Genomic DNA, 57,671 nt, shown 5'->3' on the forward strand with positions numbered 1-57,671 from the left:
CATGATTCTGACAGGGAGAGTCCCAAACTCGGAAAAGCTGTCAGAAAGAGAGTGTGATTCTGACAGGGGGAGTCCCAAAAATCACAAAGCTGTCAGAAATATTGTATTAAAGTCTGTGTAGAGATATCTGTACGTAAATGACTGTCCAAGGCAAAAGAGTTCTTGAGAGCTATTCTCGAATCTCACAAAACAAAAAGGAACAACAAGCAAGCTACAGCCTGCCTATTGTTCCTTTTTTCGCCTACATAATCATTTGCCCTTCACAGTCCATTGATCAGTATAGGTTCTTTTTACCAAGAAGGAGTAATAGGTGTTTGAATCGTATTGTGCATTTCCAAAATTTCAGCTGCCTCAAACAGGGTATCTTCACGGAACCTTCTTCCTAGCAATTGGACACCTGCTGGAAGTCCGTTCTCGACGGATGTTGGGACAGACATGGCTGGGAATCCAAGCATTGGAATGGCCATCATCGACCACTGGGCAGCCATCACGGATCTCATTCTTTCAACGCTTGCAATATCCGCATCCTGTTCAAATGCCTGCTCTGCCGATACTGGCATTAATAGAAGTGGATACTTCTCTAAAAACTTCTGTAATTCAGCAATCAGTGTGCCTCTGCGTGCGTAACCGTTCATATATTCAGTTAAACCAGGCTCGGGTCCCCACCAATCTTTTGCTACCGCATAATAATGTTCCGCTGCTTTTTTCATTCCATAGTCGCCAACTTCTTCAACGAGCGGCATGATTTGACGGAACTCCTCCATACATAATAAGTACCAGAGTTTATAGGCTTCCTCAAAGATTGGCACATCGACTTCTTCCACAATATAACCGGCATCACTTAATCTAGCAGCCGCTTCATTCAGTGCTTTATCGACCGCCTCAACCGGTTTCGCAATATTGGAGCCTTTTAGAAGGCCAACCCGAATTGGTTTTTGCAGCGGCTCACCAAGTAACGGAACAGAAGCATGGATTGGGTCACGAGGGTCAAATGGTGCCATCGCTTGAAGCCCTAAACGCAAATCCGCTACAGTTCTTGCTAAAGGACCCTGGGCAAGCATAGTCTGTACGGATAATGGCTGATCCTGGTCTGCTGCCCCGTACCAGCTTGGGACTCGACCCATCGTTGGACGAAGGCCGAAAATTCCTGTAGCATAAGCGGGATGACGGATGGAACCGCCAATATCGTTTCCATGCGCGATTGGCATCATCCCTGAGGCAACAGCAGATGCAGCACCACCGCTTGAGCCTCCAGGTGTTCTTGTTGGATCCCAAGGATTTAATGTAAGCCCATGCACATCGTTATTCGTAAACCAGCGATACGAGAAAGCAGGTGAATTATTTCTGCCGACAAAAATGGCTCCTGCCTTACGTAGGTTCGCGACATGCGGTGCATCTTCAGCAGCTATATTTTCTTTGAAAGCAACAACTCCGTTTGTCGTCGCTTTGCCTTTTTGATCACTATTTATTTTAATGGACATGGGTACTCCGTGGAGAGGTCCCAATTCTTCCCCGGCTGCAACCGCTTGGTCAGCCCGATCAGCTGCTAGTAGAGCTTCTTCGGCGAATACTTCACCAAGAGCGTTTAGTTTAGGATTCATTTCTTCGATTCGGTCTAATGAACTTTGAACGATTTCCCTTGATGAAACTTTTCTTGATTTGATAGCGCTTACCATTTCTGCCGCAGTCCATTGCCAAAGCTCACGCTGCTGTTCCTTTTCTTTTTCCATCATAGGGAATACAGGTCTTTCACTCATTTTTATTCCTCCTCTTAATGAATAGAATATAAAAAATTATCAAAATATTTAAAAATTGATGAATTAATGTTATTTTATAAAAAAGAGGATGGTTAGTATAGGACTAGAATGAGTGATTTTTCGGTGAAAAAGGTACTAGAATGAGTACCTCATAGTGCCAAAATAGAAAAGAACAATAGATAGCACCAGTGGAAGGTGGTCAAATTGGCCGGGTTAGCGTCTTCAATACTTTAAACAAAGTCTTTTAATTATTTTCATTCCTATGATAAAAAATTTCTATCAATCTATTTAGAATTTTAATAGACTAATGTTATTATCTAAAAAGTAAGTATATGACTAGATAAGCAGTTCTTTAGGTAATAAGTACCCTCGCAGACCTACTAATGTAAGAAAAGGTGGAGAAACATGACAGCTTTACAAATGAATCTATCTTCAGCTGATTATGAAAAAATTACAAGATTAATCCATACATTATCGATGAGCTTTAAGAAGGGAACAACTGAATTACAACATTTATTATCGGAGTACTTTGGATATCATTCATCAATATTTTGGAGAATAGATCAGAATGGAAACCTTTCACACCCAATTAACCACCATATTAGTGATAAATTTTTAGAAAATTATGTAGGTCATTTTCAAAATCAAGATTATTTACACCCTAGACAGCATTTACATCGATTCCCGAACGAGATTGTCTTACGGTTGGAGGATGTAACCGAGCTGAAGGAATATGAAGCTTCCGATTATTATAAGGAGTTTATGAAGCAACACAAGTACTATCATGAAATGGTGGTTACCTTTCACTCTCGCAACCAATTTAACGGGGTTCTTGGGATAGCTAAGACAAAGTCACAAGGAGCTTTCACTGAGAAGGACCGGACGATTTTTCGAACATTGGCCCCGATTATTTCTAACTTGTTGCATTTGGAATCAGCATACGAAGAACAGCGCAAAGAGAAAGAAATGCTTGAGGCCTTTGCGGATAAAAATCATACTGGGCTTATTTTGCTTGATCAACAGTACCAAGTCATCTATATGAACCAGTCAGCCTTTAGAATGTCGAAGGAAGCTTCGACTGCTAAAAATCTTGATCGTTTTATTGAAAGCCTTTTCTTTAGAGCAGGAAATAACTTGGCTGGTTCTTCGGTACTGCATTTACAGGGCTATACAATCAAGGTCATTGCTCATCACGAACCATTTTTATCAAAAGAAAGCCGTTTTGCAGTGATTATTGAAAAGGAAGAGAATCAACCGAATGTGATGACAGTGGATCATCAGTTAACAAAGCGGGAGCATGAAATATGCTGCTATTTAAAAAAGGGCTGGACGTATAAACAGATTTCCGAAACATTATTTATCAGTGTTCACACGGTCAATAAACATATTAAAAATATCTATCGAAAAATGGATGTCAACAGCCGAGCGGCTTTGCAGGCAAAGCTGCTGAACGGGCTGGGAGAATCGGTTTGAGGCTAGGCACGATTAGGTAAATAGGGAAGTAAAAGACAATTGGTAAATGTATGTTAATCAAGCGCCAAGCTGTCTTATGAGTAACATGGTCACGGGTCGCAGAACTCAAACTCGTGACCATTAACTGTACGAATCGGTCGGAAATGTAATAATTTTCAGCACGAAAACGGAATTGATTATCTATTCTTATTCATCTAGTATAAAATTTATAGTTTGAATTTTTGGAAAAAGAGGAGTTCAAGCTTACCAAGAATATGGTGGGGATGAAAATGACTACAAAATTATATAATGAATATCAATCATTTCAATACTTAACACCAGGAAAACACTATAGGGCTTTTGAACTTCCAGGTTCAGAGCGTTATCAAAGCACAATGAATATTGAATTAACACAATCACAAGAACGATTTTATGAAACCATTTTAAAATATTATCCTATTGTTTCATTACGCGACCATGGGTTTGTTGTACCAAAGAATCCTGAAGACATCATTCCATATTGCCGCCAGCTTCATACGGAATTTGATTATCAAGGCCTGAGTCAATCCGGCGCTGATGTTATCTTCGAGAATTTTATGGATGGAATTTCAATTGTTACTTCTCAAAATGGACTGAAATGGAATGATGTCATTTTAACATTAGGCATTCGTTTCAGTGACATTGCTAAGCAAGATACAGTCTATATAGCCAAAACCTATGAAGACTTATTTGAAGCCAAAAGAACAAACCGAATCGCTATTTTGCCTTCATTAGAAGCAGCCAGTATTTTAGAAAATGAAGTGGACCGAGTTGACGTTCTTTACGGACTTGGCGTTCGTTGCATGGGTATTACATACAATGAAGCCAACACCTTAGGTTCAGGATTAACAGAAAAAAGAGATGCTGGCTTAACGAAATTCGGCAGAAAAGTGGTAGAACGAATGAACAGTCTTGGCATGGTCATAGATATTTCTCATTGTGGAGATCAAACGAGTTTAGATGTTATTGAAGCAAGTGCGCAGCCGGTTATGATTACACATGCAGGAGCAAGGAAGATATGGGATTCTCCAAGAATGAAATCGGATGAAGTCCTGCAAGCCTGTGCGGAAAAAGGGGGAATCATTGGTGTTTGCGCCGCCCCAAATACCACTCTATCGATGAGAAATCCGAATGAACATTCCATCGATTCGGTGATGGAGCATCTGGAGTATATGATTGATTTAGTAGGAATCGATCATGTCGGATTAGGCCCGGATACCTTTTTCGGTGACCATGTGGCTTTACAAAATGCGTTCGACCAGATGTTATCGCTGCATGAATCTCATGGAAATGATGAGTATGAAAGCTCTCCTTTTGTAAAAGGATTAGAAAATCCATCAGAAGCGACGAAAAATATGATTAGATGGCTGATTCAGAAGGATTATAAAATACAAGATTTGGAGAAAATCTCAGGGGGCAATGCGCTAAGAGTCTTGAAGCAGATATTAAACTAGGATATTTCTTCCTAATATGAAACAAGCATTCATTAGGCACAATCATCAATCAAAAACGATTCTATTGTTTTTAGGTAAAAGCAATAGAATCGTTTTTGGTTGGCAATAAAGTACATTAACAGAAAAAACAAAGGTTAATAAAAGTCCTTTTCCAATGCATTCATAATTAATTGACGTGTACCGTCAAAATGATGGATTAATAATTGAATGAGTTCTTCTACCTTTTTTTCTTCTATTAAATCCAGCATTTTATAATGTTGAATCTGACTTGTTTTGGAAAATCCCTCCTCATTCGTATAAATATGCAGGTATGGATTAACTGAGTCCCAAACATTTTCAATGGTGCTATAGAGCTTTGGAGAATTCGCATACTGATAGATTTGCAGATGAAAGGTTCTGTTTAATTGCTGCCATTGACTGTTCGAGATAGAATGGTGATCCATGTGTTTAAGGATTAAACGTAAACTTTGCACATCTACCGGTCTGATATGGGGTACAGCCCATTCTAAAGCAAGTGATTCTAGCTTTTCGCGAATGGTAAATAGCTGCATCACTTCGAGCTTCGATAATTTAGGAATCGAAATGTATCGCTGTTCTACCTTAAGGAAGTTTTCTGCTTGCAACCTTCGTATGGCCTCTCTGACAGGCGTTGTACTGACTCCAAACTTATCAGCCATTTCTCTTAACGTTATTTTTGCACCTGGAGCAATCTCCCCCAAACTAATTTCATCCCGAAGCAGTTGATAGATTTGATTGTTAATCGATGGTACTTTCTTTATCATTTTTTTCATTGTGCCCACCTACTGTTGTGTTTTGTGATCACAAATGTCATTTCGTTCCTATTATGACATTGTAATGGGGAAAAGATATGTCTATAAATTTAGAATATTATAAATTAATAGTTCAATTATAACAGAAACTACTATATAATTATAAAAAAGATTGATAATATACAAAGAAAATTCTATACAAGAAAAATATAGTTTAGTTTCTGCTCTAGTTGTTATTTTTACTAAAGCTTTTAAATCGCATATTTGTGATCACGTATCACTATTGAGGCATAAAGGATCATATAGGGAAGGGGAAATCATATGATAACAGAATTCATTCAAACAAATTCTCTAAAATGGGATCGATTTCTATCACATGGGAAACGTATCTTCTTGAAAAAGGACTCAACCATCTATAATCAAGGAGATATGTTGGATGGGGTCTATTGGGTTGAAAAGGGGCTTGTTCAAATTAAATCCAGTTCAAATCAGGGGAATGTGAAGAATATTAATATGATTGGTTCAGGAAACTTTTTCGGTGAATTTGCTTTAATTAACGCCCCAGCTATTACCACCGCGATAACATTAGAAGATTCGGTCGTTTACTATTTCACTGTTCAGGACATTAAATCATTATTTAGAGATTTTGATGAGTCCATCATGATTATTTTGAATTCCCTCTTACACAAAATGGCCAAAATGACAGAAACAAGTTTTTTGGAAACAGCTGAGCAGCAAATCGCCTATACTCTGTTGGAACTTAGCGAGCATTATCATGATCATCGAATCGCTATTAAACAAAAGGAATTATCAGAACATACGGGGCTTACAAGAATGACCTTGAATAAGGTTCTAAAAAAATGGAACCATTCTGGAATTATTGAGACGGAAAATAAAGTTATTACCATTAAAAATAAACGAGCTCTCGATGGATATAGTAGGATGAATGCCATCTAGATATGTCCTTTTTAATATTTCGACATATACTAGTGGATATTTGACTCATTTAAGCGATATGGTCATGAAACGGGAGGAGAAACCGAGTTTTCTCCTCCCATTTCATGACCATATCGCAACCTTTCACACGGATGAGTCAACTATCTAACGGAAGAACCATGTTTACTACCCGTACATGATAGAAAAGAAATTCCTCTGTCAATGTAATAAGTTGGAGTTATATAGCAAATGATCAAGATAAATATTCTAAATATTGAATATAATTACAAGATTCTTTAAAATAATTCAAAAATGTAAACTATTTTACATCATTACTATAGTAATAACGTTAAAATTAAGAATAAACAATGAATAACGACGATACAGGAGGCGGTAGTACACAAGAAAAGTAACACAAAAAACGGGTGAGTTATTCATTTTTAACTTCATTCAGTATTCATCCTACACTTCTATAAGTGGGGGATGAATACAAAAAGCTCTCCGATTCAGTGGGGTTCAAACTCCGGCTGAATGAAGTTAAGCCTCCGGCGGATGCCTCGGATTTTTTAAGGTAATTTATCGAGCGAGCTCGATAAAAATCCGGGCGCAAATTCGACGGGGCGAATTTGATTATTACATGAAAAGAAACAGAGGGGGTCATTAGATTATGAAAAAGTTATTTAGCAGATTGGCCGTAGTATCAGCAGTATGTATGCTTGCAGCATGTTCTTCCAATTCGTCCTCTTCGTCATCAGAGAGTTCCGGCGGTTCCGGCGATGCGATCACGATTAATGCAGTAAGCTTCTTAGCAAAGGATGATCCATTAATCGAGCCTGTCAATGAATATATTAAATTAGTGGAAGAAAAGTCAGACGGACAGATTACAATTAATTGGCGCGGCGGAGCAGATATCATTCCTGTGGGTGAACAGGCAAATGCTGTGCAAACGGGTGTTATTGACATGGTTTTTGGCCATACAGGTCAATATGAATCACAAAACCGTGCTGTACAAGCGATGCCGTTATCTAAATTACAGCCTTGGGAAGAAAGAGAAAATGGATTTTATGAGGCAATGCTAGAAGAACATAAAGAAATCGACATGATTTACATTGGCCGTTGGTTAAATACCTCGCCGCAAATTTGGTTGAATAAGCCAATTGAAAGCTTAGCGGATTTAAAGGGTACAAAAATTAGAGCAACAGGAAATTATACAAGATTCTTCGAAAGTCTAGGAATTAATGCTGTTATGATTGATCCAAGTGAAGTGTATACATCCTTACAAACTGGTGTAGTAGAAGGCTTTGTATTTGGCGGTATCAGCGGTCCGCATAAAAACGGATGGACAGATTCAACTAAGTATGTACTAGATCATCCATTCTGGAACTCTAATACTTCAATCGTAATGAACCCTGATAAATGGGATGGTCTTTCTGAGGAAAATCAGCAAGCACTTATAGCAGCAGTGGAAGAGTTTGAACGTTATATGGTAGATTTCCATACGAAAGCAGAAGAGAAAGAAAGAGAAGTATTAGCAGAGGCTGATGTAGAGTTCATTACATTACCTGAGGCAGATGCTAAGGAACTAACAGATAAAGCTTATGATGTGGAGTGGGATTATTTAAAAACAGAAATTCCTGATGAGGTGGATAACCTGCGCAAATTAAGCGAATAAAGGGTGTGTGAGCCAATGGCAAATGAGAAAAAGAATGTGTTAGATTGGTTGTTTGATATTTGTCTAGCAATCGTAAATGTGCTCATGTCACTTTTAATCGTGATTATTATTTTAGATGTTATCATGACATACTTCTTCAATGCCCCGTTAAAGTGGGCATTGGAGGTTTCTGAATATGCGTTAGCCTTTATTGCTTTCTTAGGGTCTGGATGGCTGATGAGAGAGGAAGGGCATCTGCGGTTTGAGATGGTCATTGAGAAGTTACCGCAGAAAGTGAGGTCTGTATTTGAAATCTTTGGTTCACTTGTATGTTTACTCGTCTCCTTAGTCATCGTATGGTCCGGTATAGAGGTGGTTATGAGTCTTTACGAAAAGGGAGCCTTGTTTGAATCCGTCCTTCAATGGCCGAGATGGCCATTAATCGCTGCCATTCCTGTCGGATTTTCCTTACTTGCCATACAGCTTCTTCGTCGCTCTATCCAACATATAAAGAATTTTAAGGCTTTGAAAAGCTAGAACTAACAAAGTCAATCAAGATTGGAGGTTAGAGCACTGTGGAATGGTATATCGTTTTACCTATCATCTTTTTAGCATTAATCGTCTTATTTGCACTGGGAATTCCCATTATATTTTCCTTTTTAATCATTGATATTATCGGTGTTTACCTCCTATGGGGCGGAGTATCCGGGCTGCAGCAATTGCCATTAAACATGTTTAAATCGGTCTCCTTATTTTCACTGTTAGCGATTCCGATGTTCCTCTTTATGGGTGAAATCATGTTTAGAACCGGAATTGGTGCGCAAGTATTTAATGCCTTAGGAAAATGGATGGGAAGAATACCGGGAAGATTAAGTATTTTGGCGGTCGGAAGCGGGACTTTATTTGCCATTCTTTGTGGTTCAAGTGTTGCTACCACATCCCTGCTTGGTTCCCTGCTTGTTCCAGAGATGGAAAAACATCGTTATAAGTCTTCGATGTCTCTAGGCCCTATTACGGGCAGTGCGGGACTTGCTATCTTAATTCCGCCTACTGCTCTTGGAGTTTTAATGGCAACACTCGCTGGGGTGCCTGTTGGAACATTCCTAGTAGCGATTGTTATTCCAGGAATTATTCTTGCCCTTATCTTTTTAACCTACATTATCATTCGTTGTACACTTCAACCTGATTTAGCGCCTTCGTATGAAGTAGAAACTTATAGTATGAAGGAAAAGATTACGGATTTCTTTAAGTATATTTTTCCCCTTAGTTTTATTGTCTTCTTAGTACTAGGTGTGATTATTCTTGGGATTGCTACACCGACTCAATCGGCCGTGCTTGGTGCGGCAGGAACAACGGTTATGGCGATTGCTTATCGTAAGTTTACGTGGAAATTGCTGTGGGAATCTTTAACTGGTACGGCAAGAATGACGGTTATGATCTTAATGATTATGGTTGGATCGACTACATTCAGTCAAATTTTGAGTTTCACAGGGGTTACACAAGGGTTGGTTCAAACGGTTTCGACTATGGACTTAACTCCAATCATGTTAATTATTCTCATTCAACTCGTATTAATTGTTCTTGGTTGTTTCCTTGAACCAATGTCCATTATGATGATGACATTGCCAGTCGTAATGCCAATTGTAGGTGCAATGGGAATTGATCCTATTTGGTTCTGTGTAATCTTCCTAATTAACATGCAGATGGCAACGATGACACCGCCATTTGGAATGGACTTGTTTGCCATGAAGGCCGCGGCGCCTCAGTATTCGATGGGTCAAATTTATAAAGCCATTTTACCGTTTATTGCTATGAATTTACTGTTAATTACTCTTATTATTGCTTTCCCATCACTTGCTACTTGGTTAACAGGTTTAATGAAATCGTAAGAGGTTCAAAAAAATCTCCGGTTAATCCCGGAGTTTTTTTATTAGCTTTGTTAGCAAACAATGTGGTTAATCCTGATTTTTGACTCATCCGTGAGAAATGTCTATTTCTCACGCCTTTCAGCTATGCTGAAAGGTTGCTGTATGGTTAGGAAGTGAAAGGAGAAAATGCATTTTCTCCTTTCACTTCCTAACCATACAGCTTTAGATGAGTCAAAAATCAACCATGTTAATAAACAAAGCCCTTTTATTAAACCTTAAAGTTTGTTGAGAGAAGGATGCTTATGAAGGTGTTTGTCTATGCAGCCGTTCCGATTTTGTATATTTTGAATTTGTTTTTAAGTGTGTTTGTATTGGATCTATTGATTATGATCTTCTCGATTCTTTCCATTTTGCTTTCGTACAGGCAAGCCAATCGATTATATAGTACGGTTGGAACAATCTTTTTAGTTATCGGTCTAGGGTTATGGTCCTATTCATCGTTCAGTTTGGAATTATTGCTGACTGCTTTTCATCAAATGGCTGGAATCCTTGGGTTGTTTGTTGTGTTGCCCTTTATCCAAAGCATGATTCGAGTGGGCAGGTATGATAAATCGATGAATAAACTGCTTCATTATCGTGTCCAAACCGTGCACGGTGTTTATTGCCGCACATCGCTTGGAGTCTATATATTAAGTGTGTTTTTGGCGATTGCAGCGATTCCGATTGGAGCACATAGTTTTGGAAAAAGGATTCCTGTGGTGGTCAATGAAGTAAGACAGCGCTTCTTGAACAGCTCCATGATTCGTCCATTTGCCCTTGCTCTATTTTGGAGTCCGATAGAAATGGTTGTGCTCATTGGCGTAGATGCGACCAATGCGGATTATGAGGTGATTTTGCCCATCCTGCTGGGAATGAGTTTGCTCTTTTTAATCAGCGATTGGCTTTTACAAAGAAGAAAATATAATCTTTCCATTCATCAGGATCAAGTCGAGCCATTCATTGAATTTCCGAGAAAAGAAATAAAGAAATCCTTGCAGTTACTTATTGCCATTCTGCTATTGTTTGGGGCGGTCGTTCTTGTGAATCGCTTATTTGGTTATGGCATGCTGATTTCAATCATTTTTATTTTGGCACCTTTCTCGTTGGTTTGGAGTGTATGTATTCGAAAACTTCCCTTATTGCTGCGGCGTTTAAAGCGAACATGGCCTGAAGGGGTGGAAAAAATGGCAAACTTCAATTTATTATTTTTATCGGCCAGCTTTTTTCTGACCATGGTTCAAAAATCTCCTATCTCTGAATTATTAAACCGAATCTTAGTGGCGCAGTTTAATTATATGCACTTGCTTATTTTCTGCATATTCGTATCGTTAATGCTTTGGTTTTTATCTTATTTAGGTATCCATGCGGTTGTCTTGATTGTTTTATTAGCGAATATTCTCAACCCGTTCTTTGTAGGGAATGAAAATGGCCTTGCCTTCTTACTGATTGCTACCTTATTAGCCTTGTTGATGGTGAATCCGTTCAATGTCGTTTCGTCCATGATGACGAGTATTTTAGGAATCCATCCAATCAAATTAGTCCGCTGGAATCTAGGCTTTGCTGTTTGTTTGATTCTTGCAGTCGATCTGATTGCTTATGTGCTTCTTTTATAAAATGGCTTTGTTAAAGGGTATTGTTGATTTTTGACTCATTTAAGCTGTATTGTCATGAAGTGGTAGGAGAAAATGCATTTTCTCCTACCACTTCATGACAATACAGCAACCTTTCAGCATAGCTGAAAGGCGTGTGAAATGTTCATTTCACACGAATGAGTCAAAAATCTGGCTTTATCAACATAGTGCTTTAACACAGTCTATAAAATTAAGTAAAAACCCGAATGATCCTGGTTGGAGTTCTCATTCGGGTTTTCTATGTTGGGTCAAACCTGTTCGCTTGTTCCGTCGAACTTTCCGAAGGCTAAGTAGATATCCAAAGCCATTTGAACTTCGCGGCGTGTATTGTAATTCGTCATATCGATGTGAAACTTTTCTTTTAAATTGGTCAGCCGATAACGCATGCCTCCAATGGATAGGTTCATACTGCGTGCGGTTTTATGGAGATTACAGTCGTTATTTAAATATAAATAAAGCGTTTTAATGAGTTCGGTTGACTTCGTTATATCGTGTTCAAGGATATCTCCTAATATTCTATCTGCATATGCTTCCAACTCTTCTGGATTTCGAGCGTCTAATAAAATGGAAATATGGCCAATATCGGAAAATAATATCACTCTTTGTTTCTGTCCATTGATTTGGGAGATTTCTAAAGCTTTTTTCGCTTGTTTATAGTGAACGTGAATCTGCTGGATATTTGTGCAAATATTGCTAATCCCAATTAATAGGGATATGGACGGAAACTGTGATGAAAATTGTTCCAAAATCGTTTTTCCAAAAGAAATCGCACTTCCTTTGAACGCTTGTAATAGACTTTCTGGAACAAGGGCCTGAATTCGACCAAAGGAATGAGAAACCAATATTTGTTCATGTGCGGCAGTGGAATGCTTCCGCAGGTTATTGATGATAAATTCCTTTTCTTCATTTAATGATTCATCATCCTGCTGATTTTGCAACTGAAACAGGAATACATATTTTGGCTCAGCAAGATTATAGCCTAACAGAGAAAGCTTATTTGTAATATTTTCATCTATTTTGGGCTGAAGTAAAAGTTCGTCCAGCAATTCTCCTTTCATCCGTTGCTCTGTATCAATGGCTGTTTTTTCATTGAGGATATGAAGGGCACAAATATTGGCTGCTCTTTCAATAAAGGAAGCTTCAAGCTCTTCAATTTCCTTGGAATCTTTAATGATGGATATATAGCCATACACATTATTCTGAACGATAATCGGTGTAATTAACGGATAATGTGTAAATTCCAGACTTTCAAGAGAACCCAGTTGAATCGTTTTCCGATTTTCAATCAATGCGTTCACTTTATGACGATCATGGGAGGGAAGGTTGTTTCTGTTTTCGATAATCTTTTTTAATGAATAATCGTACACATCGCCGTACTCCGTGATCGTTTCGAAATATTTATTCGAGAAGACAATCCCGCATTTCAAACTTCTTCCAAGCGTTTGAGCGATTGATTCAAGACCTTTCCCTTGAAGAACAATTTCGGTTAATTGATTTCCTAAAATATTTCCTTGTTTTAATATCTCGCTTTGTTTTTCAATCCGCTTATGGGCCCGGTCAAGCTCATCGCCAATATCTGCTCGAGCATAATCCACTAGATCACTTGAAATTTCGTCTCCCCATGCATCAAGTGTTTTGCCGATGAAGTGGCAATGAGAATCCCCTTTACCGATACATTCGACTTCTTTAAAAACAATCTTTTTTCCAAAGGAAGTGCTGCAATAGCCGCTGGCATAGCCTTCTAAGAAATAGCAAACCGCTTCAGAATGGGGAGGGAAGTGTTCTAAATATTGCTTGGCTTCATAGGAGTCATGCCAAAATCCTTCTACATCGAATTCACCTTTATCTGGGTCTATATGGGTTTTGATTGGGACAGAGGAGGCTCTTCCAGAAAGATTATGCATCGTGACACCGCCCATAATCCATTCTTTCTTGTTTTCCCAATTAAACATATCTTTTAACATGATGGCTTCATGGAGACCGCATTGATAACCGTAACGCAGTAAAAAGCGTTTGGCTCGTTCAATTCCAAGGGCCAGAATTAAATCCTTTATTAAGGCGCCCCAAGCATTCGCACTGGACACAAACATTTGATGCGACTGCAAGAAATTATCTTTCTCTTGATCGACACCAAATAAATCACTAAAGGTGATCCCGGTTGCTTTGATTGACATATGAATCCCCCTTACGTTGGAAAGTTATAAATAGTAATATTTGATTTTATCCTTTGTTTAGATAATATTCTGAAGGTTATGATACTTATTCTATTATAACATCTCGGAGGTTAGATTACGGTATGATTCGGCAGTGAAATGGGGGTTTTACCTACATATAGCTAAATTGTCTAAAATGGCAGGTCTATTAAACTGAGAATGGGGGCCATTCGAATGCGAAAGGTTTCTACTTTAAATTTCGAATGGTTCCATTATCTAGCTATAGGTTATAGACGGTTCCTTTGGGAGTTATGAATGAAAGACACCCCTATATGAAGAGGTGCCTTTCATTCACTAAAGAGAGTCATATGTTTGCGAAGCTTACTTAGATAAGCCTTCTTTAATTGTCTTCATATTCCATTTCATCATATTGATATACGTATCACCATCTTCGCCGGGTTTTCCTAAAGAATCAGTAAATATCTTCCCTATAATCGGAACACCTGTCTCAGCAGATACAGCCTCCATACTGCGTGCATCGATACTAGTTTCTAAGAATAATCCCTTAATCCCTTTTTCATTAATAAGATTTACAATTCTAGTAATTTGATCGGGGGTTCCTTGATTTTCTTGGTTGATCTCCCAAATATATTCTGCTTGGAATCCATAGGCAGCGCTGAAATATTTAAAGGCGCCTTCGCTTGTGACTAGAACACGTTCTTCTTCTGGAATCTTACTAAATTCCTCTACAGCTTTGTCATGAAGTTCTTGAAGCTTAGTAATATATTCATCTGCATTTTTCTTATACACATCTGCGTTATCAGGATCGACTTTTATTAACCCGTCTCTAGCATTTTCCGCGTATTTTATTCCATTTCTAATGTCGAGCCAAGCATGAGGGTCTTCTTCGCCCTCGTTCCCTTTTGAGGTTAAATACATTGGTTCAACCCCTTTACTCATAAGGAATACAGGAGCATCCTTGTCATCCTTACCTGCTGTTTCCAATAAACGATCAAACCATGAATTTCCCGCTTCTAAATTTAAACCATTATAAAAAATAGCATCGGCGTCTGTTGCTTTTTGAATATCAACTGGCAGTGGATCATATTCATGCGGGTTTGATCCAATAGGTGCTAAACTATGAATCTCAACTAAATCACCACCAACATTTTTCACAATGTCATACACAATCGAATAGGTCGTCACTACTTGAATTTTTTGTTCCTTTCCGTTTGTGGAAGAACTGCTTCTTTCTGTTTTACCACTGCATGCTGCTAATAAGAAAATGGCCATGAATGCTGCCGACAAAACAAGTAAACTCTTTTTAATCAATTTATTTTCCTCCTCATTTTAAAAAAATAATCTTAAGTTAATGAAGCTCTTTTCTTTTTTACTTTTAGTGTTTTCCAAATGAGTCCATGTTTAGGGGAGAGTAAGAAAACGAGAATGAAAATAAACGTTGCCGCAAGTACGATGGTGGCTCCTGAAGCTAAGTTATAGGTGAAACTAAAGTATAGACCAATGATGGATGAAAGGACGCCAATTCCTGCCGCTAGAAAAATCATGACCCATAGACGTTCCGTTAACAGATATGCTGCAGCGGCAGGGGTGATTAACATGGCGACAACTAAGACAATTCCCACTGTCTGCAAGGAAGCAACGGTTACCATTGTTAATAAGGTCATAAGGAAATAGTGAATCAATCGGACGGGTAACCCATAGGCAGCTCCCATCGTTTCGTCAAAAGAAGTAACGAGCAGTTCTTTATAAAAAAGATAGACGGCTAGTAAAACGATCATTCCAATCGCTAGTGTAATCCACATATCGGAAGATCTTACTGCTAGCACATTACCAAATAAGATATGGTATAAATCTGTACTGCTTTTTAGCAAGGTAATAATAATAATTCCTGAAGCAAAAGCTGCTGTGAACATAATGCCAATCGATGTATCATGTTTAATTCGACTGTTTTGGGTAACAAATCCAATCGCTATGGCTGTTAGTACCCCACTAAACACGGCTCCAAAAAAGAAATTAATCCCTAACATGTAGGATATTGCGACCCCTGGAAGAACCGCATGTGATATCGCATCTCCCATAAGAGCCATTCCCCTCAGTATGATGAAACAACCAATGACTCCACAGATAACCCCTACCATAGTCGAAGTTAATAACGCTTTTTGTAAAAAGCCATACTCCATAACTGCTTCAATAAAGACCATTACAACGACACTCCCATCTCATTCATAAAAGCAAATTGTCCTTTATAAGCTTTTTCAATCACTTCTGGCTTAAAGACCTCAGCAACCGAACCGAAACTAATTAATTCTTTATTCAATAAGATTAGTTGATGGAAATAATCATTTGCTTTACTAAGATCATGGTGAACCACAATCACCGTTTTTCCTTGCCGGCAAAGATCTTTTAAGATATGAACAATGGTTTCTTCACTAGTCACATCGACGCCGACAAATGGCTCATCGAGAAAAAACAAATCGGCTTTTTGGGCGAGTGCTCTTGCAAGAAAGACACGTTGTTGTTGACCGCCAGAAAGTTCACCAATCTGTCTTTTACTAAACTCTTTCATTCCTACTCGTTGAAGACATTGAAGCGCCCAGTCTTTTTGCTCTTTTCTCGGCCGGCGAAACCATTTTAAATGCGGATAGGTTCCAAGTAGTACGACATCAAGTACTGTTATGGGGAAATCCCAATCAATATCATTTCGTTGGGGAACATAAGCAATCTGTTTCCTAACCTCTTTAATGGTTTTTCCTAAAACTTTTATCTCACCTTTATCAATAGGGATGAGGTTTAACATGGCTTTTAAAAAAGTTGATTTCCCCGCACCGTTAGGGCCGATAATTCCAACTAAATTCCCCGTTTCAACGGATAGGCTAACTCCTTTTACGGCATCATTTCCATAATAGGAAACATGAAGATCTTTGATATTGATTGCCGGATTCATCATTAATTTCTCTCCTTATTCCTCATTTTTATAGGGGGGATAATAGCATTTAGCCAAGATCAATAATATTACCAAAACATATTTGTTAGTGTTTAAGACTTGTTCACCTGAAATGTTTCATTGTCCTAAAAAAATTAGCTAACCCTAAAAAAGTTTCCTTAATGCAAATTATATGTAAAACATATCCACAGGTCAATGCTAAAAATAAATTTTCTAAATTCACTGTACTTTTTATCAAAACATGGTCAAAGATTAATATTTGCTGCATATATATGTTTGTTAAAGGTTTTTGAAATGTGCGGACAGTTTTGCCATTTCAATGATTCTGTTAAGCAATCACTGTGGAGTTTAATCTCTAAAGGGATTGCTTTTTTGTGCGCTTTCTCCGAGAGAAAATCAAACGATACCGTAATGCTTCTAATAAAAAGGCGGAAAGGACCATGAGGACAGGTTCCTGGTTCTAGTCAAAAAAAATAAAGGAAAGTTCTGTAGGGATGTAGAATCCCATAGAACTTTCCTTTACTGACCATATCTTTTTGTTCTTCATTATAACTAGTGTGAGGGAGCAGTCTATATTTTCCACCAGCGTTGATACGAGTGATTACCCTTCATACCCAATGATTAAACCATCGCTTCCAATAACATATCCATCTACCGTGACATTTGCAGCCATAGAAGGCGATAAATAATACCAAGCCAATCCATCATAAATCCATCCGCTGGCCATCGAAGGTGTTAAGTAATACCAAGCGGTGCCATCATGTATCCAACCGGTAGCCATAGAACCGTCTGATTTTAAGTAATACCAAGCCAATCCATCATAAATCCATCCAGTAGCCATAGATCCATCCGAATGTAAATAATACCAGGTACCATCAAAAATCCAGCCGGTTTTCATCACACCATTTCTGTTAAAGAAGTACCATGTGTTAGTTAAATTTTTCCAACCTTTAACGACTGACCCATTGCTATAGTAATACCAATTTCCGTTTAGATTTTTCCATCCATCATGCGCACGATTATGGGGTTAATCACCATCGACGAGGGGAATATCGAGCTGTTTGGGGAAACAGGCGTGAAAGGTTTGCAGCATGCGCGAAGAAAAATGGGTCAATCGATTGAAACGCCGGCACTTTATCCAGAGTTAACAGCTTGGGAGAACTTGAATGTGCAAGCAGCAAACGGGGGTGTAAGCGAGCGGATTAGGCCTCTATTTGTCTAAAAAGTTAGTGGAAAAGATGAATGGGCAGATGGATGCAGAGCTGGAAGAAGGCTGGTTTGTTCTTCGGATTTATTTTCGGACACTGTAACGAGATGCCCTATAGAGGTATGAGATTTTTGAAAAAAAGTGTGAAGCTTAGCTGGGTGGCTGATTCTGTTTTTCTGGATGCGTGGTTTTGGGAGCATTGAAAAAGAAGTGCTCTGTCAGAATCGGGTTATCATTCTGACAGGAAAGCGGTGGAAATCCCCGGTCTAGTCAGAATGGAGCTCTGATTCTGACAGAAAAGCGGTGAAAGTCCCGGGTCTAGTCAGAATGGAGCTCTGATTCTGACAGAAAAGCGGTGAAAGTCCCGGGTCTAGTCAGAGTCCACCCCTGATTCTGACAGAATTGAGCTGAAAAGCCCTCGTCCTGTCAGAACCATCCTCCTCATTTTTCTGACCATGAAATGCACCCTAGTATTCTAAATGTCCTCATAAATAGCAACGTAGTTTCTCCCCTTGCTTTTAGATTCATAGAGTGCCTGATCTGCTTCTCTGATTAGAACTTCTAGTGTGTTATGGCTATCTTCTTTTCTTATCAGCGCTGAGGAAATACCGAAACTCGATGTTACATAAATTTCGTCATTATAATAAGTGGTGCTATGCTGGGAAATCCTCACACGAATGGATTGAGCCAGTTCATAGGCTTCGGTTAATGATGTATCCGGCAAGCAAATAATAAACTCTTCGCCGCCATATCGACCCATAATATCATTGGTTCGGAGACTTTCCTTTGCTGTACTGGCGATGTGAGTTAAAACCTTATCGCCGGCCTCATGGCCAAATGTATCGTTAATCTTTTTAAAGTGGTCGATATCAAACATAATGATGGAAACATCTCTTCCGTTAAGGGAGCCAATAACTCTCTCAGATTCCTGCATGAAAAAGGTACGATTATATACCTGTGATAACCCGTCGATGCTCGCTAGTGTCTTTAATTTCTTCTGCAGATCCACTTTTTCTGTTACATCTACAAATGTTATAATCTTCCCAATTTCATAGTTGTTTTTATTTGTTACCGTCGAAAACTGAATTTGAAAATAAACTCTTTCTTCATCACGGCAGATTTCGTAATCGCATTCCCTCTCTAGCATGAAAATCTCGGCAAGCGGTCCTGTTTTTCCAACCGCATCAACGATAGATTTTCCAATAGATTGAGAGTTTAATGCAGGAATGATGGCCAACATTGCATCGTTATAATCAACAATCATTCCGTTTTGATTTAATACGATTACCCCATTTTTCATCTTTTCAAATACAGTATCCCGAGCAATGGGTGTGACATTGAACATTTGGTAGGATACAAGCGCTGCGCCATGGAAGAGAAAAGATATACTCATGGATACGGGTCCTAAATCAATACCATGTGGGCTCAGGCCATTTACATAATAATAGTTTGCTATGATAGGGGTAAGAATTCCAGCTGTCATTAAAATAATCTGCATACGAAACCGAAAGGAGGCTGCTTTTTTTAATTGCGAGAGTAAGACAATGACGCTCATCATTAAACACATAAAAAGAAATAATGAATGAACGTAAAACCAAGGACCATGTTCTAACTTTAACGTTGGGAATGGGCCGTCATTATTTAGCTGGATTGAGGTGTAATATAAGCGGTGAAGCTCATTTGTTCCATGGATAAAGATAGTAATAATAGGAACAATAAATAAGAGAAGGCGTTTCCTTTGTTTTAATTTTAGACCAGTATATTCTAAGCACATCAAGAAGATAAATACTGGGATAAACGGCAATACAAGGTACTCAATATTCAGCCAAAATATCATTCTTTCCAGTGAAGTGCTTGATAATTCCAATGCATAGGAAAACGTGAAAACAGCTGAAAAAAGAGTGGCTAACATATACGGATGCGCACCAGGAGCATCTTTCAGACGAAATTGGGCATATAAAAACAACAAAAAACTTAAAATGCTGGCAATGCTGACAGCAAGGATGTATACAAATAATTCATCGAGCATAGATTCCACTCCAAAGATTTCTCATAATCATTATTCCTATTATTATAGTATTAAAATGCGAATCTTGTCCGGTGAGAAGTACTATAAAAAATGAAATGCTGAAACAGTGATACTGTTTCGCCTATTAGGGATAAAAAGGCTTTTTTGAAACGTGAAAGCCGTCCTAGTCTTTCAAAGATTCTGGTTCATTCTTGTCATATTAATATAGTAAATAAATCCCATGGTAAGGTATAATCGAGATAAGATGATAAAGGCAAACTTTACCGAAAGGGAAGGACGCAAAGCCGTGAGCCTAACCGCTTCTTTCAGGAGTGTATGGTTGTCAGGTTGCCGGGTTCTCGTTCTATGGGCCTCGGCTAATAGAATGGGAGGTCTTCTCTATGAAAAAAGCAGCGGTGTTACTGTTATTTATTTTGGTGCTTGGGGGATTAGGTTTGAACGTGAATGCAGCCTCTTCTGCGGATCGGGCGACATGGCTATGGAATCCGTGGATGATTGTGAATGATGAGGAAGGAACATTAGCGTTTCTCGAAAGCAAGCAGGTAAACAAAGTGTACGTTCAGATTGACCGCGAGATTCCAATGAAAATCTATCAGAGTTTTATTACCCTTGCTTCTGCAAAGGGAATAGAAATATATGCGCTTGACGGGGCACCAGACTGGGTAGCGCCTAAAGGAACGACCAATCAAAACAAGCTGTTTAATTGGCTTAAAAATTATCAAAATGGGTCAACGTCGGAACAAAAGTTTGCCGGTATTCATTTAGATGTAGAACCTTATTTATACAATGGATGGACAACCAATCAAGCCGCAACCATTAAATCGTATCAAGCACTATTGTCCAAAGCGAAAACGGATGCTTCTGGCATGAATCTTCCGCTTGAGGCAGACATGCCATTCTGGTTTGATGAGATTATTTATCGTAATACGTATGGAAAAGGAATGCTGGCTGAGTGGGTCATTGCTAATACCGATAGTGTAACCATTATGGCTTATCGCGACGGGGCCTCAATGATTATGGATATTGTTGAGAATGAAATCAATCTTGCAGGGCAATATGGCAAATCACTTGTCATTGGAGTGGAAACAGGGCAAACAGACGAAGGTGAAGGGATTACCTTTTTTGAGGAAGGAGAAGCCTTCATGAATGGGGAACTAAAAGCCGTAAGTAACCATTATGCGGGTTCCCCTGGTTTCAAAGGGATTGCCGTTCACCATGCGGGAAGCTGGATGGAGCTAAACCCATAAGAATAGAATGTGTATTTACATAGTGCCACCGAGGGAAAGTTGGGTGGCACTATTTTTAGATTTTTTTTACACCATTATATGAAAATAAGTGTTACTCGTAGCATCGGTAGGATGAATTCAAAGAGCGTTCCGTGAAACAATATGGAGAAACGAGATGATTTCGGTGCGCGCCCTGTCATCGAAAAAAGATAGATGAAACGCAGAACCGTCCCCGCGTTTCAAAGCAGGAGAAGGTCTATGAATAATTACAAACAAGAGTTGATAAGATCCGTACGGAAGAAGTTGGAAACGTGGTTATATCAAGAATCTATTAGACAAAATGAATTAGTTCAATTTCTTCACTCCATTTCACAGACAGCTGCGGTGATTGGGTTAGACCGTGCGTGTGACATGGCACAATCGCTTATGAGTCAAATGAATGAAAATGACGAAAAGGAATGGACAAAGGAAAGCATACAAGAATTGTTAAACCCTTTAATTTCTATCTTTTATTATGAAGAATATCCAGAGTTGAATGAAGTTATTGAACAAAAGGAAGGTTTGTACGATAAAAAGCTGATTTTATTAATAGATGATGATTCGAGTTTTATCATGTTTCTAAAGGATGTGCTAGGAGAAATTGGCTGGGTGGTTATGGCTGCGGCTGATTCGGATCGAGCTCTCCATTCTTATTATGATTTAAGACCTGATTGTGTCATGATTGCTACCCATATTCAAGATAACAATGGGCTTGATGTGCTAGTAGCGCTTAAAGAAGGCATGAGGCAACAATTTGTACCGACCATCATTATTACTCGTGACCCATCAAAGGAAACAAGGGTGAAAAGTTACCGGCTTGGTGCAGATGACTATATTCCAGTTCCATGTGAAATGGATGAGTTTATTGTGAGAGTCAACCGGCAATTAGAGAGAAAACAGGCCATTGATGATGTGATGCTGCTTGATGAATTAACAAGAGTATACAATCGAAAATATTTGCAGCCGTCATTTGAAAGGATGGTCAGTCAGTTTAAAAGAAGAAAAGTAGTGTTTAGTATGGCCTTAATTGATTTAGATTGCTTCAAACAAGTGAATGAAAAGCATGGCCATATGGCAGGGGATCATGTATTAGTCAATTTTGCTAGAATGGTTAAGAATACGTTAAGACAGAGCGATATTATCATTCGTTATGGCAGTGATGAATTTCTCCTCCTGCTTCCGGGAGCGCAGGCTAAGGATGCTAAACAGGTATTGGATAGAATTCGTCTTTCCTTTTCACAGGAAAAGTTTGCGGATGTTCGTCCAGATCAAACCTTTCAGTGTACCTTTTCTGCCGGTGTACACGAAATTCAAGAGGATGAGCTAGATTTGAAGCGGAATATCGAAATTGTCGGTCAAGCCTTATATGAAGCAAAGCAGGAAGGCAGGAACATGGTGAAAATTGTTCCAGTCAACAATATCATCTACCATCAAAAGCATATTCATGTCGGGATTGTTGATGATGATCCCATTATTCGAACGATGCTGACAGATATCATTCGCAAATCTAAACTGACAGATGACATTATATTGGACATTCAAACCTTCAAAGACGGCATGGAATTTTTTGAGTCAAACTGGTATGGGGAAAGTGCGGAGCCATATTTGATTATTTTAGATGGGATGATGCCCCGTATGGACGGAATAGAAGTTCTGCAGAAGCTTAGAGAGTTGAGCTTTCAAGAGAGATTTACCATCATGATGCTTACCTCAAGGAAAAGTGATCAAGATATATCGCGGGCACTTCTCCTTGGAGCAGATGATTATATGACAAAGCCGTTCAAGCCCTTGGAGCTCGAAACCCGGATTGGGCATTTAATTAAAAGGATGAAATAGAATGATTGAAATGAATTTGGCTTTGCTTTTTATACTGTTTCTTGTCCTGCTTTTTATCTTAATCAGCCTTTTTTTCTATTTAACCGTTAAGAAATATTTAAAAAATCAAATGAGGCAAAGAATCGATACATTCAAGGAAGACTATCGCTTGGCTGTATTTCATTATTTGCAATCAGGCCAATCAAGTTTAATGGAGTCAGACCTTGAAGAAGAGAAGGTCATCGCTCTAATTGAATTACTTAGTGATTATTCCAATGTAATCGTAGGCAGTGATGTGGAAGAAAGAATTCATCTTTTTGCAAAGGAGCATATCACGGATTTTCTAATAAAAGAGTTAAAACAAAAACGCTGGAGTCTTCGAATGAATGCCCTATTTTCAATAGAAGATTTCTATATGGTTCATTTCGTTCCTTTCTTACATGAGCTTTATCAAAAACGAGGGACTAGCCTGTCGGAAAAGGCACAAATATTAAAGCTGCTGGCCAAGTTCGATGATCCAAAAATCGTTGACTATCTGAAAAAAACGGACGAGAGTCTATCTGAGTTTTCATTAGTATCGATTCTTTCGGTCATGGAGGAAGAAAAGCTTGATGAGTTAATTGCAAGCTTTGATGATTTGTCAAAAAGAATGCAATACATAGTAGTAGACATGATTGGCAAGCGGCAGCTTACCGGGCATCATTCTTTATTGCAAAGATTAGTGCTAGAGGACGAGACAGAATTAAGAATTCGTTCGTTAAAAGCTTATGCGAATTCAGGCATTCCGATTGATGCGGAAGCCATCCATAGATTTTTCGAATCGGATAATTGGCAGCTGCGGATGATGGCGGCAAAGGTATCTGGAATGCAGCGAATCGAAGGGTATCAATCAACGTTGATTGCTCTTTTATCTGACCCTGAATATGTGGTGCGGGCTGAAGCAGCAAAAGCCATCCTACGGTTTAAGGAAGGCGAAGCGATTTTACAAAAGGTAATAGAAGAGTCAAAAGATGTATTTGCAAAGGATATGGCTGTTGAGTGGCTTGAGAAGGAGGGAGTCGGTTATTCCTATTAATTGGCCGGATATTTTAATCGTTGGAAGTTGGATTATTTTCCTGTATATGATCATGATGATCCTTGTGTACGGCGGAATGCTTATTCTTTCCCTCTCGCAAATTAGAAAAATTTATCAGCTTGATGAGTACGAGCCGTATGAGGAGCTGCTGCAGTCCGAATATACAAAGCCGGTGTCCATTCTTGTCCCTGCCTATAATGAATCGGTCGGAATCTATGGAAGCATCCGGTCCTTGCTGTCTATTGAATATCCGGAATACGAGATTATCATCATTAATGATGGCTCGACAGATGATACGCTTGAAAAGCTGATGGACAAATTTCAGCTGAAAAAAATCAATCGTGTATATCGAAAACAATTGGAATCGAAGAGGATTAAAGGAGTCTATCAATCTGCTATTCACCCCCATTTAGTGGTGCTCGATAAGGAGAATGGCGGGAAAGCAGATGCCTTAAATGCGGGGATTAATTGCTCCAGATATCCTTATTTTTGTTCATTGGACGGGGATTCAATTATTGAACGGCATGCTTTCTTAAAGGTGCTGAAGCCGATTATTGAATCGGACGATGAGGTGATTGCTTCCGGCGGGAGTGTGAGGATTGCCAATGGCTGTGATATTCAAAACGGCGAACTGAAAAGTGTGGGCTTGTCGAATAATCCGATTGTGCTGATGCAGGTCATTGAGTATTTGCGGGCCTTTCTAACAGGGCGTGTCGGATTAAGCAGCAATAATTTGCTGCTCATTGTTTCAGGCGCGTTCGGCGTGTTTTCGAAAAAGTGGGTGGTGGAAGCAGGGGGCTATACCCATACGGTTGGAGAGGATATGGAGCTTGTCGTTCGGCTGCATCGGTATGTGAAGGAACAAAAGGTGAACAAAAAAATTACCTATGTGCCGGACCCTGTGTGCTGGACAGAGGCTCCTGATTCCATAAAGTATTTGAGGCGTCAGCGCAAGCGGTGGCATCGAGGCTTATTTGAAAGCTTATGGAAGCATAAAAAGGTCATGTTTAATCCCAAGTATGGCTCAATCGGGTTATTTTCTATGCCTTATTTCTTTTTTATTGAATTTTTAGGTCCGCTGGTTGAGCTGATTGGTTATATTTTATTGATTGTTTCCATTTTTACAGGAAGCATTCAGATTCAGTATGCCCTATTATTTTTCCTGCTTTCCTTGATCTACGGCTCCGTTTATTCAATGGCAGCGGTGCTCTTGGAAGAATGGAGCATGGAGAAGTATCCGAAGGTGAAGCACTTTACAACATTATTTTTGATGTCTTTGACAGAGACCCTTTGGTACCGCCCACTCACGGTGATTTGGCGTGTTGAAGGGATGATTGAAGCGATTTTTGGCAAAAAAGGATGGGGAGAAATGGTACGAAAAGGTGTTTCAAATGATTAGGAAAAAAAGAATGATTCCAGTGGGGATTGCCTTGCTTTTCTTACTATTCACTTCCCCATTTTGGATATGGCAATTGAAGCCTTCCCAAGAGTTGAATATGTTGATTATGGACAAGACGGTTCCAGATGAGTCGTATCGTGAACATAAAGGGCTCGTGTGGCTCTTGAATCACTTGAAGCTTAGAAAAAGTGGGAATGAAGCGTATGATTCAAAACAAGATTACGTCGGGTTTGTTCCGGCTGATCAGCCGCCGGAGTTTACGGTCAGGGAGCTGCCAGAGGATTTATCACCATATGATGTTTTATATGTAGCGGATAGCTATGGAGTATATAAAGATGAATATGACGGAGAAAATCAGGAGGGAAACCGTTCGGAACTGCTGTATGGAGGGTTAACAACTGATGAGGTGAATCGGATAGGCGACTCTCTTATCAAACATAATCAAACACTCATCGCTGAGTTTAATACATTTGGGTCTCCAACGGAACCGACTGTGAGAGAAGGCTTTTACGATTTTCTGCATGTCAAGTGGACAGGGTGGATGGGCCGTTATTTTCATGATTTGAGTAATGATGAGGTGCCAATCTGGCTTAAGCAAAACTATGAAAAGCAGTATGGTGAAGAGTATCGATTTAAAGGAAATGGCCTTGTGTTTGTAAGTGAGGAAGACAAGGTGATTGTGTTAACGGAGAAGGAAATTTCTGATGAACCTGTTCAATTTACACTAACAGAAAAGGGCAGGAGCGAATATGAACTGAACGAAAGCATTTCGTATAACTATTGGTTTGACATTATTGAACCGTATGATGGAGAGGAGGTTCAAGCCCAATTTGAATTGTCATTATCCAATAAAGGGGAAGAAAAGCTTAAGAGCAGTAGGATTCCATTAACTTTTCCAGCCGTCGTTCATCATCAAGCAAAACTCTATGACAGCTACTATTTTGCCGGTGACTTTGCAGACCAGGAAAAAACACCGAATTTCTATAGGATGAGCGGCATCACATGGTGGCAACAGCTGTTTTCCTTTGGTGGGAAGGGAAGAACGGATACCTTCTATTGGGAAGCTTATGCGCCGATGATGAAGGAGATTTTAACTAAAAAGAAAGAAGTCTCCAGCAGTGACGAAGCACTTGTCCCAGGTATTCAAACAGTAAACGATATGAAGGTTATAGGGAAATCGGGAGATGACTATCTGCAGGTCTATAAAAACGGGGCATGGGGGGATCTCCTCATTAAAGGTGTGAACATGGGGATTGCAAAGCCCGGCTCCTTTCCAGGGGAAACGAAGATTAGTAAGTCGGAGTATGCCCGCTGGTTCGAGCAGATTAGTGCTATGAATGCGAACGCCCTTCGAGTGTATACGATTCACCCGCCTGCCTTTTACCAGGCATTATATGAGCATAATCGTAATCGGAAGAACCCGCTATACTTGTTCCAGGGGGTCTGGGTCAATGAAGAAATCTTTTTAGATAAGAAGAATGCCTTTGATCCAGCGGTAATGGGTGATTTCAAAAAGGAAATTCAGCGTACGGTTGATCTGATTCATGGAAATGCCGAAATTGAGGAAAGAGCCGGACATGCCAGCGGAACCTATGCACATGACTTGTCTCCATATGTATTAGGCTGGATTCTTGGGGTTGAGTGGGATCCTGAAGGGGTTGTCGGGACAAATGAAAAAAATGCGGACCGAACAAGCTTTAATGGAACCTATATCATGACAGAAGAAGCGACACCATTTGAAGCGTGGCTGGCGGAAGTAATGGATTTTACGGCTGTATATGAAGCGGAGAACTACGGCTGGCAGCATCCGTTAAGCTTTACCAACTGGGTCACAACGGACTTGCTTAGTCATCCGGCTGAACCAAATCTAGAAGAGGATCTTGTTTCAGTTAATCCAAATGTGATAAAAGCGAAGGACTCCTTTTATCCAGGGCTTTTTGCCTCCTATCATATCTACCCTTATTATCCAGACTTCCTAAACTTTGAGGAAGAGTATGTCGAGTATGTGGATCATCGCGGGAAGAAAAACAATTATGCTGGCTATTTACATGATATGAAAGAGCATCATAATATGCCGCTCTTGGTAGCGGAATTTGGCATTCCGGCATCAAGAGGCCTAACCCATGAAAATGTGTATGGCTTTGATCAAGGAAATCACTCAGAACAGGAGCAAGGGAATTTAGTAAAAAGCCTTTTTGAAGATATTGTTGAGGAAAAAATGGCAGGCGGACTGGTCTTTTCTTGGCAGGATGAGTGGTTTAAACGAACGTGGAATACCATGGATTACGACAATCCAGATCGCAGGCCGTTCTGGGATAATATACAAACAAATGAGCAGCATTTTGGTCTGCTTAGCTTTGAGCCGGATACGAAGGACACACAATTATTGGTAGACGGGGACCCTGCCGATTGGAAGGCAAGGGGAGAGAAATCGATAATAACCAATGAAAAAGGCCCGGTTAAGAAGGTCTATATGTCAAGTGATGCCAAAGGTCTATTTTTGCGCATTGATTATGATCAGGAACAGTGGAAGGATGATTTACAAGCATCGATTTTGTTAAATACCATCCCAAACCAAGGGCAATCAACGATTCCAGAGGTTCCTTCGGCAAAGGAAGAAGGCATTGATTTTCTAGTTGAGCTGAATGGAAAGGAACATTCCAGAGTGTTAATTGATAGTTATTATGATACTTTCTATTACGCCTATGGGCAGATGCTTCAGATGATTCAAACGGAATCCTATGCTAGCACTCCAAATAATGGTGTATACCATCCGATTCGCTTAACGTTGAATAAGGAGTTAACCATCAATAGGGAGGAAGGTCCTGTGATGACTGTACCGTTTTCAGCGTATGAAACAGGGAAGCTGACATATGGAAATGGTAATCCGGAATCTACAGATTTCAATTCTCTTGCTGATTTTTATATGAAGGATGGCCTATTAGAGCTTCGGCTGCCATGGCTTCTATTAAATGTGAAGGACCCAAGTCATAAGGAAATTATGGGGAATATTTGGTCTAATGAAGCTCTCGGCAGCTCAGAGAAGATTGATTCCATATCTGCTGCGGTTATCGTAACGAACAAAGAGAAAGAGATGGTGCAGCGAGTGCCTTCCCAATCTGCTTGGATGTCGTATACGTGGGAGAATTGGGATGAGCCGGTTTATCATGAGAGGTTGAAGAAGTCGTATGAGGTGATGAAGGAAGCTTTTTCGGATTGACAGATTGGGGCTGTATCATAGGTAATAAGTACTTTAATTAAGAGATTATTTATTTTGGAGGCTTTCTAAAAGGCGTCTAGTATCCACTGATTGTGGTGCTTGCTGACTTTTTTAGAAAGTCTTTTTCTTGTTGTACAAATGCATCACAATCCCCGCTATAAAGTGGGGTTTCCATTATTTTCCGTCCTCCTAAAGAAGAAAAGGTAAAGAAATATCAGGATTTTATCACTAAAAAATAAAGGAGATGTTTTTGTGGAAAATTGTTGGAAAGTGTTGTATTTTTTATAGGTCAAAGAGTCTGATTAGTATTCCTTATAGAAGTAAATAGTGTATAATGAACATTATAGTTCTTATTAAAGAACATTTAAAGATGGAATTGAGAATCATCTTCATCTATCCGTCTTTCTGAAAGTAAGATAGGAACTGAATAATAATTTGTAGAATGCAATAAATGATTGATAAAAGTGGAGAAAAAATGATGGCTATATTAGTAACGGGTGGAGCAGGGTATATTGGATCACATACTTGTGTGGAACTTTTGAATGCAGGTTATGAAATCATTGTGGCAGATAACTTTTCTAACAGTAAGCTGGAAGTGCTGGATTGTATTCGTGAGATTACAGGAAGAAACTTCACCTTCTATAAGGCAGATTTACTTGATAAAGAGGCATTAAATACTATTTTTGAAGAAAATGAAGTAAAGGCGGTCATTCATTTAGCTGGATTAAAGGAAAAGTTTCCCGAAAAATCCCTTTGGTACTATCATCAGAATCTAATTAGTACGCTTATTCTCTGTGAAGTAATGGAGAGCCATCAGGTGAAGACCTTAGTATTTAGCTCATCAGCAGCCGTTTACGGGTTATCGGAGAAAGTGCCGATAGATGAAGAGCGTTTGCTGGGAGCAACGAGTCCATATGGTCAGACAAAGCAAATGATTGAAGAAATTTTACGTGATATGTACGAGTCTGACCGAGAGTGGAGCTTTGTTTTTTTACGTTATTTTCAAGCTATTGGAGTGCATAAAAGTATCAGCATTGGTCAGGAGTTGTACAACCTATCAAATAAACTTTTGTCTGACATTTTTCAAGCAGAAGTTGGAAAGACATCTGAATTGTCCATTAGTCTTGGTGTTGATGGAGTAATGGCGAATGATTATATTCATGTAGTTGATGTGGCAACAGGCCACGTAAAGGCACTTAAAGGGGCATTAAGGAGTAAGAGTCTACAGGTTTATAATCTGGGTACGGGCAGAGGGTATTGTGATTTAGAACTGGTTACAACTTTCGAAAAGGTATCAGGGAGAAAGATCCCATATAAAATCATAAGTGAATATCCAGGTGATAATGGAGTTAGGTGCGTGGACCCAACAAAAGCCAAGTTAGAACTAGGGTGGGCTGCTGAAAGAGGAATGGAAGAGATGTGTGGAGATAGTTGGAGATGGCTTGTTCACCTTTCGAATGAACTCAAAGAGAAGTAACTGTATTTTTAGATAAAGAAGCAGAGACACATGTCTTTTTCCATATATAACCCGTAAACATCGTGCTTCTTGTTTACGGGTTATTTATTGTGCTTATTTGCAGATTTTACTTCTCAGGCACGCTGCTGCCATTACTGCTGTCATCAATGAGAATCCAACTTATCCTGTTTTTTTAAAAAGCTTTGATATTCAGCGTATCTTTGAAAATCCTTTTTTTCCAACCCATCTTCAATTGCCTGTGAGATTAGTAATAACCATTCATGATTTAAATCTTTAGCAAATTTGTTTTCATAACTAGTGTGGTTTAATAGGGTTTCAAGATGTATATCTAGTGATAATGAAATCTTATTTAAAAACTGCAGTGATGGATTGGTTTGTAAGCCTCTTTCAATCTCACTTAAATAAGACTTTGAAACATTGGCCTTTTTTGCTAGCTCAGAGATAGATAATCCCTTTTCCTCCCTAATCTGTTGAATCTTTTTTCCTATCATATCCCTGCTCCTTTCATTTATTTCATTAAAACTCTTATCAATTTGTTCATTATACAGAACAATAAGTTCTTTATAAAACTTGAAAAATTAAGTAAATAGGAGTTTTGAAGAGATAATAGCCAAAAAATGTTCTTTATTGAGGTTTATTTCCTAATTTTTAGATTTTAATATTTAATACTTTTGAAGTATAATCGATTTAATAGTTCGATAAAACGAACAAACAGGTGCTATTTTCATAGATTATATAAACATAAAGAACAAGGAATAAACTATCTAAGCCCTATAAGGCGGACTAAACTTCTAGTATTATTGGAGGGTGAAAAATGGAGAACGTAGTTCGGCTTTCCAGTGATTTTAACGAATCACCAGAACCGTTTATTACCGGTGTTAGAAACACGTTTATGAGGCCAAGAATTGTTGTATTTATACCAGCACATAATGAGGAGAAATCCATTCGTGACTGTTTAGCTGGATTAGGTGATCAAACTATACCTCAGGATGTTGAACTGGATGTAATTGTCATTGCAGATAATTGTACGGATCGTACAGAAGAAGTAGCATTAGAGGCTGGTGAAGAATTTAACCTTAGATTAAAGGTGCTTAAAACACAGAATAATAGACAACGAAAGGTTGGGGCATTGAATTCAGCGTGGAAAAGTATCTATGGAGATCCATTAGACTTATATGATAAAAAGCTAACTAAATATCAAGAGTACTATAAGCATTCAGTTAAAGCCATCCTTGGAATGGATGCTGACAGCCGCCTTGCACCAGATGCCTTGTGCCAATTGTGGGAAGGTCTTATGAGCTCTCGGAATATTGGCGGGGTTATGGCTAAGTACACGATGAGGATGCCTAAAAAGAAAAGTTTTATTTCTAAAGATGATGTTCGTTATGAAGAAAAACTGGCAACCGGAGAATATGGCGGGCCCGTTGCCAGATGGTGGACACATCAACAAAAACAGGATATGGCGAGCTGGCTGTTAGATTTGCAGTACAGAGGCGGCAGTACCTATGTGCTAGGTGGACAAGCAACCTTATTTCGGCCGGAGGCATTACAGGATATTGTAGATGAAAACAAGTTAGATGGACCTTGGCAAGATGAAAGTGATGTAGAGGACATGCTTTTAACATGGCAAATGCAAAAAAAATGGAAGACACTTATTAGTCCGACTGCCCGTTGTTTTGTTGATGCTATGAAATCCTATCATACCTTTCGACAGCAACGAAATAAATGGCAGTCAGGAACGGTTGAATTACTAACCAATAGTGATATTGGCGTTAAATCAAAACACAAATGGAAAATTTGGCGTTCCCAATTTAAATCATTTACTGATCTGACCATTCGCCTATTATTTGTCACTTTATTAATCGTAGCTTTGGCAACCGATCAATTTTTTTGGTCTTGGATTTGGGTAACACCTATTGTCTTAGCGTCTGTTTTAAATACCATCCTGGCGATAAAGACTCCCATGCATAGAACGATTGATGTAGTGTTAGCGGCTTTATTGATTAGTCCTGAAATCTATCTATGGGTAAACTTAATTACCTTTGCAAATGTTTGGCTAGGAAAATTTTCAGCTAATAAAAAAGACGGGTGGGCTATTCAGTACAACGCAGAAAGCGGTAAAACAAAAAGTAAACTGAAGGAAGGAATCATTGTGAGTACCCTTTTAGTTGGACTGTTAGTTTATTTCTGCATCGATCAAAGAGCGTTCTTAACGAGCGAAACTGTACAAACGGCTGTCAAGCCATATTTACAAACAGGGTGGACGATATTAACCTATTTAACCATTTTCACTTCCTTAGTCATGCTTTACCAAATTTGGACATTAAGATCCAGTCATAAAGCGTAATTCTATAGAAGCTATGAAACAATCACCATTCTGACTATGAGGTAGATATCTATGAAAATTAAAAAAGCGATTATTCCTGCAGCTGGATTCGGAACAAGATTCTTGCCAGCGACAAAAGCACAGCCAAAAGAAATGCTGCCTATAGTAGATAAGCCGACAATCCAATATATCGTTGAGGAAGCCGTTGCATCTGGAATAGAAGAGATTATTATTGTAACAGGAAAAGGCAAGCGGTCTATTGAAGATCACTTCGATTGTGCCCCAGAACTGGAGAAAAATCTATTAGAAAAAGGGAAAACAGACTTACTTAATAAGGTTCGTTATTCTTCCAATCTTGCTAATATACATTATATTCGGCAGAAGACACCTAAAGGGCTAGGACATGCGGTTTGGTGTGCACGAAACTTTATTGGCAATGAACCATTTGCAGTCCTCCTAGGTGATGATATTGTTCAAAGTAAAACGCCTTGTTTGAGACAACTCATGGATATCTATGAAGAAACAAATTCTGCGGTTATCGGTGTACAATCGGTGCCAACTAACGAAACGCATCGCTACGGAATCATTGACCCCTCTTTTAATGTGGGAAGACGATATCAGGTACAGAACCTAGTTGAAAAGCCCGCTATAGGAAAAGCCCCGTCTAATCTTGCTATTATGGGACGCTATATTCTCACACCTGAAATTTTTACGATTTTAGACCAACAGGAGATTGGAGCGGGAGGAGAGATTCAATTAACCGACGCGATTCAAAAATTGAACAGAATCCAACAGGTATTTGCTTATGATTTTGAAGGGAAAAGATATGATGTGGGAGAAAAAATAGGATTTGTGAAAACGACCATTGAGTATTCCCTTCAGAACGAGGACCTAAGAGATGAGTTAATTAGATATTTAAAAGAATTGATGATGAACAACGAATATTCCTTGAGTACCTAAAACGCGGCGTCATTCACAGTTTTCAAAGAACTTCCTTTTATTGTTCTTGCCGTTTTCCTTAATCGTTCGGTATACAAACATACAGCATAGTATGTTAAAGGAGGTGCATTTCGGCGAACCTCTTATTCCATTATCTATCCATATTAAATATATTAGATGGATTCGTTACTTTCTGGGGATTGAAGCATTCATTTATTTCCGAGTTAAATCCGTTGATGAGGCAATTATATGAGTTTAATCCGCTGCTATTTATTCTGTTGAAGGCTGCACTTTCACTTTCACTTTATTTGTTTATCTTCTTAAAAAAGGTTCCGCAATCACGTTGGCTTATGTGGATAACCGTTTTGGCAGCAGTTTTCTATACTTCTGTTTTTGCTCTTCATTGTGTTTGGATGGGTTCGATTTTACGATAAGCTTATGATCCTAGGACCATAAGCGGAATGAACAAAAATAGTATGGATAGGTGTAGTGTGATGAATCAATCTATAAGCTTTGTTTATTAACATTGTTGATTTTTGACTCATCTAAAGCTGTATGGTTAGGAAGTGATAGGAGAAAATGAATTTTCTCCTATCACTTCCTAACCATACAGCAACCTTTCAGCACAGCTGAAAGGCGTGAGAAATGGACATTTCTCACGGATGAGTCAAAAATCTGACTTATCAACATTATTTATTAACATAGCCAATTTATAAGAAATTTTAATAGTATTTAAGATTTTATTAGTACATGTCAAAAGATTAAAAAATGTGAAAATTCATGCTTGCTATATATATTTAACAATATGAACTTGCAAGTAATGAAAAGGGTGAAGCGATTTGGCAGATGAAATAAAAGCAAAAGAAGAATGGACTCAATTAATTCAAGAGGCGAAACATATTGGATTAACCATTGAAGAAGTGAGAGATTTTATTTGGAATAGCTCTGCAGCTTTATCTGAGGAGAAGGAAATTTAAGATTATGACAGAGTGAACGGGATATATTCTAATAGTGTTCATTTTATATATGAAATAAAAATGAATGCCGAAAAGAGAGGAGAATCTTCTTTTTTCGGCATTCATTTTTTCTTATCTTTATCATTAAAACTATTTGATTTAATCCATTCAGGCCCACCTAATGATTCGTCATTATCCATTTGCTTGATTAGAGCCTTTCATGGAAAATGGTTCCTAAACCATTTCAAATGTAGAAAAAGATGCATGAATATAATTAGGATATACTTTCACGCAGTTTTGTCGGAGCAGGCTGCTTGGTTTCTTTCTTTTGTAACATCCTGACAAAAATATTATTAGATAAAAGGGCAACGATGATAAAACTAGTTCCTAGAAGGTCGAACATTGTGACAGGATTTCCTTGGAATAGGGAAATAGAAAGTGTGGTTACGGGAACAAAGTTAATAAACAACAGCCCATTTAATGGTGACAAGATACTCACACCGATATTCCAGCCAAGCAAGGCAATGACGCCAGGAAAGATAATCATAAACAATAAATGAGGGGTTACGGCTTTGATTTCACTTTCTGATGGAACGGATATATATCCAAACAGAGTCGCCCCCGCTACAATCACAGCAGCCGTAACGGTTCCAAGTAAACAGCTTAATGTTGAATAACGCAATGCGGACCAACTGCTAAATTCACTGCCGCCCATTGTGTAAATAACCCATCCGATGACTGCAACTAAAATAAGTAGAGAAGGGATAACATGGTCTGTCGCACCAAGAAATGCTTTCAGATTCCCTTTTGTAATGACTAATACAGCCCCGATAAATGACAATAGCACACATAATAATGTGAAGAAATGGGGGCGTTTTTTGAACATCATCCAGACAATCACGATGGAAATCATCGGCATGAGTGACTCCATAATAGAAGCTACCATTACCCCTGGCTCACCTAATAAATCTTCTCCCCAGAAGATAAATAGATTATAGACGGTAAACGCCATTGTACCGAAGAACCATAGGTGAAGGCCTTTTCCTTCCAATCGAAAAGCCTGTTTTCCTTCTTTCCATAAAAGAATCGCTGCTAAAATAATTGTAACTGATCCATAACGAATAATTGTAAAATAGAAGGGATCAATATATTTGAAAGCTGCATGTGCTACAGGAAACATTGCGCCCCATGACACTGCAGCAATAAAACATAAAATAGCTCCTATCCATACACTATTTCTCAACCTTTTTCTACCTCCTTCGTAAATTTGACATATTTATCTTCTAACTTTTTTGACATCTTGTAAAATGAACAAAAATGATGATTATCATCATTTTTATTGATAATATAGTGATAAGTGCGAAAATATAAAAAGGTGGAAAAACTATGGAGTTTAAGGACCTAGAGATTTTTCAGATAGTAGCGGAAAAAGGAACGATAACAGAAGCGGCAAAAGCGTTAAGCTACGTGCAATCGAACATTACATCGAGAATTCAGAAACTCGAAACGGAACTGAATACGCCTTTGTTTAACCGAAATCGTCGTGGGATGAGTTTGACACCGGAAGGAAAAAAACTATTATCTTATAGTAAAAAAATATTATTGCTAACAGACGAAATGAAAAAAGCTGTTCAAAATAAAGAGGAACCGTCTGGAAAACTGGAAATTGGAACCGTTGAAACGGTCATTCATTTACCCAAAATCTTGTCCACCTTTATTAAGAAATATAAGAATGTTGATTTATCACTCTATACCGGCGTAACTGAAACACTTGAGGATGACGTATTAAATCATAAGCTGGACGGAGCTTTCGTGACAGCATCCGACTTTCACTCCGATCTTGTATCGCATGAGGTGTTTCAAGAGGAGCTTGTCTTAATTTCTGATAGGAGCCTCTCCACATTAGAGGAGTTAAAGGAGCAGCCTATTTTATGCTTTAGCAAAGGCTGCGGGTACAGAGCACGCTTGAAAGCCTGGTATAAAGACCAAAATATTAAACCGCAAAAAATTATGGAATTCGGTACATTAGAAACGATCCTGCGCAGTGTTGCAATGGGGCTTGGCATTACATTTGTTCCAAGGTCAGCCGTCATTCATATGGAAGAAAGCGGGGTCATCCGTTGTCATTCACTCCCTGATCAATATAGCAAGATTAAAACTGTTTTTATTAGAAGAGCCGATACGTACTTAACTTCAACCATTGAAAAATTCATTGAGACCATTGAAATGAATAAATAGGAGAAATGGCGGGGCGGTTCTCGCGTTTCGTTTTGATATGCAGTTAGAAATTGATAATAGATAGAAACGCGAGAATCGAACGTTCCCCGCGTTTCTAAAGCAGCTCCTTGCTATTGTTGAGGAGCTGAAGGAGTCGAAATACTTTGTAATGCCTGTTCTGCCTCGTTAGCATATATATCTTGGACGGCTAAATCACCTAAAGCAACCATTCCAACTATTTGTCCGTTTTCAACTACAGGCAATCGGCGAATTTGCTGTTCTGCCATCAAATTTGCTGCTTCATGAACATCCATATCAGGTGTACCTTTTACGATTTGCTGTGCAGTCATGACTTGCGATACTGGTGTGTTTGCATCTTCTCCTTGTGCTGTCGTACGGAGGGTAATATCACGATCCGTCACAATGCCAACCATTTGTCCGCCGTTATTGATTACGGGGATAGCTCCGATATTATACTCGCTCATTAATGCTGCAGCTTCCTGTACAGTCTGTGTTTCGTTAACTGTAAGAACATTTGATGTCATGATATCTCTTAAATTCTGCGCCATAAAATTACCTCCAAAATTTTATTTACCCTTTATAGAATGGAGCTTATCGGCGATATTATTAGAGGGAAATTTATCCTGAAGTTTTTGAAACGCAAGACCGTCCCCATGTTTCAAGCTGTCATTCATATGGAAGAAAGCGGGGTCATCCGTTGTCATTCACTCCCTGATCAATATAGTAAGATTAAAACCGTTTTTATCAGAAGAGCCGACACGTACCTCACTTCAACCATTGAAAGGAATAAATAAAGATCAACTGAAATATTAGATGTTAAAAATATTCACTGATGTGAATTGAATCCTTGCTTCTTTAATCGCTTAGAGTGCATTAAAAATTATATAATAAAAATATTACTGGATATAATGATCTTGTCAGGACCGTTCGATTGGTTATTGATAAAGAAATCCCTATAGATGGGGCTGAACAAAGGGACAGTACAGTGATCCAGTTAAAAGATAATAGAAATGAGATACATTAAGATATTTCAAATAAAATATAAAATAAACAAGGAAAGTTCTGTGGAGAATCTACATTCTCACAGAGCTTTCCTTGTTTATTTTACAGCGGGAAATGGTGACCTGTCCTCGTGACCGTCTAACTTAACGATGCCTGCTAATCCATCAAGAATTAATGATCGTCATCAGTATCATCTTCTACAAAATCATCCAGACGGAAGAACAAGACCGCACTAGGAAATTCAACAAAACCAGCGTTAGTGTTTCCTCCAATGACGCTTACTTCCATTTTCTCGGCATCTAAATCAACTTCGCCTTTTATATTTACACGCAAAATGGTATTGGCAGTAATAACTGCGGGTACGATAGTACATTCGTTTGGTTCAAGTATCACTGTGGTTTCTGGTAATGCAGGGGGGCCTTCGATGCTTTTTGCGGGGAAAATTACTGAAGCGCATTGATCGACACTTACTTTGACTGTTCGGCGTTCATCCGAATGATTTTTTAGAACGATGTTTAGACCATTAGTGATTCTGCCAAATATGGCTGCACCTCCATCAGGAAACAAAGGGACATGAAAAGGTCCAGTGGTTATTCTTTTGGCCATTTTAGCACCTCCTTTCTATTAATATTTAATTCTAGAAGAGGAAAAATGAACTGGACAACTCTCCTAAGGAATTCAACCGTTTTTTTGTGTGGTGACAGATACTAGTTTTAATACAAATTTAGTAAAATATAGAAACATTAACTTTCCTATATAAATAAGGTAAAACACGGGATGATTCTGAACTGAACCCATATTTCATTTACATAGAATATTCAGTATAATAAAACTAATTTAAAATATCTGATGTAAAATTCGAGACTATTTGCATTCTAATTATAACTTTTGAAAACTTTTCAATTCCCTATATATTTGGAGGTAAACGATGCATGGAGAAAACGTATCAGAAGATAAACTAAAACAGCTATTTCATGCTATCCTTTCCTTGCAAACAAAGGAAGAGTGTATGAGGTTTTTTGATGATTTGTGCACAGTGAAGGAACTGAATTCGTTTGTTCAAAGATTCGTAGTCGCTAAAATGCTGCGGGAAGGGGCAACTTATATGGATATACAGATTGAAACGGATGCGAATTCGACGACGATTGCAAGAGTAAAGCAGCAATTGGACAATGGAAATGATGGCTTTTCATTAGTGCTGGATCGTATAGCAGCACATCAAAAGTAAGAGGGATTAAAGCAAACAATAGACAGGAAAGAATCCACTTTGAGAAGAATAACTTTCCTTTCTAGTGGATTCTCTATAGTAAAATCTAATACTCTTTAAAATGCTTCTAATCTTACATTTTCTTCAATAATTAATAGGGGCTCCGTAACCGCTTGAATATCCTCTACTGTATAACCTTTGGCTACTTCAACCAGCTTTAAACCGGCTTCCGTCACATCCATAACTGCACGGTCTGTGATAATCCGATTCACGACTCCTTTTCCGGTAAGAGGCAGGGTGCAGCTTTTTAATATCTTTGTCTGACCTTTTTTATTTGTATGTTCCATAATAACGATGGTCTTTTTAGCTCCGTGGACAAGGTCCATCGCTCCGCCCATTCCTTTCACCATTTTCCCAGGAATCATCCAATTGGCTAAATCACCCTTCTCAGAAACTTCCATTCCGCCTAATATCGCTACATCGATATGACCGCCGCGAATCATCGCAAACGAATTGGCACTGGAAAAATAGGAGGCGCCGTTAATCACTGTAATCGTTTCTTTTCCAGCATTAATTAAATCGGGATCCACATCAGTTTCACTTGGATAAGGGCCAATCCCAAGCAATCCGTTCTCAGATTGGAGGACGACTTGTTTATCATCGCTAATGTAATTGGCAATCAGTGTAGGCATGCCAATCCCAAGATTAACATAATTCCCTGATTGGATTTCTTGTTCTGCTCTTTTGGCAATCTTTTCTCTAACGTTCTGTTCTACGATTTGTGTCCCCATATTCTCACACCACCCTTTGTACGGTACGCTTTTCAATTCGTTTTTCTTTATGTCCAACAACTAATCGCTGGACATAAATACCCGGAGTATGAACGTGGGCAGGGTCGATTGGGCCGATTTCCTCAACCTCTGCAATCGTAATCGCACCAGCCGCAGCGGCATCAGGATTAAAATTTTGTGCCGTTTTGTTATAAACGAGATTTCCCATTGTATCTGCTTTTACCGCACTGACTAAGCTAAAGTCTGCTGTTAAAGCGGTTTCGAGAATATATTCCTTCCCGCCAAATGTGCGTACTTCTTTTCCCTCTGCGATAGGGGTACCGACACCAGCCGGAGTATAGAAAGCAGGGATGCCAGCACCGCCTGCCCGCATTTTTTCTGCTAATGTACCTTGGGGAATTAGCTCGACTTCAATTTCCCCTGATAAATATTGTCTTTCAAACTCTTTATTCTCACCCACATAAGAACTAATCATTTTCTTAATTTGTTTATTCTTTAGTAAGATGCCTAATCCCCAATCATCCACACCGCAGTTATTGGAAATAACAGTCAGGTCTTTTACACCCGTCTCACTAAGAGCTAAAATTAAATTTTCAGGTATTCCACATAGCCCAAAACCGCCAACCATGACGGTTGCTCCATCATGAATATCTTTTACAGCATCAATAAAAGAGGTATACGTTTGTTTCATAGATTCCAGCCTCGCTTTTATAAGATAAAAAAGAAATTCAACTTCAATTTGTACATCTAACTAGATATTAAGAAGGCATCCAGCTGCTCATATAACTAGTATCTTCTATTTTCTGTGCCTCTTTTACCACACGAAGAGGACGGAAGGTATCGATCATAACCGCAAGCTCACGTGTTTCCTTCTTCCCGATGCTTTCTTCAATTTTGCCCGGATGAGGGCCATGTGGCAGGCCGCTTGGATGAAGAGTGATGGAACCTTCTTCAATGCCGCGGCGGCTCATAAAGTCCCCATCTGCATAATAAAGGACTTCATCACTTTCTACGTTACTGTGTACATATGGTGCTGGAATGGCTTCTGGGTGATAGTCATACAACCTTGGTACAAAGGAACAAATGACATAATTGTAGCCTTCAAACGTTTGATGTACTGGAGGCGGCTGATGAACACGTCCAGTGATTGGCTCGAAATCGTGAATACTAAAGGCATATGGATAAAGGTAGCCATCCCAGCCAACTGCATCAAGCGGATGGAAATCATACGTATAGGAAGTAATCATTCCTTGCGCCCGTACTCGTACCTCATATTCACCCTTTTCATCCTTTGTTTCTAATCTTTCTGGTGTTCGAATGTCACGCTCGCAAAATGGTGAGTTTTCAAGATATTGTCCAAATTCATTTCGATAGCGTTTAGGTGGAACAATCGCTGAATTGGATTCTAAGACTAGAATACGAGCTTCCTCTGATTCTAGTACCACACGATAGGTTGTCCCAATTGGAATGACGAGATAATCTCCAGGTCCGAAGCTTAACTCACCGAAAATGCTTTCAATTTTCCCTCTGCCTTCATGAACAAACAGCATTTCGTCGCCTTCGCCGTTTCGGTAGTAATACTCCATTTGTTTATTAGGGCGTGAGATCCCAACTGCTACATCATCATTGGCTAAGTAAATACGGCGTGCTTGAAGAAAATCCCCGCCTGCCTGAATATCCTTTGTTAGGAAATGACGGTGCTGCAGTGCTCCTTTTTCTTCATATTCATATTGAACATCACAAATTTTTTCTGCCTTTCTTACTTGGGTAGGCTGATTCACATGATAGATCAGTGATTGAATACCGGAAAAACCTTTTGTCCCCATTAACTGTTCATAATAAAGACTCCCATCCTCTTTACGAAATTGCGTATGACGTTTATGTGGAATCTTTCCCATTTTGATATAGTGCGGCATTTTGTACACCTCATTCTTTCTAGTAGTTTTTCGAAAATCCCCTCGAGTGCGGCAGAATTAGTTGATTGCTTTTTCAACACCTAAAATATCTGCCTCTGAAAGGGCGGGCAATACAGTTCCTCTGACTTCGCCAAAGCCGATTCGGTAGCCGTCACCTTGGCAATATCCTCGAATAATTAACTCATCGCCGTCTTCGATCCAAGTTCGCTTGTCTCCATTTTTCAGTTCAAGTGGCTCTGCACCTCTCCAAGTAAGTTCCAGCATGCTTCCTCTTTCACTTCTCTCGAGACCGCTGATTGTACCAGATGCATGCATATCACCAGGGCGAAGATTGCAGCCGGTAATGGTATGATGGGCCACCTGCTGAGCGACGGACCAGTACATATAGTTAAAATTGGTTTTCGTAATTTGCGTTTCCTCAGAATCATTTTCTGGTTTCAAATAGACTTCTAGATTAATATTAAAAGCCCCATTTTTCTTTTGCTTTAAATAGGCAAGAGGCTCTGGGTCTTGAACAGGTCCGGCCTGACGGAACGGCTCTAGTGCTTCAAATGGAACGACCCATGGTGAAATAGAGGTAGCGAAGTTTTTCGCTAGGAAAGGACCAAGCGGTTGGTATTCCCATGACTGAATATCACGAGCACTCCAATCATTAACAAGCACCATACCGAATACTTGGTCTTCCGCTTGATCAACTGAAATTGGTTGTCCAAGTTGATTCCCCGGGCCGATAAACCATCCCATCTCTAATTCAAAATCAAGCTGAGCAGTTGGCCCAAAAACAGGAGCTTCCGCATGGGCTGGTTTAGTCTGTCCTAATGGACGGCGAACATCGGTCCCGCTTAGAACAATGGAGCTGGCACGGCCATGATAGCCAATCGGAACATGCTTCCAGTTCGGCATAAGGGCATTATCCTTGCCGCGAAACATCGTCCCCACATTTGTTGCGTGTTCTTTCGATGCATAAAAATCGGTGTAATCGCCGATTTGAACCGGTAACAGCATTCGAACTTTACTTTGAGGATAAAATGCTTTCGCGCGAAGTTCCTCGTTATCTCTTAAATCTGCTGTCTCTTGATCCAGCAAATATTGAAGCTTTTCTCGAACCGCTTTCCAAACGGGGAGGCCAAGTGCCATAAAAGGATTCAGTGACGATGCACTGAATATATTTTTTCCTTCTGCGCCTGTCCCATTTAACAAGCCGGCCTCGTCGATGATAGACAGGTCAAGGACATAATCCCCGATGGCTGTACCGACACGAGGAGATAGGTCGCTAGGTTGAACAATCCCGTATGGTAGGTTTTGAATCGGAAAATCTGAATCTTGTTTTGTCTCTATAAATGAATATTTCATTCTGTTACCTCCTCATAAAAAATAGATAGATTGCCAAGTTCCTCTCTTGGTTCATCAAAACTACAGCTTCCGTAGGAATGGGCAAAAAGGCTGCGTGCTTTATTAATATCTTCTGAAGAAACGGTCTTATTTCCCCAGCTTAGACCTGCAGGTGTAAAAGAAAAATGTGATGGGTCTTCATCGAGCAGAATATTTTCAATCATTTTGGCATCAATACAATCGTTATAAGCAAACAGAGCAGCCGTGAAAACATTTACAAATCCATGCATCTTGGTTTTCACTTCATCACGATATTGACGAATTGGATGATGGAGACCGGCTGTGAATTTGATAAATAAGCCTCGTTTCTGACACTCATGGATCACAAAGGCTGCTTTTTCTACCGATGGAAACAAATCTGCATGAATCCCGCCCATCCGCATTTTGACTCCGATCTGTTTTAGCGATCTGTCATTCACTCTTTCAATCGTATCTAATAGGGATAGGATTTGTTCATTTGTGCCGGATACTTCACAATAAACAGGAAAATCACTAGTATCCTTTGCCAACTTTTCTAAGAAAGAGGGTTTGACATCCTGAGATAGCTTGATTTCAATTGATTCGACAGAGCCCTCATCTTGATACGTATGTAAAAAGTGTTCGATGCGCTTCAGTTCTGTTGCCAGTTCCTTAGATTCAGTTAAAATAACCGATAACCGTAAAGGGTATTGCGTATTAAATAAAGATTTATATTCTTCTAGTTCATTCAATTGGACAGCTGGAATCACAAAAGGTCCCAGCATCCAGGAATCAGAACCTGATATATAGGAGGAATAGTTACGAATCGCTTCAGGAAGAGATAGAGATGCAGGAGGGAAGAGTCCCGCATAATCAATCAATTCAGTCATAAAGTGACTAACAGCATTTTCTCTCCACTTTGCTTTTACCTTTGTTAACATGAAGATCAACGCTCCTTTTATATAGAGAGTGCCTGATGAGACACTCTCTTAGAAAAATCAAATTCGCACCAGCGAATTTCCTTTAAAAAATTAAATATTTCCACGACGTTCCTGTTCGCGTTCAATGGATTCAAATAATGCTTTGAAGTTACCATCTCCGAAACCAAGGGCGCCTTTACGTTGAATAATTTCGATGAACAGGGTTGGACGGTCTACAAGCGGTTTTGTGAAGATTTGCAGTAAGTACCCTTCATCATCACGATCGACCAATATATTTAAATCTTGAATTTTCTTCACATCTTCATCAATTTCACCCACACGACTTGCAAGTTCTTCATAATACGTATCAGGTGTTGTTAAGAATTCAACGCCATTTTCCTTTAACTTAGCTATTGTACTAATAATGTCATTTGTTAGAAGAGCAATATGCTGAACGCCTGCTCCTTTATAGAAATCAAGATATTCTTCAATTTGTGATTTACGCTTCCCTTCAGCCGGTTCGTTAATAGGGAATTTAATCCGGCCCGTTCCGTTTGTCATAACCTTTGACATAAGGGCAGAGTACTCTGTTGAAATATCATCATCATCAAAGTGCTTCAACACGCTGAATCCAAAGACTTTCTCATAATAATTGGTCCACTCTTCCATGTCTTCTACGTTTCCAACGACATGGTCTACACCGACTAAGCCAGTTGAAGATGATTGATAAGGATCTTCATACGCTTCAAACCCTGGTAAAAACGGACCTTTATAATCGATTGATTCAATAATGGTATGAATCGTGTCGCCATATGTCCCAATAATGGCTTTTTTCACTTTTCCATTCTCATCCTCTTCAATCCAAGGCTCCTTGATGGCAATTCCTCCACGTTCAATGGCTTCATAGTATGTTTTATCCAGTTCCTTCACAAGCATGGATATATCTTTAGCGCCTTCCCCGTGCTTTTTCACGAATTCAGCAATTTCCGTATTATCTGAAAGAGAACCTGTCAGTACTAAGCGAATCGCTCCTTGTTCAAGTACATAGGAAACTCGATCACGAGATCCTGTTTCAAGACCTTTATAGGCAACTAATTTGAATCCAAATGCTTTAGCATAATAGAACGCTGCTTGTTTGGCGTTTCCGGTGTAGAGCTCAATATGGTGAATATTTTTCACAGGAAAAATTTCTTGTTTTTTTGTTTTGATAGCAGTAGTGACCTTTTCAGTCATTATGAACACTCCCTTTTTTGAATAGATTAAATTTTCTAAATCGTTTGATATGACAAATCATAATACAAAAATTTTTATCAAACAAACCCATCTTTTACCGCGGTTTTGATTTATAGCTGTTATCCTTTAACTGATAAAAGTGTTAATGCAGTTAAGCATGTTATTGCTATCTTTCCGAAAAATCAGTTAACATACATCCATAAAAAAGAGGAGTGATCATTTATGGGAGTAGAGGTTAAATTCTGTCCTTGTAACTTTGAGGATGAAATGGAAATGGTAAAAGAGAAATTGGTAGAATGTGAAGATGTAACGGTATGGGAAGAACGCTGCCTGCTTTATTGCGGGCAATGCCTGATTGAACCTTTTGCCGTTGTGAATGGGGAAAATATAACGGCTGATAGTCCAGAAGAGTTACTTGGGGAGATTCAAAATTACTTGAATGAATTAAGAAAGAGCTGTGTATAATGAATGGAGTGAGGGCATGACTATTTTTGTAATCTCGCAAGAAAGAGGTAGATTTGTTCCCATTGTTGCATTCATTTTCTTAGATTAGGCATGAATAGGGTATCCTTTCAAAATCATTTGCTAATATTTTAATAAAGTCCTTCTGAATGGTAAAATGGCTTTAGAAGGGCTTTTTTATCCACTTCTTTACAAGAACATTTTGTGCAGGAGGCCTGTATGACGGCTATAATCGGGAAAAAGTTTGAGGATGGAGTTTTAATTTTAGCTGACAAAAGAGTTACGATTAGAGGAACACAAGGATATGCCGATGATGTAAAGAAAATCATTGTTTTAAGTCCAAAATTGATTTTAGCTTATGCAGGTGTCAAAAACATTGTTGATAGGTGTGTAGGAAATTTACAAACATTTGCTCAAGATTCTGCCAACTCACTAGCGGAGATCATTAAGCAAGGACAAAAGCTATTTTGTTCGGCATTAGATTACTTTAAGCATCACTATCCGCAGCAAAGATATGATACGGTTTATATTTTGGCCGGTTTTAATGACACGGATGAACCGTTTATTATTTACTTTTCCTCCGATGATAATTTTCAAAAGCAAAAACCACTAGAACTCTTTTATAAAACTTTTCCAAATAAAGAAATGTTGAACCTTCGTACGTTTTTGATTAACGAGGTTGACCAATCCCGGAAAGAGATCCCCTATTACATTCAAAAGTTTTCCGCTGCTGTAAGAATGATCGACCATCCAATGGTCGGTAAAAAAACCTATTCTGTCTATTTATCAAGAAATGATTATTGTGAAATGGAAATGGATGAATATGGATTTTGTACTCTACATAATAAATTTTAAAAAAGGTATGCCGACAACTTGTCGGTTCTGTTTTTTTTAGGCATTCTAATGACTTTAAGAATCCTTCCTGCATCACATAAAAATAATTATTTTTGTGAAACTACTTGAAAATCCAAAAAATGTGTTTTAATATTTAGAAAATTAACAATACAGAAGTAGTGATAATTTGACATTTTGAATCATTCCATTGTCGCAGATATTTTTAAACTATTTTTCTGTATACAAAAACTGAAAATTCTGTTAATTCGAATGGGAGATGAAGAATATTGAGCTTGAAAATGGACCAATCGAAAACCCTTCAAAGTCAAGTTTACGAATATTTACACAACAAAATTGTAAATGGTGAGATCTTGCCTGGGGAACGGATTGTCGAAGAAAGTATTGCTAAGGAAACAGGAATCAGCAGAAGTCCAATCCGTGAAGCTATTCGCAGATTGGATAGTGATGGATTAGTATCAGTCAGTCCCAGAGGGGGCGTCAGGGTATACCGTCCAACTTTTTCAGACTTTAAATATCTTTACGAATGTCGATTAAGTTTAGAATCCACTGCTGCTTATTATGCAGCGATACGTATCCTACCTGTTCAAAAAGAGCAATTGTCTAACTTAATGGTTGAAATGGAACAAGCTGTGAGAAAACAAGAGGTTGATCAGTTAAGATCCTTAAGTACAAATTTTCACCTCCTGATTGTTAAATTAAGTGGAAACCCTTACTTGGACAAAATGATGAAACAATTAATTTCCCACCTTACTTTTTATCGAAATGCTGTGCTAAATATTCCAAAGCGACTTGAAGAAGGATCAGATGAACACCAAGCTATTGGAGATGCGATTATTGCGCAGGATGCAAAGGCAGCAGAGCAATTGATGAAGACACATATTGAACGTGATTATCAATTCTATCTCTCTAAGTATGCTAATAAGAATCCAGAGACTTCTTTAGAATTACTATAGACAAAATATCTAAAAATGGAGTGAAACCTATGATATTTCCTGAACAGATAACAATCCGCGATGTAACACTAAGAGATGGTTTACAAAACGAATCCGTGTTTGTTGAAACGGATCAAAAAGTCGAAAAGGTAAAAGATATCATTGCTGCTGGATTCAAACGTATTGAAGTTACTTCCTTTGTCCACCCCAAGTGGGTCCCAACTATGCAGGATGCAGATGAATTAGGGCAGCGACTGCCGGTTGTTCCGGGTGTAGAATATGAAGCACTTGTTCCAAATAAACGTGGATTGAATCGTTTCCTACAATCGAATTTCCATCGTGCGGTTCTTTTCCTTTCTGCCAGCACCGCGCATAATCAAGCAAACGTTAATAAGAGCACAGAAGAATCACTGGAAGAGGTAACAGAATTAATTGAGATAACAAATAAGCAAGACAGAAAAACAGTCGGTGCAATCTCAACGGCCTTTGTTTGTCCATTTTCTGGGGTGGTTCCATACGAAGAAGTGGAAAAAGTGGCTGAGGTTCTTGTAAACAGCGGTGTGACTGAATTAGGACTAGGAGATACGATTGGGAAAGCAACACCTAGACAAATCTATGAATATAGCAGTCGAATCCTAGAAAAGTTTCCTGATGTTCCTTTAAGCCTACATCTGCATGATACATATGGCTATGGCCTAGCCAATGTAATGGCTGGAATACAAGCGGGCGTTCGTCTATTTGATGTCGCGCAGGCGGGATTGGGCGGTTGTCCATATGCGCCAGGTTCACCAGGTAATATTCAAGCAAGTAAGGTGGTTCAATTATTAGAAAAACAAAACATTCATACCGGCTTAGATATCGAAAAAATCCTGCAACTAGATACAGATTTTCCAAGATTATTAAACTCTTCAAAGGTATTAACAAAAACAGTCTAACGATGCAAAGATTAGGAATAGAGATATAATCTCTTTAATTTTTTAAATATTTTAAATTTTAATACCACATAGCAACGTATCAATCAATCCTACGATTATTAATATAGAAAATTCTAGGAAAATCATCATTTAAGTATTTTTGTCAGGGAGGTATAAAAAATGCTTCATAAATTTAAAGGGCACTACCCAAATGTACATTGGAGTACTTATATTGCACCAGGAGCCCAGTTGATTGGAAACATTGAACTAGCAGAAAATACGTCAGTTTGGTTCAATGCGGTTTTAAGAGGGGATAATGAAAAAATTATGATTGGAAAAGGCTCTAATATTCAGGATGGATCGGTTATCCATGTGGACCCAGGCTTTCCCGTCCGTATTGGGGAAAATGTCACAGTCGGTCATAACGTAGTATTACATGGTTGTACGGTAGAAGATGGTGCATTAATCGGTATGGGAGCAACGATTTTGAATGGCGCAGTCATTGGTGAAGGCTCCTTAATTGCCGCCGGGGCACTCGTTCCGGAAGGGAAAGTCATTGAACCAGGTGTTTTAGTGGCAGGAGTTCCAGCTAAAGTCATCCGAAAGCTTACACAGGATAACATCGAGCGTGCAAAAGAAGGGGCACTTGCTTATGTTCAAAAGGGGGCTGAGTTTAAAGAGGAGAACATTTTAGAAAAAATCGAAATAGATTTGGATTAGATAAAATATCGCTTCCGTTGTTCAGAATATTCGGTTATATATGTGTTCCATTATCTTAAAAAGAAAGGAAGATTTATAGATGAAAAAACCTTTAGAAGGAATTAAAGTACTAGAATTAGGGAATTTCGTAGCTGCGCCATTTGCTGGAAAAATCATGGGAGAGTTTGGTGCGGAGATTATTAAAATTGAAGATCCGGAAAAAGGAGATTCTATTAGAAATTGGCGAGTTATGCACAAGGGTACATCCCTATGGTGGTACGTTCATGCAAGAAATAAAAAATCCGTTGCACTTGATCTAAGGAAGAGTGAAGATCAAGAGATTATTCGAGAATTAGCGAAAGAAGCAGATGTTGTTCTTGAAAACTTCCGTCCGGGTACATTAGAAAAATGGGGAATTGGCTATGAGGATTTAAAGAAAATAAATCCTAGTATCATCATGACGCGAATTTCAGGCTATGGACAAACCGGTCCTTACGCCAAAAAACCTGGATTTGGAAGTATCGCAGAGTCAATGGGGGGAATCCGATATTTAACTGGTTTTCCTGATCGTCCTCCTGTTCGCGTCGGATTGGCGATTGGCGATTCTATCGCAGGTCTATATGCCGTAAATGGAACCCTTATGGCATTAAGAGCAAGAGATAATGATCCAAAGAGAAGAGGCCAATATGTAGATATTGCCCTTACTGAAGCAGTCTTTTCCTTATTAGAAGGCGTCCTTCCAGAGTATGACGTGAAGGGAATTATAAGGGAAAGAACAGGTGCCACATTAGAAGGAATCGCTCCTTCCAATACGTATCTATGTAAGGATGGTAAATATATTGTTATTGCTGCCAACAGCGATAGTATTTTTAGACGGTTCATGGATGCGATTGGTCGTCCAGATTTAGCTGAGGATTCTGTCTACGCCAATAATCAAGGCAGGGCACAAAATGCGGAATATCTTGACCAACTGATTGAAGAGTGGACAAAGACATGTACACAAAAAGAAGCTCAGAAAATTCTTGATGATGCGGCTGTACCGGCAGGACCGATTTATAGCATTGAAGATATTGTAAATGATGAACATTTCCAAGCACGCGGAATGTTTGAAACGGTTACACTACCAGATGGTGAACGTGTCAAGGTCCCAGGAATTGTACCAAAGCTTTCTGAAACACCAGGAAGCATCGAATGGATTGGACCTAAGCTCGGAGAACATACGGAAGAAGTCATTGGAAACATGTTAAGCAAGCAAAAATAATGATATTTTTATGGCTGTTGTTTTATCTTTTAAAATAAAAATAACCGCCATAAGAGATAAATTAATGAAAGAATGGAGGTGATGTTTATTAACAAACAACATGGAGTAGACAACATAGACCGCTTAATTATTTGGTTTTAACTATCAGTAAAACTACTAAATTATAATGATTAATTTTAGGAGGTAACAAAGTTTATGTTGTCTATTTTAGGATTTGCCATGATTATTACCTTTTTAGTTCTGATCATGACTAAACGCCTTTCCCCATTTGTGGGGTTAACTCTGATTCCGATTATCTTTGGCATTATTGGGGGCTTCGGCAAGGAATTAGGTCCATTAATGATGGAGGGAATTCAAAATGTAGCCCCAACTGCGTTTTTGTTGTTATTTGCTATTTTGTATTTTGGAATTATGTTAGATGCAGGACTCTTTGATCCATTAACATCAAAGATGATAGGCTGGACAAAAGGAGATCCGTTAAAGGTTATTGTAGCAACAGCCGTATTGGCAGGAATTATTGGGTTTGATGGGGATGGCTCGACAACGATGATGATTGTGGTTACCGCCTTTCTTCCATTATATAAGAGGTTAGGGATCAGTCCGATTATATTGGCTAGCATCATCATCATGCAGATTGGAATTACAACTCTTGTCCCTTGGGGAGGCCCGGCTGGCCGAGTGGGGAGTGTACTGAATCTTGACCCGACAGCATTGTATCTTAACATGCTGCCAGGTATGATTATCAGTCTGCTATACGTTGTTGGTGTCGCCTATCTAATTGGTTTAAAGGAAAGAGCCCGGCTTCGAAAGGAAAGTCCGCAGCAAATCACTTTCGAAGATACAGTTATTCAGGATGCATCTATTGAAAGCGCTGTAATTGAGAATATTAGTCCAGAAGATAGCCAGATGAAGCGTCCAAAATTAATTTGGTTCAATGGTCTTTTATCAGCTGTCATCATGATAGCGATTATTTTAGAATGGTTGCCTGCTGCTACACTATTTATTATTGGTACAGCTCTAGCGTTGGTCATTAATTACCCGGTTTTAGATCATCAACGGGAACGAATTGCTGCTCATGCTCCAAATGCATTGGCAGTAGTAAGTATGGTTTTAGCGGCCGGAGTATTCTCTGGTATTTTCAAAGGTACTCCTATTTCGGAGTCCATGGCACTATCTCTAGTTGAAATTATTCCTACTGACCTTGGGCCTTATATGGCTCTCATTACAGCTATTGTCAGTGCGCCTGCTCTATTCTTTATTGGTCCAGATGGCTTTTACTTCGGGGTTTTACCAGTACTGGCTGAAACAGCTGCTAATTACGGAATTGATGCTATGTCCATAGGGACTGCATCCTTATTTGGTACTCCATTTGGTATTATGGGGCCGCTCGTTGCATCTGTCTATCTATTAATTAACATTTCCGGTATTAGCCTAGGAGATCTACATAAAACCGCCGGAAAATGGTCAATAGGGATACTATTGATTTATATCATTGTAGGTATCTTTATGGGAATTATTTCTCTCTAGAATATTTATCATATTTTGAATATATGACACTGGGACAGGTCCACGACCCAAAGTTCGAATCAAATTGGACTGGATTAAATTGCCTGTCCCCGTGTTCTGTTGAGATTTCCCTCCCTTGCTTCCTTCACAATTTTAATAAAGGCTTTTACTAAAGGTGATTGGTTGTTTTGACGCCAAGAAATACCCATAGAAGCAGTGGGTAATTGATTATTAAAATCCAAATAAACGACATCTTGTGTATGTAAATTAATCGCTGATTGGGGAACAATGGAAATTCCCAACCCGGCAGCAACTAAGCCGATTACAGTTTGGAACTCAAGTGCTTCCTGATGAATGATTGGGTTACATAGTGCTAGGATTTCATTATAGAGACCTGCCCATGTTTTCCTAGATAACATGACAAAAGGATACTGACTAAGATCGGAAAGAGTGAGATTTTTCTTTTCTACTAGTGGATGCTGTTTGGGGACTGCCAACACACATGGCATGGTCGATACAATTTCCGTACACAATGCATCGCTGTTTACCGGCGGTCTTAAGATTCCAATATCAATTTCCTCCTCTCGTAAGGCTTCGATTTGTACTGGTGTGGACATTTCAAAAAGGTGAACTTGAACATCTGGATATAAGCTGCGAAATTCTCTTAGTACGGAGGGAAGGATATCGTAGGTAGCCGAACCAACAAAACCAACATTGAGTTTTCCGAGCTCACCGTGATGAGTACGCTGAGCATTCTCGACCGCACGCTGAAGATGGGAGAATATTTTCTGCACTTCTTCCGAAAACAATTTTCCAGCATCGGTTAATTCGACCTGCCGGTTATTTCGATAAAAGAGAGGAATTCCTAATTCATTTTCTAACTTTTGAATTTGTATGCTTAAGGGAGGCTGTGAAATACACAAACGTTCTGCTGCGCGGCTGAAGTTCAATTCTTCAGCAACAGCAACAAAATATTGCAGTTGTCGAAGTTCCATAGGAATCACCTTTTTTTCAATTATTTCGAAAATATATAATAGTGATATCAATTATATATTTAACATTTGTACTTAATCAAGTTAAGATATAACCAACACGGTGATAGGGGGAATTCACATGTCAAACCATATAGAATCGGGGAAATTAATTGTGGGAGAAGTTAATGAAAACTGGACTGGGGATGCTCGTTTTTATGAATATACAACTGCAGCAGATCCGATTGGAAGCGGGATTATCAGCCCAATTCCGGCAAAAGAATTTGCACCGGAATTATATAACTCAGGAGAAACCCGGATTGTTACGTTAGACCTTTCTGAAGACTTAAAAACAGATTATCCGGCAACAAGCCCATCATTGCTTGCTAATTTTATCCGTATTAATGAAGGCGATTCCATTCAAACACAACCAAATGCAACAAGCGAATTGTACTATATTATCTCCGGTGCGGGCAGCACAGAGGTAAATGGTGAAACAATTCATTGGAAGAAAGGTGACTTTCTAACACTGCCATCCGGATCCATCAGCCGGCACAAGGCCAAAGAAAATACAACCATCTACTATATTTTAGACACACCGCTGCTTGATTACCTTGGTGTAAAAGCAACTGAAGCGCGTTTCAAACCGACCCTATATACTGCTGAAGCAGCAAAGGCAAAATTGGATGAGGTAGCTAATGCACCTGATGCCCATTTAAAGAATCGTATTTCCATTCTACTAAACAATCAAAAGTTTGATCAAACCCTAACGATTACACATGTTCTTTGGGCGATGTTTGGGGTCGTTCCTGTAGGATCCAACCAAGCACCGCACAGTCATAAATCAGTCGCTCTTGATTTTGTAGCGTATGCGGCACCAGGTACGTATACATTGGTTGGAGATAAAATCGATCCGGTAACCCAGGAAATTATTGATCCGATTCGCATTGATTGGGTTACAGGAAAGGCTTTTGTCACACCTCCTGGATTGTGGCACTCCCATCATAACGAATCCGGGGAAGAAGCCTTTATTATCCCGATTCAAGATGCCGGTCTGCAAACGTATCTTCGGACATTGGATATTCAATTTGCGCAATATACTCAAAAATAAAGGTGAAGGCTCTTAAAGGACGGTCGTCCCTTTTAGGCTAGTATAGGAAAATGGACCGTTATTGAAACGAAAGATTTCTATAATGGTCCATTTTACATTTTTATCCACAAGGAGAACAAGAGAATGAGAGTGGCTATGTTTTGTGAAAGGAATGTTGAATTCACCGATGCCGATCAAGCCATTAAGAGTCTTCGGCAGAATTATCAAGATGAAGTGGAAGTTCGTGTCGTTGATTGCTTCAGGCGTTGTTTGAAATGCAGGGTGCAGCCATTTTGCCGGATTCAGTTAACAACGATTGAAGCAGACGATGCAAAAGGCTTGGTACAACAAATTCTTCAGGTAGTGCATAGGGGGAATTCATAAGAGACTTTTTGTTTCAAGATGGACTTGGATTGCCGGAAAAAGGAAATGTTTTTCTTAAGGGAACAGTACATAAAATGGTTATTAGAAATTTTATTGGTTAATATCATTGTGGGAATTATATTAAGAACAATTAACTTGTAAAATATTTCTAATACTTCGATAATAATTACTGTGTTAAAATAATATTTGAATTTTCGGATAAAAACACCTTTAAATTGGAGGTATTTTTATCTATTTTTACTTTAGAGCAGTTATAATAAAGAAAAAACAGTTGGAGGAATATATGGAAAATATAAATCTAGAGGATGTAAGAAATAGCATTGACCAAGTGGATAGTGAATTAATGAAATTACTGTCTAAAAGGTTTGAATTAACAGAAAAAGTTGGAATCTATAAGGCTGCCAATAACCTTATGGCCCAAGACACCATTCGTGAGTCTGAAAAGTTTGATAAACTAATCCTACTCTCTGAAAAGAATGGTTTAAACTCAGAATATGCTTTGAAAATTTTTAGATGCATAATGGATATGGCTATTTCCAGGCATCAAGAAATTCAAGGCGGTATTAGGGGAACAGAGACCTCCAATGGGCAACCGGATGTGGGGACAGGTAACTTGACGCCACACTCTTAATCGGTTTTTCGACAAAGAATAGAGTCATGCAGTAAGCAGGCTCTATCTTTTGTTATGTTGAATGGTAAGATGAATAAAATGAATTTTGGGGCAGTGGCATGGACCTTTATACAAAAAACTTAATTATCAGCTTTCTATCCGTTTTGTTTCCTCTATTTGTATGGCAATTGTTCTATCTTTTACATTATAATTATCAATTTAAATGGGTTAAAAAGTGGATGTTTGCTATATTTCCAATATTATCCATTGTTTTGTGCATGACCTTTCCTATTGCCTTAATGCAGCCTCTTTTTTTAGATTTTCGCAGAATCCCTTTGATTCTCGGAACGTTATATGGAGGATATAAAGTAGGCTTTGTCTTATTGGCTGTCATGTTCATCACTCGATATTTAATGGGTGGAGATGTATTTTATACTTCTTCTATCATTTTAATCCTAACGACTATTTGTGCAGGTTTACTATCAGATTATTATTTAAAAAAATCATTAAAACAGAAAGTAGTACTAAATAGTGTATTAATCCTTCTCTCGTTAGTTTTTTCAGCGCTTTTTATGAACATATTTGGAACTAATTTACTGAAAATCGGCATTGAACATTGGTTTATAAGTGTGATTGGAATGGTCATTGCGACTCTTTTAACTGAGATTATTCTGATTAATTTTCATTTGTTGCATAAATCAATCAAAGAAAAGAAGCTAGATGTGGCAAGTCATCTTGCAGCAAGCTTTTCTCATGAAATAGGAAATCCTCTTACCGCAACGAAGGGATTTATTCAGCTTCTGTCAGATGAAAAGATTTCTATTGAGACAAGAAATCAATATTTGAAAATAGCAGAACAAGAGTTAGATCAAGCGATAAACATTATTGATGATTATTTGACCTTTGCAAATCCAGCCCCTAAAGGGAAAGAGAAGATTTGGATTCCTGAAGCTATTCAGCAGGGGATGGCAGTGCTTGCTCCTGTAGCAGAGGAGAATAAGGTTAAAGTAAGTACGTCTTTTTTAGAGAATAATGATTGTTTTGTCCTCGGAGAACGGAAAAAAATGGAGCAATGTTTAATCTATATACTAAAAAATAGGATTGAATCGATGCCAAGCGGCGGAGAAATAAGGATTACTTTAGATGATGATGGGATATCTAATGTCAATATCACCATTCAAGATGAGGGCATCGGGATGACCCAGCGGCAAATTGATCAATTAGGTGAACCTTTTTTTACGACAAAGGAAAATGGAACGGGTTTGGGAATGATGGTTGCCTTTAGAATTATAAAAGGAATTGGCGGGAAAATAGAAGTGAAAAGTGTACAGGGGAATGGGACCCTTTTTCACATAAGTCTTCCTAAATATGATGAAAAAACTAAATTGATAAGAATGTTGTCATAATAACAAAAGAGCACAAGCAGCTAAAACTGTCATGTGCTCTTTTTCGTGTAAATTGCCGATTGCCTGCTTGAAGGAAACGGAGGGACGGGTCTAAAACTGTTAAAGTGACCCGCGAGAACCGTTTCATTTTGTTTTCTTTTTTATTAGTTTTGAAAGCAGGGTGCTTAGAAAGTTCTTTTTAGGTGTTTCTCCTGGTGATTCGTCCTTGGTTTTGACTGTTGCTTCAGTCGAAGGATTGGCGGCTGTTTCAGTCGGTTTTTCAGTTGCAGTTTGAACCGGAGTGGTGACTGAAGGTAGGATAAGAATATGGTCCGGCTGCTGAACCGTTGTAATGGAAGGCAGTTCTCCTGGTGATGGATCTTGAGGGGGAGGCAATAACTTAACTGGTTTCTTGCTTAGTTGTTTGACTGGAGTATCGATTCGTTTTTCTTTAGTCTGTTGTTGGTGTGAATGGAGAAAGTTCCATATGATTTCTGTTGCGTTGGGACCAGCGGAGTCTGTGTAAGAACCGCTTGGGTTTCCCCCTGACCAGGTATGCCCCATTTGATCAATCATCCAAAGTTCCAATAATGGCTCATCTTTTTTATCATGATAGACATGCCGGGTATAGCTTTTCCCATTTATGATATCTGATTTGACCTTAGCAGGGGTAACATCAGCGAGACCTATTCCTCCTTCAATGAGAAAATTAGTTTGAACCCATTGAGTGATAACCTGCAGTCCGTTAATAGGGTGGACCGTTGTATCACAAATCCCGTGGAAAACAATGACACGCATCTTTTTCTTATATTCACCCATCTCTTGAAATGCACTGTTTCCGCATTCATATGGGTCAGTCACTCCTTTTTCCATCTTTGTCTTCGCTTCTTCAGCCATTGGGTCGGTTAGAAAAAATACATTGGCAGCATCATAGGCCAGTCCTGAACAAATTCCGATACCGCTAAAAACATCAGGATATGTAACTCCCAGAATACAGGCAAGTGATCCGCCTGCTGATAACCCAGCAGCGTACACTTTATTGGAATCAATGTTGTACTCACTTTTCACCTCATGAATCATCTCATAGATGAGCTTTGGATGCCCCTCATCGCGGTGTTGGTTTTTATCTAAAAACCAGTTCCAGCAGCCAAAGGGGTTATATCCGGCCGGGTCCCTTGGATGTAATGGATGGTTCATATCAGGATAGAGGACAAGGAAATTTTCCTTTTCAGCCTGTTCGTTCATGTTTGTACCCGCAGCGAAGTCATCCGGATTTTGCCCGCACCCATGCAGCATCACCAATAACGGATATTGTTTTTCTATATGATATTCTCCTGGGACATATAGCTTGTATTTGTAACCTTGATGAACAAAATTGAGAAATTCCCCCAATGATTTTACCTCCGTTTTATACTCTATTTTGTTATCTTATTCCGGCAGGGATTAGAATAGAAGGATGTGTTTGATGCAGGTACAGGTACCGAGCCTTGGAACAATGATGAGAAATAGGGTTAGGGACCCC

50 protein-coding genes, 1 pseudogene and 1 riboswitch are annotated in these 57,671 nt (G+C 39.0%); of the genes and pseudogenes, 31 read left to right on the forward strand and 20 right to left on the reverse strand.

Annotated elements, in window-relative coordinates; translation table 11 throughout:
* Positions 1–290: 290 nt before the first annotated feature.
* A complete protein-coding gene (locus F4V44_RS00195; protein WP_150437974.1) occupies positions 291–1,757 on the reverse strand; it encodes an amidase family protein in 1,467 nt (488 codons plus the stop codon).
* 405 nt (positions 1,758–2,162) lie between these two features.
* On the opposite strand from F4V44_RS00195, the gene F4V44_RS00200 reads away from it, so the two are divergent.
* Together F4V44_RS00200 and F4V44_RS00205 are read left to right on the forward strand one after the other, a co-directional pair.
* Positions 2,163–3,230 carry a helix-turn-helix domain-containing protein gene (locus F4V44_RS00200; RefSeq protein ID WP_150437975.1) on the forward strand — a complete coding sequence of 356 codons (1,068 nt, stop codon included), beginning with the start codon at positions 2,163–2,165 and terminating at the stop codon, positions 3,228–3,230.
* Positions 3,231–3,499: 269 nt separating this feature from the next.
* Positions 3,500–4,702, forward strand: coding sequence for a dipeptidase (locus F4V44_RS00205; protein ID WP_150437976.1), 1,203 nt, complete (start codon positions 3,500–3,502; stop codon positions 4,700–4,702).
* A 134-nt stretch (positions 4,703–4,836) separates the two neighbouring features.
* Here F4V44_RS00205 and F4V44_RS00210 read toward each other — a convergent pair whose 3' ends face one another.
* Entirely contained in the window at positions 4,837–5,493 is a 657-nt protein-coding gene (locus F4V44_RS00210) for a GntR family transcriptional regulator (protein ID WP_150437977.1), read from the reverse strand.
* A gap of 300 nt (positions 5,494–5,793) precedes the next feature.
* Here F4V44_RS00210 and F4V44_RS00215 point away from each other — a divergent pair, with 300 nt between their 5' ends.
* From F4V44_RS00215 to F4V44_RS00235, 5 genes are all read left to right on the forward strand, one after another.
* A complete protein-coding gene (locus F4V44_RS00215; RefSeq protein ID WP_150437978.1) occupies positions 5,794–6,429 on the forward strand; it encodes a Crp/Fnr family transcriptional regulator in 636 nt (211 codons plus the stop codon).
* 646 nt (positions 6,430–7,075) lie between these two features.
* The gene (gene dctP, locus F4V44_RS00220) at positions 7,076–8,080 is read left to right on the forward strand and encodes a TRAP transporter substrate-binding protein DctP (RefSeq protein WP_150437979.1); all 1,005 of its coding nucleotides are present in this window, start codon (positions 7,076–7,078) and stop codon (positions 8,078–8,080) included.
* Between the two features lie 15 nt (positions 8,081–8,095).
* Positions 8,096–8,596 (forward strand): TRAP transporter small permease, encoded by a 501-nt coding sequence (locus tag F4V44_RS00225; protein ID WP_150437980.1) that lies wholly within the window; start codon positions 8,096–8,098, stop codon positions 8,594–8,596.
* Positions 8,597–8,634: 38 nt separating this feature from the next.
* Positions 8,635–9,948 carry a TRAP transporter large permease gene (locus tag F4V44_RS00230; protein ID WP_150437981.1) on the forward strand — a complete coding sequence of 438 codons (1,314 nt, stop codon included), beginning with the start codon at positions 8,635–8,637 and terminating at the stop codon, positions 9,946–9,948.
* A gap of 281 nt (positions 9,949–10,229) precedes the next feature.
* Positions 10,230–11,579 carry a hypothetical protein gene (locus F4V44_RS00235; protein WP_150437982.1) on the forward strand — a complete coding sequence of 450 codons (1,350 nt, stop codon included), beginning with the start codon at positions 10,230–10,232 and terminating at the stop codon, positions 11,577–11,579.
* A gap of 266 nt (positions 11,580–11,845) precedes the next feature.
* Here the strand turns inward: F4V44_RS00235 and F4V44_RS00240 are convergent, their stop codons facing one another.
* The 5 genes and pseudogenes from F4V44_RS00240 to F4V44_RS00260 all read right to left on the reverse strand — a co-directional run.
* Positions 11,846–13,771, reverse strand: coding sequence for a XylR N-terminal domain-containing protein (locus F4V44_RS00240; RefSeq protein ID WP_150437983.1), 1,926 nt, complete (start codon positions 13,769–13,771; stop codon positions 11,846–11,848).
* Positions 13,772–14,131: 360 nt separating this feature from the next.
* On the reverse strand, positions 14,132–15,043 hold the full coding sequence (locus tag F4V44_RS00245; RefSeq protein WP_317978288.1) for a metal ABC transporter substrate-binding protein: 912 nt from the start codon (positions 15,041–15,043) through the stop codon (positions 14,132–14,134).
* 71 nt (positions 15,044–15,114) lie between these two features.
* On the reverse strand, positions 15,115–15,972 hold the full coding sequence (locus F4V44_RS00250; RefSeq protein WP_150437985.1) for a metal ABC transporter permease: 858 nt from the start codon (positions 15,970–15,972) through the stop codon (positions 15,115–15,117).
* The gene (locus F4V44_RS00255; protein WP_150438027.1) at positions 15,972–16,715 is read right to left on the reverse strand and encodes a metal ABC transporter ATP-binding protein; all 744 of its coding nucleotides are present in this window, start codon (positions 16,713–16,715) and stop codon (positions 15,972–15,974) included. Before F4V44_RS00255 ends, F4V44_RS00250 begins: the two co-directional genes overlap by 1 nt.
* Before the next feature lie 601 nt (positions 16,716–17,316).
* Positions 17,317–17,664: pseudogene (locus tag F4V44_RS00260) on the reverse strand (hypothetical protein); the annotation flags it as partial.
* A gap of 60 nt (positions 17,665–17,724) precedes the next feature.
* Between F4V44_RS00260 and F4V44_RS00275 the strand changes: the two are divergent.
* Entirely contained in the window at positions 17,725–17,937 is a 213-nt protein-coding gene (locus F4V44_RS00275) for a P-loop NTPase family protein (protein WP_223881736.1), read from the forward strand.
* Between the two features lie 460 nt (positions 17,938–18,397).
* Here the strand turns inward: F4V44_RS00275 and F4V44_RS00285 are convergent, their stop codons facing one another.
* Positions 18,398–19,951 (reverse strand): histidine kinase N-terminal 7TM domain-containing diguanylate cyclase, encoded by a 1,554-nt coding sequence (locus tag F4V44_RS00285; RefSeq protein ID WP_150437986.1) that lies wholly within the window; start codon positions 19,949–19,951, stop codon positions 18,398–18,400.
* A gap of 242 nt (positions 19,952–20,193) precedes the next feature.
* A riboswitch (cyclic di-GMP riboswitch) is annotated at positions 20,194–20,286 on the forward strand.
* A gap of 45 nt (positions 20,287–20,331) precedes the next feature.
* On the opposite strand from F4V44_RS00285, the gene F4V44_RS00290 reads away from it, so the two are divergent.
* From F4V44_RS00290 to galE, 6 genes are all read left to right on the forward strand, one after another.
* The gene (locus F4V44_RS00290) at positions 20,332–21,198 is read left to right on the forward strand and encodes an amidase (protein ID WP_150437987.1); all 867 of its coding nucleotides are present in this window, start codon (positions 20,332–20,334) and stop codon (positions 21,196–21,198) included.
* 237 nt (positions 21,199–21,435) lie between these two features.
* Positions 21,436–23,052: a GGDEF domain-containing response regulator gene (locus F4V44_RS00295; protein ID WP_191090498.1), complete on the forward strand. Its 1,617-nt coding sequence runs from the start codon at positions 21,436–21,438 to the stop codon at positions 23,050–23,052.
* Position 23,053: 1 nt separating this feature from the next.
* Positions 23,054–24,106: a HEAT repeat domain-containing protein gene (locus F4V44_RS00300; protein ID WP_150437989.1), complete on the forward strand. Its 1,053-nt coding sequence runs from the start codon at positions 23,054–23,056 to the stop codon at positions 24,104–24,106.
* Positions 24,107–24,116: 10 nt separating this feature from the next.
* Positions 24,117–25,505, forward strand: a complete 1,389-nt coding sequence (locus tag F4V44_RS00305; RefSeq protein ID WP_396897461.1) for a glycosyltransferase — start codon at positions 24,117–24,119, stop codon at positions 25,503–25,505.
* Entirely contained in the window at positions 25,498–28,725 is a 3,228-nt protein-coding gene (locus tag F4V44_RS00310; RefSeq protein WP_150437991.1) for a hypothetical protein, read from the forward strand. Before F4V44_RS00305 ends, F4V44_RS00310 begins: the two co-directional genes overlap by 8 nt.
* Positions 28,726–29,203: 478 nt before the next feature.
* On the forward strand, positions 29,204–30,202 hold the full coding sequence (galE, locus tag F4V44_RS00315; RefSeq protein ID WP_150438029.1) for a UDP-glucose 4-epimerase GalE: 999 nt from the start codon (positions 29,204–29,206) through the stop codon (positions 30,200–30,202).
* 143 nt (positions 30,203–30,345) lie between these two features.
* On the opposite strand, the gene F4V44_RS00320 is transcribed toward galE, so the two are convergent.
* The gene (locus tag F4V44_RS00320; RefSeq protein ID WP_150437992.1) at positions 30,346–30,693 is read right to left on the reverse strand and encodes a helix-turn-helix domain-containing protein; all 348 of its coding nucleotides are present in this window, start codon (positions 30,691–30,693) and stop codon (positions 30,346–30,348) included.
* Between the two features lie 401 nt (positions 30,694–31,094).
* Here F4V44_RS00320 and F4V44_RS00325 point away from each other — a divergent pair, with 401 nt between their 5' ends.
* From F4V44_RS00325 to F4V44_RS00340, 4 genes are all read left to right on the forward strand, one after another.
* Positions 31,095–32,549, forward strand: coding sequence for a glycosyltransferase family 2 protein (locus F4V44_RS00325; RefSeq protein WP_396897462.1), 1,455 nt, complete (start codon positions 31,095–31,097; stop codon positions 32,547–32,549).
* Positions 32,550–32,600: 51 nt separating this feature from the next.
* Positions 32,601–33,488, forward strand: a complete 888-nt coding sequence (galU, locus tag F4V44_RS00330; RefSeq protein WP_150437994.1) for a UTP--glucose-1-phosphate uridylyltransferase GalU — start codon at positions 32,601–32,603, stop codon at positions 33,486–33,488.
* 149 nt (positions 33,489–33,637) lie between these two features.
* On the forward strand, positions 33,638–33,901 hold the full coding sequence (locus F4V44_RS00335; protein ID WP_223881739.1) for a DUF5658 family protein: 264 nt from the start codon (positions 33,638–33,640) through the stop codon (positions 33,899–33,901).
* Positions 33,902–34,306: 405 nt separating this feature from the next.
* Positions 34,307–34,444 carry an anti-repressor SinI family protein gene (locus tag F4V44_RS00340; RefSeq protein ID WP_223881737.1) on the forward strand — a complete coding sequence of 46 codons (138 nt, stop codon included), beginning with the start codon at positions 34,307–34,309 and terminating at the stop codon, positions 34,442–34,444.
* A gap of 253 nt (positions 34,445–34,697) precedes the next feature.
* On the opposite strand, the gene F4V44_RS00345 is transcribed toward F4V44_RS00340, so the two are convergent.
* A complete protein-coding gene (locus F4V44_RS00345) occupies positions 34,698–35,666 on the reverse strand; it encodes a DMT family transporter (RefSeq protein WP_150437996.1) in 969 nt (322 codons plus the stop codon).
* Positions 35,667–35,809: 143 nt separating this feature from the next.
* Here F4V44_RS00345 and F4V44_RS00350 point away from each other — a divergent pair, with 143 nt between their 5' ends.
* Positions 35,810–36,661 carry a LysR family transcriptional regulator gene (locus F4V44_RS00350; RefSeq protein WP_150437997.1) on the forward strand — a complete coding sequence of 284 codons (852 nt, stop codon included), beginning with the start codon at positions 35,810–35,812 and terminating at the stop codon, positions 36,659–36,661.
* A 110-nt stretch (positions 36,662–36,771) separates the two neighbouring features.
* Here the strand turns inward: F4V44_RS00350 and F4V44_RS00355 are convergent, their stop codons facing one another.
* Entirely contained in the window at positions 36,772–37,209 is a 438-nt protein-coding gene (locus tag F4V44_RS00355) for a CBS domain-containing protein (RefSeq protein ID WP_150437998.1), read from the reverse strand.
* 625 nt (positions 37,210–37,834) lie between these two features.
* A complete protein-coding gene (locus F4V44_RS00365) occupies positions 37,835–38,269 on the reverse strand; it encodes a hypothetical protein (protein WP_150437999.1) in 435 nt (144 codons plus the stop codon).
* A gap of 322 nt (positions 38,270–38,591) precedes the next feature.
* On the opposite strand from F4V44_RS00365, the gene F4V44_RS00370 reads away from it, so the two are divergent.
* Positions 38,592–38,891, forward strand: a complete 300-nt coding sequence (locus tag F4V44_RS00370; RefSeq protein ID WP_150438000.1) for a YerC/YecD family TrpR-related protein — start codon at positions 38,592–38,594, stop codon at positions 38,889–38,891.
* Between the two features lie 95 nt (positions 38,892–38,986).
* Here the strand turns inward: F4V44_RS00370 and F4V44_RS00375 are convergent, their stop codons facing one another.
* The 6 genes from F4V44_RS00375 to hppD all read right to left on the reverse strand — a co-directional run bounded on the left by F4V44_RS00375 (position 38,987) and on the right by hppD (position 45,080).
* Positions 38,987–39,661, reverse strand: coding sequence for a CoA transferase subunit B (locus F4V44_RS00375; RefSeq protein WP_150438001.1), 675 nt, complete (start codon positions 39,659–39,661; stop codon positions 38,987–38,989).
* 4 nt (positions 39,662–39,665) lie between these two features.
* Positions 39,666–40,352 (reverse strand): CoA transferase subunit A, encoded by a 687-nt coding sequence (locus tag F4V44_RS00380; RefSeq protein WP_150438002.1) that lies wholly within the window; start codon positions 40,350–40,352, stop codon positions 39,666–39,668.
* A 67-nt stretch (positions 40,353–40,419) separates the two neighbouring features.
* Positions 40,420–41,577: a homogentisate 1,2-dioxygenase gene (locus F4V44_RS00385; protein WP_150438003.1), complete on the reverse strand. Its 1,158-nt coding sequence runs from the start codon at positions 41,575–41,577 to the stop codon at positions 40,420–40,422.
* Between the two features lie 57 nt (positions 41,578–41,634).
* On the reverse strand, positions 41,635–42,930 hold the full coding sequence (fahA, locus tag F4V44_RS00390; protein ID WP_150438004.1) for a fumarylacetoacetase: 1,296 nt from the start codon (positions 42,928–42,930) through the stop codon (positions 41,635–41,637).
* A complete protein-coding gene (locus F4V44_RS00395) occupies positions 42,927–43,868 on the reverse strand; it encodes a hypothetical protein (protein ID WP_150438005.1) in 942 nt (313 codons plus the stop codon). Before F4V44_RS00395 ends, fahA begins: the two co-directional genes overlap by 4 nt.
* A gap of 90 nt (positions 43,869–43,958) precedes the next feature.
* Positions 43,959–45,080 (reverse strand): 4-hydroxyphenylpyruvate dioxygenase, encoded by a 1,122-nt coding sequence (hppD, locus tag F4V44_RS00400; RefSeq protein WP_150438006.1) that lies wholly within the window; start codon positions 45,078–45,080, stop codon positions 43,959–43,961.
* Positions 45,081–45,302: 222 nt separating this feature from the next.
* Between hppD and F4V44_RS00405 the strand changes: the two genes are divergently transcribed.
* The 7 genes from F4V44_RS00405 to F4V44_RS00435 all read left to right on the forward strand — a co-directional run bounded on the left by F4V44_RS00405 (position 45,303) and on the right by F4V44_RS00435 (position 51,730).
* Positions 45,303–45,545: a DUF1450 domain-containing protein gene (locus F4V44_RS00405; protein WP_150438007.1), complete on the forward strand. Its 243-nt coding sequence runs from the start codon at positions 45,303–45,305 to the stop codon at positions 45,543–45,545.
* A gap of 216 nt (positions 45,546–45,761) precedes the next feature.
* Positions 45,762–46,397, forward strand: a complete 636-nt coding sequence (locus tag F4V44_RS00410; protein ID WP_150438008.1) for an Ntn hydrolase family protein — start codon at positions 45,762–45,764, stop codon at positions 46,395–46,397.
* A 266-nt stretch (positions 46,398–46,663) separates the two neighbouring features.
* Positions 46,664–47,350 carry a GntR family transcriptional regulator gene (locus tag F4V44_RS00415; protein WP_150438009.1) on the forward strand — a complete coding sequence of 229 codons (687 nt, stop codon included), beginning with the start codon at positions 46,664–46,666 and terminating at the stop codon, positions 47,348–47,350.
* A gap of 29 nt (positions 47,351–47,379) precedes the next feature.
* Positions 47,380–48,264 (forward strand): hydroxymethylglutaryl-CoA lyase, encoded by an 885-nt coding sequence (locus F4V44_RS00420; protein ID WP_150438010.1) that lies wholly within the window; start codon positions 47,380–47,382, stop codon positions 48,262–48,264.
* A gap of 159 nt (positions 48,265–48,423) precedes the next feature.
* Positions 48,424–48,963: a gamma carbonic anhydrase family protein gene (locus tag F4V44_RS00425; RefSeq protein ID WP_150438011.1), complete on the forward strand. Its 540-nt coding sequence runs from the start codon at positions 48,424–48,426 to the stop codon at positions 48,961–48,963.
* Positions 48,964–49,042: 79 nt separating this feature from the next.
* Positions 49,043–50,203 (forward strand): CaiB/BaiF CoA transferase family protein, encoded by a 1,161-nt coding sequence (locus tag F4V44_RS00430; RefSeq protein WP_150438012.1) that lies wholly within the window; start codon positions 49,043–49,045, stop codon positions 50,201–50,203.
* A 195-nt stretch (positions 50,204–50,398) separates the two neighbouring features.
* Positions 50,399–51,730, forward strand: coding sequence for a CitMHS family transporter (locus F4V44_RS00435; protein ID WP_150438013.1), 1,332 nt, complete (start codon positions 50,399–50,401; stop codon positions 51,728–51,730).
* A gap of 74 nt (positions 51,731–51,804) precedes the next feature.
* Here F4V44_RS00435 and F4V44_RS00440 read toward each other — a convergent pair whose 3' ends face one another.
* Positions 51,805–52,704, reverse strand: a complete 900-nt coding sequence (locus tag F4V44_RS00440; protein WP_150438014.1) for a LysR family transcriptional regulator — start codon at positions 52,702–52,704, stop codon at positions 51,805–51,807.
* 118 nt (positions 52,705–52,822) lie between these two features.
* On the opposite strand from F4V44_RS00440, the gene F4V44_RS00445 reads away from it, so the two are divergent.
* The 4 genes from F4V44_RS00445 (at position 52,823) to F4V44_RS00460 (ending at position 56,170) form a co-directional block, all read left to right on the forward strand.
* A complete protein-coding gene (locus F4V44_RS00445; RefSeq protein ID WP_150438015.1) occupies positions 52,823–53,791 on the forward strand; it encodes a cupin domain-containing protein in 969 nt (322 codons plus the stop codon).
* A 123-nt stretch (positions 53,792–53,914) separates the two neighbouring features.
* Positions 53,915–54,154, forward strand: a complete 240-nt coding sequence (locus F4V44_RS00450; RefSeq protein WP_150438016.1) for a DUF1450 domain-containing protein — start codon at positions 53,915–53,917, stop codon at positions 54,152–54,154.
* Between the two features lie 283 nt (positions 54,155–54,437).
* Positions 54,438–54,785, forward strand: a complete 348-nt coding sequence (locus tag F4V44_RS00455) for a chorismate mutase (protein WP_150438017.1) — start codon at positions 54,438–54,440, stop codon at positions 54,783–54,785.
* A gap of 98 nt (positions 54,786–54,883) precedes the next feature.
* Complete coding sequence (locus F4V44_RS00460; RefSeq protein WP_150438018.1) at positions 54,884–56,170, forward strand: ATP-binding protein; 1,287 nt, start codon at positions 54,884–54,886, stop codon at positions 56,168–56,170.
* A gap of 123 nt (positions 56,171–56,293) precedes the next feature.
* Here F4V44_RS00460 and F4V44_RS00465 read toward each other — a convergent pair whose 3' ends face one another.
* Positions 56,294–57,541, reverse strand: a complete 1,248-nt coding sequence (locus F4V44_RS00465; RefSeq protein ID WP_191090499.1) for an extracellular catalytic domain type 1 short-chain-length polyhydroxyalkanoate depolymerase — start codon at positions 57,539–57,541, stop codon at positions 56,294–56,296.
* Between the last annotated feature and the right edge of the window lie 130 nt (positions 57,542–57,671).

This window comes from Niallia endozanthoxylica, from assembly GCF_008710145.1.
GTDB lineage: Bacteria > Bacillota > Bacilli > Bacillales > Cytobacillaceae > Bacillus_BD > Bacillus_BD endozanthoxylica.

Excerpts from the sequence above, each read along its gene's own strand:
- F4V44_RS00195 (WP_150437974.1), bottom strand. The coding sequence starts at position 1,757 with ATGAGTGAAAGACCTGTATTCCCTATGATGGAAAAAGAAAAGGAACAG.
- F4V44_RS00200 (WP_150437975.1), top strand. The coding sequence starts at position 2,163 with ATGACAGCTTTACAAATGAATCTATCTTCAGCTGATTATGAAAAAATT.
- F4V44_RS00205 (WP_150437976.1), top strand. The coding sequence starts at position 3,500 with ATGACTACAAAATTATATAATGAATATCAATCATTTCAATACTTAACA.
- F4V44_RS00210 (WP_150437977.1), bottom strand. The coding sequence starts at position 5,493 with ATGAAAAAAATGATAAAGAAAGTACCATCGATTAACAATCAAATCTAT.
- F4V44_RS00215 (WP_150437978.1), top strand. The coding sequence starts at position 5,794 with ATGATAACAGAATTCATTCAAACAAATTCTCTAAAATGGGATCGATTT.
- dctP (WP_150437979.1), top strand. The coding sequence starts at position 7,076 with ATGAAAAAGTTATTTAGCAGATTGGCCGTAGTATCAGCAGTATGTATG.
- F4V44_RS00225 (WP_150437980.1), top strand. The coding sequence starts at position 8,096 with ATGGCAAATGAGAAAAAGAATGTGTTAGATTGGTTGTTTGATATTTGT.
- F4V44_RS00235 (WP_150437982.1), top strand. The coding sequence starts at position 10,230 with ATGAAGGTGTTTGTCTATGCAGCCGTTCCGATTTTGTATATTTTGAAT.
- F4V44_RS00240 (WP_150437983.1), bottom strand. The coding sequence starts at position 13,771 with ATGTCAATCAAAGCAACCGGGATCACCTTTAGTGATTTATTTGGTGTC.
- F4V44_RS00245 (WP_317978288.1), bottom strand. The coding sequence starts at position 15,043 with ATGGCCATTTTCTTATTAGCAGCATGCAGTGGTAAAACAGAAAGAAGC.
- F4V44_RS00250 (WP_150437985.1), bottom strand. The coding sequence starts at position 15,972 with ATGGTCTTTATTGAAGCAGTTATGGAGTATGGCTTTTTACAAAAAGCG.
- F4V44_RS00255 (WP_150438027.1), bottom strand. The coding sequence starts at position 16,715 with ATGAATCCGGCAATCAATATCAAAGATCTTCATGTTTCCTATTATGGA.
- F4V44_RS00275 (WP_223881736.1), top strand. The coding sequence starts at position 17,725 with ATGCGCACGATTATGGGGTTAATCACCATCGACGAGGGGAATATCGAG.
- F4V44_RS00285 (WP_150437986.1), bottom strand. The coding sequence starts at position 19,951 with ATGCTCGATGAATTATTTGTATACATCCTTGCTGTCAGCATTGCCAGC.
- F4V44_RS00290 (WP_150437987.1), top strand. The coding sequence starts at position 20,332 with ATGAAAAAAGCAGCGGTGTTACTGTTATTTATTTTGGTGCTTGGGGGA.
- F4V44_RS00295 (WP_191090498.1), top strand. The coding sequence starts at position 21,436 with ATGAATAATTACAAACAAGAGTTGATAAGATCCGTACGGAAGAAGTTG.
- F4V44_RS00300 (WP_150437989.1), top strand. The coding sequence starts at position 23,054 with ATGATTGAAATGAATTTGGCTTTGCTTTTTATACTGTTTCTTGTCCTG.
- F4V44_RS00310 (WP_150437991.1), top strand. The coding sequence starts at position 25,498 with ATGATTAGGAAAAAAAGAATGATTCCAGTGGGGATTGCCTTGCTTTTC.
- galE (WP_150438029.1), top strand. The coding sequence starts at position 29,204 with ATGGCTATATTAGTAACGGGTGGAGCAGGGTATATTGGATCACATACT.
- F4V44_RS00320 (WP_150437992.1), bottom strand. The coding sequence starts at position 30,693 with ATGATAGGAAAAAAGATTCAACAGATTAGGGAGGAAAAGGGATTATCT.
- F4V44_RS00325 (WP_396897462.1), top strand. The coding sequence starts at position 31,095 with ATGAGGCCAAGAATTGTTGTATTTATACCAGCACATAATGAGGAGAAA.
- galU (WP_150437994.1), top strand. The coding sequence starts at position 32,601 with ATGAAAATTAAAAAAGCGATTATTCCTGCAGCTGGATTCGGAACAAGA.
- F4V44_RS00350 (WP_150437997.1), top strand. The coding sequence starts at position 35,810 with ATGGAGTTTAAGGACCTAGAGATTTTTCAGATAGTAGCGGAAAAAGGA.
- F4V44_RS00355 (WP_150437998.1), bottom strand. The coding sequence starts at position 37,209 with ATGGCGCAGAATTTAAGAGATATCATGACATCAAATGTTCTTACAGTT.
- F4V44_RS00365 (WP_150437999.1), bottom strand. The coding sequence starts at position 38,269 with ATGGCCAAAAGAATAACCACTGGACCTTTTCATGTCCCTTTGTTTCCT.
- F4V44_RS00370 (WP_150438000.1), top strand. The coding sequence starts at position 38,592 with ATGCATGGAGAAAACGTATCAGAAGATAAACTAAAACAGCTATTTCAT.
- F4V44_RS00375 (WP_150438001.1), bottom strand. The coding sequence starts at position 39,661 with ATGGGGACACAAATCGTAGAACAGAACGTTAGAGAAAAGATTGCCAAA.
- F4V44_RS00380 (WP_150438002.1), bottom strand. The coding sequence starts at position 40,352 with ATGAAACAAACGTATACCTCTTTTATTGATGCTGTAAAAGATATTCAT.
- F4V44_RS00385 (WP_150438003.1), bottom strand. The coding sequence starts at position 41,577 with ATGCCGCACTATATCAAAATGGGAAAGATTCCACATAAACGTCATACG.
- fahA (WP_150438004.1), bottom strand. The coding sequence starts at position 42,930 with ATGAAATATTCATTTATAGAGACAAAACAAGATTCAGATTTTCCGATT.
- F4V44_RS00395 (WP_150438005.1), bottom strand. The coding sequence starts at position 43,868 with ATGTTAACAAAGGTAAAAGCAAAGTGGAGAGAAAATGCTGTTAGTCAC.
- hppD (WP_150438006.1), bottom strand. The coding sequence starts at position 45,080 with ATGACTGAAAAGGTCACTACTGCTATCAAAACAAAAAAACAAGAAATT.
- F4V44_RS00405 (WP_150438007.1), top strand. The coding sequence starts at position 45,303 with ATGGGAGTAGAGGTTAAATTCTGTCCTTGTAACTTTGAGGATGAAATG.
- F4V44_RS00410 (WP_150438008.1), top strand. The coding sequence starts at position 45,762 with ATGACGGCTATAATCGGGAAAAAGTTTGAGGATGGAGTTTTAATTTTA.
- F4V44_RS00420 (WP_150438010.1), top strand. The coding sequence starts at position 47,380 with ATGATATTTCCTGAACAGATAACAATCCGCGATGTAACACTAAGAGAT.
- F4V44_RS00425 (WP_150438011.1), top strand. The coding sequence starts at position 48,424 with ATGCTTCATAAATTTAAAGGGCACTACCCAAATGTACATTGGAGTACT.
- F4V44_RS00430 (WP_150438012.1), top strand. The coding sequence starts at position 49,043 with ATGAAAAAACCTTTAGAAGGAATTAAAGTACTAGAATTAGGGAATTTC.
- F4V44_RS00435 (WP_150438013.1), top strand. The coding sequence starts at position 50,399 with ATGTTGTCTATTTTAGGATTTGCCATGATTATTACCTTTTTAGTTCTG.
- F4V44_RS00440 (WP_150438014.1), bottom strand. The coding sequence starts at position 52,704 with ATGGAACTTCGACAACTGCAATATTTTGTTGCTGTTGCTGAAGAATTG.
- F4V44_RS00445 (WP_150438015.1), top strand. The coding sequence starts at position 52,823 with ATGTCAAACCATATAGAATCGGGGAAATTAATTGTGGGAGAAGTTAAT.
- F4V44_RS00450 (WP_150438016.1), top strand. The coding sequence starts at position 53,915 with ATGAGAGTGGCTATGTTTTGTGAAAGGAATGTTGAATTCACCGATGCC.
- F4V44_RS00455 (WP_150438017.1), top strand. The coding sequence starts at position 54,438 with ATGGAAAATATAAATCTAGAGGATGTAAGAAATAGCATTGACCAAGTG.
- F4V44_RS00460 (WP_150438018.1), top strand. The coding sequence starts at position 54,884 with ATGGACCTTTATACAAAAAACTTAATTATCAGCTTTCTATCCGTTTTG.